At 59.8% G+C, this 50,941-nt stretch carries 38 protein-coding genes, 3 tRNA genes and 2 pseudogenes; 21 read left to right on the top strand and 22 right to left on the bottom strand.

Annotated elements, in window-relative coordinates; genetic code table 11:
* Positions 1 to 22: 22 nt before the first annotated feature.
* The 7 genes from GBM95_RS02930 to GBM95_RS02900 all read right to left on the bottom strand — a co-directional run bounded on the left by GBM95_RS02930 (position 23) and on the right by GBM95_RS02900 (position 6,840).
* Positions 23 to 98, bottom strand: a tRNA-Gly gene (locus GBM95_RS02930).
* Positions 99 to 112: 14 nt separating this feature from the next.
* Positions 113 to 186 (bottom strand) — tRNA-Cys (locus tag GBM95_RS02925).
* 13 nt (positions 187 to 199) lie between these two features.
* Positions 200 to 275, bottom strand: a tRNA-Gly gene (locus tag GBM95_RS02920).
* A 182-nt stretch (positions 276 to 457) separates the two neighbouring features.
* A complete protein-coding gene (locus tag GBM95_RS02915) occupies positions 458 to 1,792 on the bottom strand; it encodes an anaerobic C4-dicarboxylate transporter (protein ID WP_152157710.1) in 1,335 nt (444 codons plus the stop codon).
* 312 nt (positions 1,793 to 2,104) lie between these two features.
* Positions 2,105 to 3,502 (bottom strand): aspartate ammonia-lyase, encoded by a 1,398-nt coding sequence (locus tag GBM95_RS02910; protein WP_152157709.1) that lies wholly within the window; start codon positions 3,500 to 3,502, stop codon positions 2,105 to 2,107.
* A 480-nt stretch (positions 3,503 to 3,982) separates the two neighbouring features.
* Positions 3,983 to 4,834 (bottom strand): fumarate reductase iron-sulfur subunit, encoded by an 852-nt coding sequence (locus GBM95_RS02905; RefSeq protein ID WP_152157708.1) that lies wholly within the window; start codon positions 4,832 to 4,834, stop codon positions 3,983 to 3,985.
* 20 nt (positions 4,835 to 4,854) lie between these two features.
* Positions 4,855 to 6,840 carry a fumarate reductase flavoprotein subunit gene (locus GBM95_RS02900; RefSeq protein WP_152157707.1) on the bottom strand — a complete coding sequence of 662 codons (1,986 nt, stop codon included), beginning with the start codon at positions 6,838 to 6,840 and terminating at the stop codon, positions 4,855 to 4,857.
* A gap of 1,082 nt (positions 6,841 to 7,922) precedes the next feature.
* On the opposite strand from GBM95_RS02900, the gene GBM95_RS02895 reads away from it, so the two are divergent.
* From GBM95_RS02895 to GBM95_RS02870, 6 genes are all read left to right on the top strand, one after another.
* The gene (locus GBM95_RS02895) at positions 7,923 to 8,306 is read left to right on the top strand and encodes a Rid family detoxifying hydrolase (RefSeq protein ID WP_152157706.1); all 384 of its coding nucleotides are present in this window, start codon (positions 7,923 to 7,925) and stop codon (positions 8,304 to 8,306) included.
* An 18-nt stretch (positions 8,307 to 8,324) separates the two neighbouring features.
* Positions 8,325 to 10,415 (top strand): ATP-dependent DNA helicase RecG, encoded by a 2,091-nt coding sequence (gene recG, locus GBM95_RS02890; RefSeq protein ID WP_152157705.1) that lies wholly within the window; start codon positions 8,325 to 8,327, stop codon positions 10,413 to 10,415.
* A 59-nt stretch (positions 10,416 to 10,474) separates the two neighbouring features.
* Positions 10,475 to 11,422, top strand: a complete 948-nt coding sequence (locus tag GBM95_RS02885; protein WP_152157704.1) for a LysR substrate-binding domain-containing protein — start codon at positions 10,475 to 10,477, stop codon at positions 11,420 to 11,422.
* A gap of 25 nt (positions 11,423 to 11,447) precedes the next feature.
* Positions 11,448 to 12,668, top strand: coding sequence for an AI-2E family transporter (locus GBM95_RS02880; protein ID WP_152157703.1), 1,221 nt, complete (start codon positions 11,448 to 11,450; stop codon positions 12,666 to 12,668).
* Positions 12,669 to 13,145: 477 nt separating this feature from the next.
* Positions 13,146 to 14,372 carry an NO-inducible flavohemoprotein gene (gene hmpA, locus GBM95_RS02875; protein WP_152157702.1) on the top strand — a complete coding sequence of 409 codons (1,227 nt, stop codon included), beginning with the start codon at positions 13,146 to 13,148 and terminating at the stop codon, positions 14,370 to 14,372.
* 82 nt (positions 14,373 to 14,454) lie between these two features.
* Positions 14,455 to 14,925, top strand: coding sequence for an RrF2 family transcriptional regulator (locus GBM95_RS02870; RefSeq protein ID WP_152157701.1), 471 nt, complete (start codon positions 14,455 to 14,457; stop codon positions 14,923 to 14,925).
* 77 nt (positions 14,926 to 15,002) lie between these two features.
* On the opposite strand, the gene GBM95_RS02865 is transcribed toward GBM95_RS02870, so the two are convergent.
* The 3 genes from GBM95_RS02865 to orn form a co-directional block, all read right to left on the bottom strand.
* The gene (locus tag GBM95_RS02865) at positions 15,003 to 16,367 is read right to left on the bottom strand and encodes an L-serine ammonia-lyase (protein WP_152157700.1); all 1,365 of its coding nucleotides are present in this window, start codon (positions 16,365 to 16,367) and stop codon (positions 15,003 to 15,005) included.
* Between the two features lie 216 nt (positions 16,368 to 16,583).
* Positions 16,584 to 17,855: a C4-dicarboxylate transporter DcuC gene (dcuC, locus tag GBM95_RS02860; protein ID WP_152157699.1), complete on the bottom strand. Its 1,272-nt coding sequence runs from the start codon at positions 17,853 to 17,855 to the stop codon at positions 16,584 to 16,586.
* Positions 17,856 to 18,014: 159 nt separating this feature from the next.
* A complete protein-coding gene (orn, locus tag GBM95_RS02855; RefSeq protein WP_152157698.1) occupies positions 18,015 to 18,596 on the bottom strand; it encodes an oligoribonuclease in 582 nt (193 codons plus the stop codon).
* A 302-nt stretch (positions 18,597 to 18,898) separates the two neighbouring features.
* On the opposite strand from orn, the gene GBM95_RS02850 reads away from it, so the two are divergent.
* The 4 genes from GBM95_RS02850 (at position 18,899) to putP (ending at position 24,340) form a co-directional block, all read left to right on the top strand.
* The gene (locus tag GBM95_RS02850; RefSeq protein WP_152157697.1) at positions 18,899 to 20,491 is read left to right on the top strand and encodes a M48 family metalloprotease; all 1,593 of its coding nucleotides are present in this window, start codon (positions 18,899 to 18,901) and stop codon (positions 20,489 to 20,491) included.
* On the top strand, positions 20,463 to 21,401 hold the full coding sequence (rsgA, locus tag GBM95_RS02845) for a ribosome small subunit-dependent GTPase A (protein ID WP_152157696.1): 939 nt from the start codon (positions 20,463 to 20,465) through the stop codon (positions 21,399 to 21,401). Before GBM95_RS02850 ends, rsgA begins: the two co-directional genes overlap by 29 nt.
* A gap of 163 nt (positions 21,402 to 21,564) precedes the next feature.
* A complete protein-coding gene (moaA, locus tag GBM95_RS02840; RefSeq protein WP_404817495.1) occupies positions 21,565 to 22,638 on the top strand; it encodes a GTP 3',8-cyclase MoaA in 1,074 nt (357 codons plus the stop codon).
* A gap of 217 nt (positions 22,639 to 22,855) precedes the next feature.
* The gene (putP, locus tag GBM95_RS02835) at positions 22,856 to 24,340 is read left to right on the top strand and encodes a sodium/proline symporter PutP (RefSeq protein WP_152157694.1); all 1,485 of its coding nucleotides are present in this window, start codon (positions 22,856 to 22,858) and stop codon (positions 24,338 to 24,340) included.
* A 267-nt stretch (positions 24,341 to 24,607) separates the two neighbouring features.
* Here putP and GBM95_RS12535 read toward each other — a convergent pair whose 3' ends face one another.
* Positions 24,608 to 24,931 (bottom strand): hypothetical protein, encoded by a 324-nt coding sequence (locus GBM95_RS12535; protein ID WP_226963130.1) that lies wholly within the window; start codon positions 24,929 to 24,931, stop codon positions 24,608 to 24,610.
* On the opposite strand from GBM95_RS12535, the gene GBM95_RS12940 reads away from it, so the two are divergent.
* From GBM95_RS12940 to GBM95_RS02820, 4 genes are all read left to right on the top strand, one after another.
* On the top strand, positions 24,839 to 25,372 hold the full coding sequence (locus GBM95_RS12940) for an ABC transporter substrate-binding protein (RefSeq protein ID WP_264298068.1): 534 nt from the start codon (positions 24,839 to 24,841) through the stop codon (positions 25,370 to 25,372). The genes GBM95_RS12535 and GBM95_RS12940 overlap by 93 nt on opposite strands.
* Before the next feature lie 19 nt (positions 25,373 to 25,391).
* Positions 25,392 to 26,243, top strand: a complete 852-nt coding sequence (locus GBM95_RS12935; protein ID WP_264298067.1) for an ABC transporter substrate-binding protein — start codon at positions 25,392 to 25,394, stop codon at positions 26,241 to 26,243.
* Between the two features lie 104 nt (positions 26,244 to 26,347).
* Positions 26,348 to 27,100, top strand: coding sequence for an alpha/beta fold hydrolase (locus tag GBM95_RS02825; RefSeq protein WP_152157693.1), 753 nt, complete (start codon positions 26,348 to 26,350; stop codon positions 27,098 to 27,100).
* A 422-nt stretch (positions 27,101 to 27,522) separates the two neighbouring features.
* On the top strand, positions 27,523 to 28,782 hold the full coding sequence (locus tag GBM95_RS02820; protein ID WP_152157692.1) for a hypothetical protein: 1,260 nt from the start codon (positions 27,523 to 27,525) through the stop codon (positions 28,780 to 28,782).
* Between the two features lie 82 nt (positions 28,783 to 28,864).
* On the opposite strand, the gene GBM95_RS02815 is transcribed toward GBM95_RS02820, so the two are convergent.
* The 7 genes and pseudogenes from GBM95_RS02815 to thrC all read right to left on the bottom strand — a co-directional run bounded on the left by GBM95_RS02815 (position 28,865) and on the right by thrC (position 36,664).
* The gene (locus GBM95_RS02815) at positions 28,865 to 29,668 is read right to left on the bottom strand and encodes a hypothetical protein (RefSeq protein WP_152157691.1); all 804 of its coding nucleotides are present in this window, start codon (positions 29,666 to 29,668) and stop codon (positions 28,865 to 28,867) included.
* A gap of 297 nt (positions 29,669 to 29,965) precedes the next feature.
* Positions 29,966 to 32,518 (bottom strand): annotated as a pseudogene (gene clpB, locus GBM95_RS02810) (ATP-dependent chaperone ClpB); the annotation flags it as partial.
* Positions 32,519 to 32,688: 170 nt separating this feature from the next.
* Positions 32,689 to 33,147 carry a molybdopterin synthase catalytic subunit MoaE gene (moaE, locus tag GBM95_RS02805; RefSeq protein WP_152157689.1) on the bottom strand — a complete coding sequence of 153 codons (459 nt, stop codon included), beginning with the start codon at positions 33,145 to 33,147 and terminating at the stop codon, positions 32,689 to 32,691.
* A gap of 13 nt (positions 33,148 to 33,160) precedes the next feature.
* On the bottom strand, positions 33,161 to 33,418 hold the full coding sequence (moaD, locus tag GBM95_RS02800) for a molybdopterin converting factor subunit 1 (RefSeq protein WP_152157688.1): 258 nt from the start codon (positions 33,416 to 33,418) through the stop codon (positions 33,161 to 33,163).
* Between the two features lie 31 nt (positions 33,419 to 33,449).
* Positions 33,450 to 34,655: a molybdopterin molybdotransferase MoeA gene (locus GBM95_RS02795; RefSeq protein WP_152157687.1), complete on the bottom strand. Its 1,206-nt coding sequence runs from the start codon at positions 34,653 to 34,655 to the stop codon at positions 33,450 to 33,452.
* Positions 34,656 to 34,667: 12 nt separating this feature from the next.
* Positions 34,668 to 35,228: a molybdopterin-guanine dinucleotide biosynthesis protein B gene (gene mobB, locus GBM95_RS02790; RefSeq protein WP_152157686.1), complete on the bottom strand. Its 561-nt coding sequence runs from the start codon at positions 35,226 to 35,228 to the stop codon at positions 34,668 to 34,670.
* A complete protein-coding gene (thrC, locus tag GBM95_RS02785; RefSeq protein ID WP_152157685.1) occupies positions 35,225 to 36,664 on the bottom strand; it encodes a threonine synthase in 1,440 nt (479 codons plus the stop codon). The genes mobB and thrC overlap by 4 nt, the downstream gene beginning before the upstream one ends.
* A gap of 403 nt (positions 36,665 to 37,067) precedes the next feature.
* On the opposite strand from thrC, the gene GBM95_RS02780 reads away from it, so the two are divergent.
* Positions 37,068 to 38,567: an FAD-dependent oxidoreductase gene (locus GBM95_RS02780; protein ID WP_152157684.1), complete on the top strand. Its 1,500-nt coding sequence runs from the start codon at positions 37,068 to 37,070 to the stop codon at positions 38,565 to 38,567.
* 154 nt (positions 38,568 to 38,721) lie between these two features.
* On the opposite strand, the gene GBM95_RS02775 is transcribed toward GBM95_RS02780, so the two are convergent.
* Positions 38,722 to 39,252 (bottom strand): cupin domain-containing protein, encoded by a 531-nt coding sequence (locus tag GBM95_RS02775; protein WP_152157683.1) that lies wholly within the window; start codon positions 39,250 to 39,252, stop codon positions 38,722 to 38,724.
* A 134-nt stretch (positions 39,253 to 39,386) separates the two neighbouring features.
* Here GBM95_RS02775 and GBM95_RS02770 point away from each other — a divergent pair, with 134 nt between their 5' ends.
* Entirely contained in the window at positions 39,387 to 40,550 is a 1,164-nt protein-coding gene (locus GBM95_RS02770; protein ID WP_152157682.1) for an ATP-binding protein, read from the top strand.
* A 176-nt stretch (positions 40,551 to 40,726) separates the two neighbouring features.
* Positions 40,727 to 41,605: an alpha/beta hydrolase gene (locus tag GBM95_RS02765; protein ID WP_152157681.1), complete on the top strand. Its 879-nt coding sequence runs from the start codon at positions 40,727 to 40,729 to the stop codon at positions 41,603 to 41,605.
* A 31-nt stretch (positions 41,606 to 41,636) separates the two neighbouring features.
* Here GBM95_RS02765 and GBM95_RS02760 read toward each other — a convergent pair whose 3' ends face one another.
* Both GBM95_RS02760 and GBM95_RS02755 read right to left on the bottom strand, forming a co-directional pair.
* A complete protein-coding gene (locus tag GBM95_RS02760) occupies positions 41,637 to 42,389 on the bottom strand; it encodes a Crp/Fnr family transcriptional regulator (protein WP_226963129.1) in 753 nt (250 codons plus the stop codon).
* Between the two features lie 59 nt (positions 42,390 to 42,448).
* Complete coding sequence (locus GBM95_RS02755; RefSeq protein WP_152157680.1) at positions 42,449 to 43,774, bottom strand: glycosyltransferase; 1,326 nt, start codon at positions 43,772 to 43,774, stop codon at positions 42,449 to 42,451.
* A 330-nt stretch (positions 43,775 to 44,104) separates the two neighbouring features.
* On the opposite strand from GBM95_RS02755, the gene GBM95_RS02750 reads away from it, so the two are divergent.
* Both GBM95_RS02750 and GBM95_RS02745 read left to right on the top strand, forming a co-directional pair.
* Positions 44,105 to 45,310, top strand: a complete 1,206-nt coding sequence (locus GBM95_RS02750) for a M20 metallopeptidase family protein (RefSeq protein ID WP_152157679.1) — start codon at positions 44,105 to 44,107, stop codon at positions 45,308 to 45,310.
* A 32-nt stretch (positions 45,311 to 45,342) separates the two neighbouring features.
* Positions 45,343 to 46,908: pseudogene (locus tag GBM95_RS02745) on the top strand (ABC transporter substrate-binding protein).
* 146 nt (positions 46,909 to 47,054) lie between these two features.
* Here the strand turns inward: GBM95_RS02745 and GBM95_RS02740 are convergent.
* Positions 47,055 to 48,017 carry a metallophosphoesterase gene (locus GBM95_RS02740; protein WP_152157678.1) on the bottom strand — a complete coding sequence of 321 codons (963 nt, stop codon included), beginning with the start codon at positions 48,015 to 48,017 and terminating at the stop codon, positions 47,055 to 47,057.
* 345 nt (positions 48,018 to 48,362) lie between these two features.
* On the opposite strand from GBM95_RS02740, the gene GBM95_RS02735 reads away from it, so the two are divergent.
* Positions 48,363 to 50,315 carry a PhoH family protein gene (locus GBM95_RS02735; protein WP_193222551.1) on the top strand — a complete coding sequence of 651 codons (1,953 nt, stop codon included), beginning with the start codon at positions 48,363 to 48,365 and terminating at the stop codon, positions 50,313 to 50,315.
* A gap of 82 nt (positions 50,316 to 50,397) precedes the next feature.
* Positions 50,398 to 50,880: a hypothetical protein gene (locus tag GBM95_RS02730; RefSeq protein ID WP_226963128.1), complete on the top strand. Its 483-nt coding sequence runs from the start codon at positions 50,398 to 50,400 to the stop codon at positions 50,878 to 50,880.
* Positions 50,881 to 50,941: the final 61 nt, after the last annotated feature.

The following is a 50,941-nucleotide window of genomic DNA, read 5'->3' as shown; positions in this document are numbered from 1 at the left end:
TCCGTTCCCCTCTCTTTAAGTCTGGAGCGGGAGACGAGTCTCGAACTCGCGACCTCAACCTTGGCAAGGTTGCGCTCTACCAACTGAGCTACTCCCGCAGGAATTCTGTGCCTGGAGGCGCGAGGCGGAATCGAACCGCCGTAAACGGATTTGCAATCCGGTGCATGGCCACTTTGCTATCGCGCCGTCCTAGTCTCAATGGAGCGGGAGACGAGTCTCGAACTCGCGACCTCAACCTTGGCAAGGTTGCGCTCTACCAACTGAGCTACTCCCGCATTGAGAAGAGAGATTTTACTGATTTCAAAAAATATGTCAAGTCCCTTGAGCTCGAACATTAGAGATCAGAAATAGCGCCTGCCCAGGGTGCAAAAAAAGGGACCATCCGAAGACAGTCCCTTGCATTTTTTACTTCATCAGGAAAGCACCGCTGAGGATGCTTTCCCTCGCGAGTCAGGTATTAGAAGACCATGCAGGCGACGAAGCCGAGGCACACCGAGAAGACGATGGCGAGAAGGCCCGGGATGAAGAAGGCGTGGTTGAACACGTACTTGCCGATGCGGGTCGTGCCGGTGTCGTCCATCTGGACCGCGCCGAGGAGGGTCGGGTAGGTCGGGAGCACGAAGAGGGCGGACACAGCAGCGAACGAGGCCACGAGCATGTAGGAGTCGCCAGGATTGGCGGCGCTGATGCCGAGGGCAGCGACGATGGCCGGGGTGATGGCCTTCGCGGTAGCAGCCTGCGAGTAGAGGAGCATGGCGGCGAAGAAGAACACGACGGCGAGGAGAGCCGGGTAGGCAACCACAGCGTCAGCAGCGAACGACTTGATCTCGTTCACATGGCCGGACACGAACGTGTCGCCGAGCCAGGCAACGCCGAGCACGCAGACGCAGGCAACCATACCGGACTTGAAGACGGAAGTCGAAGCGACATTGCCGAGTTCAACCTTACAGAAGATCGTCGTCAGGGTGGCGACCGTAAGCATGAGGCTCATGATGGCGGCGTCACGCGGAACGATAACGTTCTTGATGAGGCCGACAGCAGGCGAAATCGCGGAAGCGTAAAGAACAACGCAGATAACGCCGAGGAGGAAGATCAGCACGGAGCGCTTGGCATAGGGCTTGAGCTCCATCTGGGCAACGCCGGAGGAGGCCTTCACGAGACCCTTGGCGAGACGTTCCTTGTAGACCGGATCGGACTCGAGATCCATGTTCTGGATCTTCGTCATCACGAAGGCGGTGAGCATGCAGCCGACGAAGGTCGTCAGGAGCCAAATGCCGAGCAGAGCCGGGTAGGACCAGCCGAACGGTTCAAGAACGCCGGACATGTAGATCACGGCCGCGGAAACCGGGGAAGCCGTAATGGCGATCTGGGAGGCGACGACGGCGATCGAAAGCGGGCAGCAGGGACGAATCTTCTGTTCCTTGGCAACTTCAACGATAACCGGGATCATCGAGAAGGCGGTGTGGCCCGTACCGGCGAAAAACGTCAGGACGTAGGTCACGACAGGAGCGAGATAGTTGATCTGCTTCGGGTTCGAACGAAGGATGCGTTCAGCAATCTGAACGAGGTAGTCAAGGCCGCCGGCGAGCTGCATGCAGGAAATGGCAGCGATCACCGAGGCGATGATGAGAATCACGTCCCAGGGAATATTGCCCGGCTTCATGCCGAGAAGAAGACCGAGGACGAGCACGCCGAGACCGCCGGCGTAGCCAATACCGATGCCGCCGAGACGGACACCGAGGAAGATCGCGCCGAGCAGGACAACGATCTGAAGAATAAGCATGAAATCCATAATGCCTCCAGGCATGTTGAGATCTCCTCCTCCCGATTTGCTTTTGCCCAGTATGGGAATGCTCTAAAGCCAATCAGGCGAGGGCGGTGCTCGCTCTGGTAACTGATCCTGCATGCGGCTTCTCCGGACGCCTGCGGCATGAAAATTTCTTTTCATGCCCCAAGTGTTTGATCAGCAGCTGCAGTTCGGGAAATCAGACGACCCCGCTTTGGTGGTTGATCGCAGAGCCTCTCTTTTCGAGAGGCTCTGTCGGTCTGCTCTTCCCGGATCTATTTATTTAATTTGTCCGGGTCAGAGCGTGGCGAGTTCGAATTACTGCTCGAACTTCGGGTTGATGAGGTTGTCGTACGTGAAGACCTTGTCCCACTCTTCCTGGGTCAGCATCTTCTTTTCTTCGACGACGAGCTGGTGCAGCGACTTGCCGGTGAGGAAGCCTTCGCGAGCAACGGCGGCGCAGGGCTTGTAGCCGAAGTGCGGCTTCAGAACCGTAACGATGCCGAGGGAGCCCATGACGAGGTCTTCGCAGTGCTTGGCGTTGACGACGATGCCGTCGACGCACTTCTCACGCAGCGCGATGCAGGCGTTCGTGAGGACCTTCATCTGCATGTAGAGCGCGAAGGAGATGACCGGTTCCATCACGTTCAGTTCGAGCTGGCCGGCGGAAGCGGCGAGCATGACGGACGTGTCGAGACCGATGGCGAGGAACGAAGCCTGGTTCGTCACTTCCGGGATGACCGGATTGACCTTGCCCGGCATGATCGAGCTGCCCGGCTGGAGCTGCGGCAGGACGAGTTCGGAAAGGCCGGTGCGCGGGCCGGAAGCGAGGAGACGGAGGTCGTTGCAGACCTTCGTGAGCTTGACGGCGAGGCTCTTGCAGGCGGAGGAGAGACCAACGTAGGCGCCGCAGTCGGACGTGGCGGCGATCAGGTCGTCGCTGTTGACGAAGTCGATGCCGGTGATCTCAGCGAGGTGCTTGACGGCGAGGGCCGGATAGTCCGGGTGAGCCGTAACGGTCGTGCCGATGGCGGTGGCGCCGAGGTTGACGACCTTCAGGTGAGCCTGGGCTTCCTTGATGACCTTGATTTCGTCAGCAATCGTCGTGCCCCAGCCATGGAATTCCTGGCCGAAGGACATCGGGACGGCGTCCTGCAGGTGGGTGCGGCCCATCTTCAGAACGTTCTTGTTCTTTTCAGCCTGAGCGTAGAAGCTGCCGACGAGCTCTTCAACGGCCTTCAGGAGGACGTTCGAGCGAAGGAGCAGCGAGAGGTGCAGAGCGGTCGGATAGGTGTCGTTCGTCGACTGGCCGAAGTTGGCGTGGTCGTTCGGGGAAACCTTCTTGTCGCCCTTGGCGAGGCCGAGGTGTTCGCAGGCGAGGTTGGAGATAACCTCGTTGCAGTTCATGTTCGTGGACGTGCCGGCACCACCCTGGAGCCAGTCGGTAACGAACTGATCGTTGTACTTGCCGGCGATGAGCTGGTCGCAGGCCCAGATCAGGGCGTCAGCAACGTCGGCCGGGATCGTGCCGAGTTCCTTGTTCGCCATGGCGGCAGCCTTCTTGACATAACCGAAGGCCTGAGCGAAGAACGGTTCCTGGCTCATCGGCATTTCGGTGATGTGGAAGTTCTGCTTGCCGCGCATCGTCTGCACGCCGTAGTAATCCTCATCAGGGATCTCGAGAGAACCAAGGAAATCGCTTTCAATACGGGACATTTATTGCTCCTCAAATATGTCCGATGCGGTTTTATTTAATAAGAGCGGGATTTGCTCTTTAAAACCGCATTTGCAGTTGACTCACTCCCAGCAGCCAGTTATCCGAGGATCAGCTGTGGTCCGCTGCTGTCTGAGTGAAGCAGTTCGCTTGAACTACTCTTTAATACGTGTAGATACGTATATTTAAAGAGTCTTTCTTGCGTTGAGTAAATATTACTGCTTATCTCGCTCAATGTAAATAGCTCATTTTCCTTTTGAATATCGGAAGAACCCTTACTTGTAAGAACGGATGGCTTGTTTAAGAGAAAAAGCCGCACCGGTTTGGTGCGCCCATATATCTGGAGTGTAAAAAAGACTGATCTTAATTAAGGTATAACTTTGAAATTTACTTTTCTCAAAAAATATCGGAGCAATAAAAAAGGCTGATACCCAAAATGGATACCAGCCTCTTTCAGACAGAGTCAGACTCTGCGGTCAAGCTTACTTAATAGGCTTGATCGGAATAGCCTTCTTGCCGTTCTGCGTCGGCAGGACCTTGTCGTAGTTGCCCATGCCCTGTTCAGCCATCTTGCGGCGGATGAAGGCGATCTGGGTCTTGAGCGGAAGATCCTTCGGGCAGAAGTCGTGGCAGGCGAGCAGCGACATGCAGCCGAAAACGCCGGATTCGTCGCCGACGACTTCGTAGTAGTCGGCGTCGTTGCGCTCGTCGCGCGGATCAAGGCGGAAGCGGGCGATCTTGTTGATGCCCACGGCGCCCACGAAGTCCGGGCGGATGCGGACGGTGCCGCAGCCGGCGATGCAGCAGCCGCATTCGACGCAGCGGTCGAGAACGTAGATGTCCTCGGCGAGCTGCGGGTCCATCGGCGCTTCCTGCTTGCGGAGGTCGACTTCGTCGATCTTCGCGTGAACCCACGTTTCCATGCGTTCGGACATGTTGCGCATCCACTTGCCGGTGTTGACCGAAAGGTCGCCGATAAGTTCGAAGGCAGGCAGCGGGGCGAGCGTGAACTCGTCGGGCAGATCCTTCGTCAGGGTGCGGCAGGCGAGGCCCGGCTTGCCGTTGATGAGCATCGCGCACGAACCGCAGATGCCGGCGCGGCAGACGAAGTCGAACTGCAGCGTGGGATCCTGTTCGTCGCGGAGATCATTCAGGGCAATGAAGAGCGTCATCGAGTCCGATTCCTGGAGCTCGTACGTCTGCATGTGCGGAACGCTGTCCGGATCCTGCGGGTTGTAGCGCAGGATGCTGATCTTCAGAAGACGATGCTTCTTGGCGGGAGCATCCGCGGCCTTGGCGGCCGGAGCCGCCGTCTGGGTCTTTTCCTGGGTCATTTTCTATCAAAGCTCCCAAATTAGTCTTTCAGCGGTTCATCGATGCGCTCGTTGCGGCCCTGGAGGCGCTTCGGCAGCAGATGCTGGTACGGCATGATCGCATCCTGGATGGCCCAGCGATCCTTGCCTTCGGCTTCCATCTTCTGACGGATGGCGTCGACTTCGGCCTGGCGCTTGGCGGATTCGGGATTTTCGATGTAGTTCTTGACGCCGTAGCCGCGGAATCCCGGGGGAAGCTCCATCTTGCTGATGTCAAGATCCTTGTAGGAGAGGGTCGGCAGCGTATCGCCTTCCTTCCACGTGGCGATCGTGCGCTTGAGCCACTTGACGTCGTCGCGGACCGAGTAGTCTTCGCGGTAGTGAGCGCCGCGCGATTCCTGACGGCTGTAGGCGCCGAGAGCAACCGTAAGCGCAACGCGAAGCATCGAGCGGGTGCGGTACGCGTAGACGAGTTCGGGGTTGTTGCCGGTAACGTCCTTCACAGGGATGTTGAAGGAGCGCTTGTAGAGCTCCTCGAGTTCCGTGACGGCTTCCTGCATGTCCTTGCCCTTGCGGAAAATGCCGATCTTGGTCGTCATGATTTCCTGCATGCGGGTACGGAGCGCCACAGCGTCTTCATTGCCGGTGTTCTTCAGGTAGCCGTTCAGTTCGGCCTGTTCCTTGGCGAGAGCATCGTAAATGAGGGACGTCGGGATGTCGATGCCGTTTTCGGCCTTATCGCAGAAGTCGGCGATGTATTCGCCGACGATCATGCCGGCAACGACGGTTTCAGCAACGGAGTTGCCGCCGAGGCGGTTGAAGCCGTGCATATCCCAGCAGGCGGCTTCGCCGGCCGCGAAGAGGCCCTTCAGGGTCTCGGATTCGCCGCTCGGCTTCGTGCGCACGCCGCCCATGGTGTAGTGCTGCGCCGGACGGACCGGAACCCATTCCTTCGTCGGGTCAACGCCGAGGAAGTAGTGGCAGATTTCGTAGACTTCACGGAGCTTGTGCTTGATGTGGTGTTCGCCGAGGAGCGTGATGTCGAGCCAGAGGTGTTCGCCGTACTTGGTCTTGACGCCCTTGCCCATGGCAATGCGTTCTTCCATGCGGCGCGAAACCACGTCGCGGGAGGCGAGTTCCTTCTTTTCCGGTTCAACGTCCGGCATGAAGCGGTAGCCGTCGACGTCGCGCAGCAGACCGCCGTCACCGCGGCAGCCTTCCGTCACCAGAATGCCGGCCGGGAAGATGCCGGTCGGGTGGAACTGAATGGCTTCCATGTTGGAGAGGGTGGCGACGCCCGTCTTGAGGGCGAGGTCGTAGCCCGTGCCGTCGCAGATCACGGCGTTCGTCGTGACGCGGTAGATACGGCCGGCACCGCCCGTGGCGATGGCGGTCGCCTTGGCGACGTAAGCCATGAGTTCGCCCGTGATGAGGTCGCGGACGATCGCGCCGTAGCAGCGCTTGCCGTCGGAAATGAGCGAGAGCGCTTCAACGCGTTCGATCACCGGAACCTTTTCGGCGATGATGCGGTCGGAAACGGTATTGAGCATGGCGTGGCCCGTGCAGTCGGACACGTAGCAGGTACGCCACTTCTTGGTGCCGCCGAAGTCGCGCTGGTTCATCATGCCCTGCGCTTCCTTGCGTTCCGTAATCGTCACCTTCTCGCCGTTGATGATCACCTGACGGTCACCGGCGGTGATTCGCGACCAGGGGCAGCCCCAGGCGGCGAGCTCACGCACGGCCTTGGGCGAGGTGTTCACGAACATGCGGACGACTTCCTGGTCCGCACCCCAGTCGGAGCCGCGGACGGTGTCGCCGAAGTGAACGTCCTCGTTGTCGCCCACGCCCTTGATCACGTTGCCGAGAGAGGCCTGCATGCCGCCCTGGGCAGCCTTCGAGTGGCTGCGCTTCGGCGGAACGAGAGAAAGGACGATCGAGTCGTGGCCGCGGCGCTTGGCAGCAACGGCCATGCGGAGTCCGGCAAGGCCACCGCCGATAACCAGCACGTCGGTGTAAATGATTTTCATGAGTTTTTCCTCGGAAATCCCGCCCTTGGGCGGGAGGATCGGCGCACAGCTCCTGACTATGCGTCCGTCCAGTCTTTGCAAATAGTCCGCATTGCCTCATTCAGGCTCCGCGGGCTGTTGCGACCTTTCGGCCGATTCCCATTAGTCGCAGACTTCATCCGCACATGCTCCCTCCTGAGGAGCTTCCGCCTCCGGAACGGGGAATGTTCCGGCGCGGGTCTTTTGCGCTTCTTCCTGCGGGTCCTCTTTCTGGGACTCTCACCCAAGGCGGACCGCACGAAGGACAAGACTCCCTGCCCTGGGAATCTTTTCCTCAACCCGGAAAGCCCGAAGGGGACATCTGTCTGAGCAGCCGTCCCCGCACGCGCTTGCCGTCCGAATTCACCTGCGTTGCTGTTCTCCTTGTAGCGACGCAGTCAAACTAAGACGTAGAGCAACTTCACTCTTCTGCGGTTTCTGCTTATATCGATGAGCCGATTGCTGCTGCATTCAAGGCGCCCGAAGCTTTGTTCCGTCCTGCCGGCTGGCGGCCGGCTGAGCAGGAATACGTAGATCCGCTTTCTTTCGCCGGGGCCAAAGCCCGAGCGAAAAACCGCGTTTCAAGTGCTCCGGAACCCTACAGTAGCGGGCTCAAACGAACTAAGTAGAAAACGCAGGGAGTTTAACTGTCACCCTCCCTACTACTATATCAGCAGTAACCCTTGATTACATCTTGAAATTTGACTTGAGTTAGGGCTTTCGGAGTATCTGTACATTTCCTTTTTCACAATAAAATTTTTCAATATTTCAAATAACTACAAATTTCCTATCTGAAAAACCGTTTACGTATTAAGCATATTTCTTGATACCTATTAGAAAGTACGATCAAACCCTGATTTCATAAATTACGAGTTTACTTAACAGATTGTTCGGATTTAAAAATCAATTTATACGTATAGATGCGTATAAATAAGGCATTGCCTCCATCCGAATCGTTTTGTCTCAATTTCAGGTATCACTTTGATAGATCGCAACACTATTGACCAATAAAAATCGATAGAATCTTTTGAAGCCATCTTTCTATGATTCCGGAGGTGTCAATCATGGCCAAACGCATTATTTCCACTCAGGAAGCTCCTGCCGCACTCGGCTACTACAGTCAGGCGACCGCAACGGACGCGACGCTCTACTGTTCCGGTCAGATCGGCATTCGCCCGGATACGGGAGAACTCGAGCACGGCGTTGAGGCTCAGGCCCGTCAGGCCTTCCGCAATCTTGAAGCCGTCATTGCCGAAGCCGGCCGTTCGACCGCGCAGGTCATGAAGCTCACAATCTTCCTCGCCTCGATCAACGACTTTGCCGTCGTCAACCGCGTCATGGGCGAATTCTTTGAAGCCCCCTATCCGGCCCGTTCGTGCCTTGCTGTCGCTGCGCTCCCGAAGGGCGCCCTCGTTGAGGTCGAGGCGATCGTTGATCTTGCCCCCTGACCCCCGGGTTTTCGGACAATGAATCAGGTTCAGCGCCCTCCCCAGAAAGCTTCCGGCGTCATCCGCTCCGGAAAGCTCGCACCTTTGAACGAACGGCTCAAAAAGCTCGGACTCGTCACCGACTGGGATTTCATTCTTCATCTGCCTCTGCGCTATGAGGACGAAACGAAGATCGACCCCGTCGGAATGCTTATCCCGGGCGAACCCGCACAGGTGCAGGGCGAAATCATTCGCTCTCAGATGACCGCGACGCCCTGGGGACAGCAGCTGATTGCGCTCCTCAAGGATGAAACGGGCGTACTTGCGCTCCGCTTCATTCACTACTTCCCCGGGACGCAGTCTGCCCTGCGCCCCGGCGCGATCGTGCGCATCTACGGCGAACCGCGCCCCGCCTTCGGGGGCGGCCTCGAGATGATTCATCCCAAAATCCGTCAGCCCGTAGCGAGCGGCATCACGCTTCCGAAAGCGCTCACCCCCGTCTACCCCCTGGGTGAAGGCATTCAGCAGAAGTGGCTGAGAAAGCGCATCGCCAGAGCGCTTCTCGACATGCAGGGGATGGAGGATCCCATCCCTGCCGCGCTCACGGATGAGCTTCACCTCCCCGGCCTCAGAGCCTCGCTCGAATACCTCCATAATCCGCCGCCCGACGCCGACTCTGAAGCGCTCATCAACCGCACGGACCCGCACTGGCAGCGGCTCAAGTTCGACGAACTCATTGCGCAGCAGATCACGCTTCGCGAAATGCGCGCGCTCGCAAGGAAGGACAAGGCCGATAGGCTTCAGGCGCCGCAGTCGGGCGGACTCATTGAGCCTTTCATAGAAGGACTTCCCTTCAGGCTCACCCATGCGCAAAGGAAGGTCTGGGGCGAAATCGAAAGGGATCTGGCAGAGCCTCATCCGATGCACCGCCTTGTTCAGGGCGACGTGGGAAGCGGCAAAACGGTTGTCGCGGCGCTTGCCGCCCTCCGGGCCATTGAAGCGGGCAAGCAGGCTGCGCTCATGGCGCCGACAGAAATTCTTGCCGAACAGCACTTTCAGAAAATCGTCTCCTGGCTCGAACCCCTCGGCATTCGCACCGCCTGGCTCACCGGAAGGCAGAAGGCTGCCGAGCGCGAGGCGTCTCTCGCGAGCATTCGCTCGGGAGAGGCAAAGCTTGCCGTCGGAACGCATGCGCTTATTCAGGAGGGCGTCTCCTTTCACGATCTCGGACTCGCGATTGTGGACGAACAGCACCGCTTCGGCGTCGCGCAGCGCCTTGAACTCGCCCGCGCCATGGAAAACGGCCTGAAGCCGCATCTCCTCATGCTCTCCGCAACGCCTATTCCGCGCACGCTCGCCATGAGCTACCTCGCCGACATTGACGTGTCGATCATCGACGAGCTCCCGCCCGGGCGCACTCCGGTCGAAACGAAGCTTGTCCGCATGGACAGGAAGGACGCCGTTGTCGGCGTGCTCCGCCACACGGTCGGCGAAGGCCATCAGGTCTATTGGGTGTGCCCGCTGATTGACGAATCGGAAGCGCTAGACCTTACGCCCGCCGTGAGATGCGCCGAGGAGCTGCGTGCGATGCTCCCGGACCTCACGATCGGCCTCCTTCACGGCGGCATGCCGGCCGCTGAAAAGGAAGCCGTCATGAACGACTTTTCCGCAGGCCGGATCCAGGTGCTTGTTTCCACCACGGTGATCGAAGTGGGGGTCGATGTCCCCAACGCCACCCTGATGGTGATCGAGCATGCCGAACGCTTCGGCCTCGCTCAGCTTCATCAGCTCCGGGGCCGCGTCGGACGCGGCGGAGGCCGAAGCGCCTGCGTGCTTCTCTTTGACGTGCGTCTTTCCGACATCGGCCGGGAGCGCCTCAAGATCATCCGCGAAACGACCGACGGCTTTGAAATTGCCCGCCGAGATCTGCAGCTGCGCGGACCCGGCGAATTTTTGGGCGAACAGCAGTCCGGCATGCCGATGCTTCGGTTCTGCGATCTCGAAAAGGATGCCGCCCTGGTTGAAAAGGCGCGCGATGCTGCCGACCGGATGCTCCTTGAGCACCACGAACTTGCAATCAAGCACGCTTCGCGCTGGTTCCAGGGAAAGGCGGAACTCCTCACGGCCTGATTTAACCCAATGCTTCTTACCCAACCGATTTTTCATCATCACTTGTTCATTAACCCGTCATGACTCTTACCGAACTTAAGTACGTCATAGCAGTTGCCCGGGAACGGCACTTCGGCCGGGCAGCAGAAAGCTGCTTCGTGAGCCAGCCCTCGCTTTCCGTTGCCGTGAAGAAGCTCGAGGAGGAGCTCGGCGTTTCAATTTTCGAGCGCCGCTCAAACGACATCGCCGTCACGCCCGTCGGCAGCCTCATCATCGATCAGGCCCGCAAAGTCATTGAAGAAGCTCACCGGATCACGGAAATCGCCCACCAGGGCCAGGATCCGCTCTCGGGCCCCGTGCGCCTCGGCGTCATCTACACGATCGGGCCCTATCTGCTTCCCGACCTCATCAGCCGCATGACGGAAACGACGCCGCAGATGCCTCTGATTCTTGAGGAAGGCTTCACGACCGAGCTCCTGCAGAAGCTCCGCAACGGCCAGATCGACGTGGCCATCACGGCCGATACGCTCGTCGATACGGGCTTCATGACCGAAGAGCTCTACGAGGAAAACTTCGTCGTTGCCGTGCCTTCCCATCATCCTTGGGTCAACCGCAGCTACATCGGCACGGATGAACTCAAGGACCAGACGATGCTTCTTCTCGGCGCCGGCCACTGCTTCCGCGATCAGATTCTCGGCGTCTGCCCGGACCTTGCCCGCTTCAACCTCAACGCGACCGATGTTCAGAAGACAGTCGAGGGCTCGAGCCTTCAGACGATCTTCCATATGGTTGCTCAGGGGCTCGGCATCACGGTGCTTCCCGCTTCGGCCATTCCTTATCTCACGGGACTCTCGAACGCCATCAAGATTCTCCCCTTCAAGAATCCGCCGCCTACCCGCAAGGCGATGCTCGTCTGGAGAAAGAGCTTCACGCGGATGGCCGCAATCGAAGCCATCCGCGAAGCGACGCTTTCACTTAAGCTCAACGGCTGCGCGCCGCTGCCCGACAGCCACCCCGAGATGCGTTAACCCGCAGTTTGATACCTGACACAACATGAAAGAGCAGACGACAGAAACGCACAAGCCCGCAGCAAGTCCCCTGACGGGCGCCCGCAAGCGCCTCTCGCGGATTGCCTCCGGACGAGGCATCGGCTTCGGCGAACGCATCGACCTGATCGTTCGCATTGCGCTCATGGCCGTAGTGGCGATCGGCTGCTTCATGGTGCTTCAGCCCTTTCTCACTGCGATTCTTCTTGCCGCCGTCATCGCCGTCGTCACGTGGCCGCTCTTCAGGCGGCTGCGCGCGTCCCTCAGGCAGTCCTCGGGCGCTGCGGCAACCCTGATGGTGCTCCTCATCGTGGTCGGCTTCCTGATCCCGATGTCGTTTCTTCTCGTCGCGCTCGCCCAGCAGATTCCTTCCTGGGTGACGAAGACCGCCGCCTGGCTCAAGGACCCGACCCCGGTGCTTCAGGCCGTAGCCGACATTCCCTATGCGGGCTCGTGGCTCCATGAGCAGCTCGCGCTCGCGATCGACCCGGCGACTTTCGGTCATACCGTCCAGCGCATCCTCGATCCGCTTTCAAGCTGGATCGTCAATGCCGCCGTCAACGTCGGCAACGGCCTTGTTCAGCTCGCGCTCGTCACCTTCATCGTCTTTTTCTTCTACCGCGACGGCGCATGGTTTGCCGACCGGATTTCCGAACTGGTCGAACGCGTGTCGGGGGGCATTGCGAGAGAAATTACCGGAATTCTCGTCAACACCACGCGCTCTGTCGTCTTCGGCATCGTCGGCACTGCCATCGGGCAGGGCCTCGTTGCCGGCATCGGCTTCTGGATTGCTGATGTGCCCGGACTTCTCGTCCTCTCCTTTGCCGTCTGCGTTCTCTCCGTCATTCCGATCGGACCCCCGCTCATCTGGGGTCCGGCCGCCATATGGCTCTATACCCAGGGCGAACTCGGGATGGCCGTCTTTCTTGTTCTCTGGGGAACGCTCGCAGTGTCGAGCGTCGACAATTTCATCAAGCCGATCCTGATTTCCCGGGGAACGTCGATGCCCATTGCGCTCATCTTCCTCGGCGTTTTCGGGGGCGTCCTCGCCTTCGGCTTCCTCGGCCTCATCCTCGGGCCGCTCCTTCTTGCCATCGGCCTTGCACTATTCACCGCCTGGCTGAAGCGCCCGGTCATTCGGCTCGCGGAAGCTGCCGTCTCCCGCACGGACAAAGAAGCCCAAACAGCCGTCGGAACCACGGAAGCATCTGATACGAAGATTCAGTAGACCGGCTTATACCGTGCCGGCAAGCCTGGGATTCCCGGCACGGATGGATGTCCGTGCGAAAGCTGGGCGTTCAGAGAATGCTGACAATGCACCCGATCGAGACAAAAATAGCAATAAGGTCTGGACAATTCTTGCACTAGAGGTCGGACAAAAATAGCATTAGCTCATAGACAATTCTGGTATTAGACCCTGGACAAAACTGGCATTAGACATTTTATTTACATACACATCAAATAGTTGAAGCTTCTAAAGGTTGACGCAGAAACCACCTCCCTTTCCCAGCTTTCCAGGATTCATTCCGCCGCAGCGACCTCCATCGACTCCGGCAAAGTGTTAAAAATTTTTATCTGCGGCCAGGGCTCTCTTGCTAAATCTTGCATTTTAAATATAAGATTTCGAAAACATCCTGAGAGCGCGTGGATTACCGCATGCGCTCCCCGAACCTGAAGATTTTTTTATTGCAGGAGATCCCTGACCATGCTGACGCCCCGCCAGATTGAGCTCATCAAAGCTACCGTTCCCGTGCTTCGCGAGCACGGCGTTGCGCTTACCTCTCACTTCTATAAGCGCATGCTCAACGGCAACCCTGAACTGAAGAATGTCTTCAACCAGTCCCATCAGGCGCTCGGCCGCCAGCAGAAGGCGCTCGCCGGCGCGGTACTCGCCTACGCGGAAAACATTGAAAACCCGGGCGTTCTCATCGGCGCCGTGAAGCACATCGCCGCCAAGCACTGCACGGTCGGGATCCGCGCCGAGCACTATCCCATCGTCGGCAAGCACCTTCTTGCCTCGATCCGCGAAGTCCTCGGCGAAGCCGCTACCGATGAACTCATCGACGCCTGGGCCGCGGCCTACGGCATGCTTGCCGACCTTCTGATTCAGGTCGAGAGCGGCATCTACACGGAACAGAACACCGCTGAAGGCGGCTGGTCCGGCTGGCGTCCCTTCGTTGTCGAAAAGCGCGTTGAAGAAACGCCCGAGGTTGCGAGCTTCTACCTCCGTCCCGCCGACGGCGGCACCGTGCCGGCCTTCAAGCCCGGTCAGTTCGTTTCCGTCCGTGCGTATCTCCCGGAACTCGGCGTTGATCAGCCGCGTCAGTATTCGCTTTCGCACGCTCCCGTCTGCGACAAGGGCCTGCGCATCACCGTGAAGCGCATCGACGCTCATGACGGCGCTCCTCAGGGCCACATGTCGACGCACCTCCATCAGACGCTGAAGGAAGGAAGCATCATTGAGCTCTCCGCTCCGGCCGGCGAATTCTTCCTGAAGGAAGGCGAAAATCCTGTCGTTCTCGTGAGCGCCGGCATCGGCATCACGCCGCTCTTTGCCATGCTGCAGTCGATCGCCTCGAAGACGCCGAATCGCCCCGTGGTATTCATGCACACGACGCGCACCAAGGAAGGATTTGCACTGCGCGAAGCCGTGAAGAAGGAGCTCTCCAAGCTCGAGGACAAGAAGGCTCACGTCTTCTTCACGGCCGCTGATGCTGCCGACGTTCCCTGCTGCTGCGGCTGCGCCTTCGAAAAGCATCACGGCCGTCCGGGCGCGAAGGACGTTCTTGCGCTCAATCCTCCCAAGGACGCCGATGTCTACATCTGCGGTCCGACCGCCTTCATGGCCAGCATGAAGGAAGCCTTCCTCAATGCAGGCGTTCCGGCCGGCAGCATTCACTCGGAAGTCTTCGGCACGGGTTCTGAAAGCTAAGACGCGGGCTCGCAAAGCTCCCTGCTAACATCAAAGGCCTGCCGGATATTTTCCGACAGGCCTTTCGTCTTCCAGGTCCCTCATGCATCTCAAGCTCTATACCGATCTCGGACTGCGCGTCCTCATGGTTGTCGCCCGGCTCAGGCCCGAAGAGCGCATGACGCTCCCGGAGCTCGCCGCGCGCCTTAACTGTTCGCAGAACCACGTGACCAAGGTCGCCAACTACATGGTGCGCCTCGGCTGGCTGACGACGGTCCGCGGCAGAAACGGCGGCATGCAGCTTGCCATGCCTGCCGATCAGTACCGCATCGGGGATGTCGTGCGCACGCTCGAAGGGAGCGAGCCGCTCATCGACTGCAGTGATCCGCCCTGCCCATTCTGCGGCAGATGCGCGCTTTCAGGGCTCCTCGATGAAGCGAGGGAAGCGTTCTACAGGACGCTCAACCAGGAGACCCTCGCCTCCATACTCAGTGCTCCCCGGACGATTTCGATGCCTTCATTCATCCGGTCTCCGAAAAAACCCGTTCGGGAAACTGAAGAAAGCGCATCCTGACCGCAGATCCCTCTGCGGCGCTTCAGAATAGAAAAAACGGGCGGAGAAAGAAGTTCCTCCAGCCCGTCCGCTTCCAATCAATCGCAGTGGAGCACGCGTATGGCGAGCCCGCCCTGGCTTGTTTCACGATACTTGGCGTTCATGTCCTTGCCGGTTTCGTACATGGTGACGATCACCTTGTCTAGGCTCACGGTCGGCGCAGACGTGCGCCTCAGCGCCATGCGGGCGGCATTGACGGCCTTCACAGCGAAGATCGCATTTCTTTCAATGCAGGGCACCTGAACCTGGCCGTTCACCGGATCGCAGGTGAGTCCGAGCGAATGCTCCATGCCGATCTCAGCGGCCGTGCAGACCTGCTCGGGGCTTCCGCCCATGACTTCGGCAAGACCCGCCGCCGCCATCGAACAGGCAACGCCCACTTCGCCCTGGCAGCCCACTTCCGCGCCGGAAATCGAGGCATTCATCTTGAAGAGCTCGCCCACGACGGAAGCCGCGAGGAAAAAGCGCAGGCGGTCGTCGGGAGACGGATCGCCGATGAATTTTTCCCAGTAGGCGAGCACCGCCGGAATCACGCCGCAGGCGCCGTTCGTGGGGGCGGTGACGACGCGTCCGCCCGCCGCATTCTCTTCGGAAACGGCGAGCGCGAACATGTTGATCCAGTCGATGACCGCGAGCGGATCCACGCTCGTGCGGCCCATCGAAAGAAGCTGACGGCGAAGGGCCGGCGCACGGCGCGGCACGCGAAGCGGCCCCGGAAGGACGCCTTCCGTGCGGGTGCCGCGTTCAATGCCTTCCTGCATCACCTCATGCACATGCGCAAAATGCGCAAGGATCTCCTTCATCGGGCGGCGGGCCTTTTCGTTTTCAAGCGCGAGACCTGAGATTGAAAGTCCGGACTCCCGGCAGTGCGCAATGAGCTCGGCCGCCGTGCTGTAGGGGTAAGGCACGCGAACCTCTTCCTTCGGCTGGTCGTGAAAGTGCTCTTCATCCACGATGAAGCCGCCGCCGATCGAATAGTAGGTGCGCTCAAAAAGAAGCTTTTCTCCCTCCCAGGCGTGAAGCGTCATTCCGTTCTCATGGAGCGGAAGAAACTCCGAATGAAAGACCATGCCGGAATCCTTCGGAAATTCCACCTCTCTTTCTCCATTGAGGAGAAGCTTTCCGGTCCTGCCGATCCCTTCAATGATGGAAGGAATCCTTTCGAGGGGCACCGTGTCGGGAAGAAATCCCTCGAGCCCGAGGAGAATGGCCTGATCGGTATGGTGGCCGTGACCGGTGAGGGAAAGAGAGCCGTAGACATCCGCCCCCACGCGGGTTGTGCGCTCGAGCAGACCCTTTTGAACAAGATCTTCGCAGAAGGTTTTTCCCGCCCGCATCGGACCGACGGTATGTGAGCTCGACGGGCCGATGCCGATTTTGAAGATGTCGAAGGCGCTGATCATGGAAATTGCCTGAATGGATATCAGAGAGAACAGAATCATGCCTCAAAAGAAGCATGAGCGGGACAAAGGACTTTCCTTGACCGTCACTTGAAGTCCCGCGCGCCAGGGAAAAAATAAAGCCCCCGCGGCGCATTCCGTGAGGGCTTGAATTTTTCCCCGGCAGGCGCCTCCTGACAACAGGAAGCGCAAGGCTTCGGGAAAGGCTCGGACCGGTCCTTAGACCATCACGAGCGCGCAGGTGATGACCGCGAGGAACATCGGGAGCGCCGTGCGCTTGATGACTTCGATCGGCGAGACCATCGCGATGCCGGAGACGAGAATCGTCACGCCGGCGAGCGGGGACATCGTGCGGCCGGCAGCACCGGCGATGAAGGCGAGGCCGCCCAGACCTTCGATCGTCATGCCGAAGTCCTTGGCATGCGGCGTAACGGTTTCATTGAAGGCAAGCGTAGCCGCGTCGCCCGAACCCGTGATCACGCCCATGAGGAAGGGGCCGATGGAGCCGCCCCAGCGGGCGATTTCATTGGATTCCTTCAGAGCCGCAACGAACGTGTCGATGAGGCCGGCGGACTTGAGGCCGGCAGCGAAGACGCCGGCGGCGATGATGATGCCCATCACGTCAGCGTAGCCCTTGCCGGTACCATTGAAGAATTCCTTCGCAAAGGTCTGCGGATTGCAGCGGGCGACGGCGAGCGCAACGACGGCGCCGAGGACCATGGCCTGAGCAACGCCCATCTTGATGAACGGGCACCAGAGGTTGCCGACAACGAGGATCGTGATCGGAACAAGCGGAACGATGGCCTTCAGGGGGCTCGGCACGAAGCCGTCGTCGTTCTTCTGAAGCTTCGACTCGTCAACCTTGGCGTTCTTGTCGCCCTTGTGGTCGCCGAGGATGAGGCACATGATGAGCGTGCCGATCACGCCGAAGGCGCCGACCAGGATCGAGTAGGGAGCGTGGAAGCCGATGAAGTCCATCACTTCCATGTGGGCCATGTTGGCGACGTACGGGTTGTGGGACGTGCCGGGCGAGAGGTAGGAGCCGATCGTGCCGGCAAGAACCGCAGCAGCGGCGCCCGCGGGACGGATGCCGGCGCGCAGCATCACGGGAATAAGCGTGGAGCCCACGGCGGCGGCGCAGCCCGCAGCCGACGGAATGGCGATGTTCACGAAGAACGTGATCACCGTGCAGACGGGAACGAGGAAGATGCCGAGGCCGCGGATCGGGCTCGCGAGATAGTGAACGAGCGAGCGGTCGGCGCCGGTGTACTTGGCGACGAAGGCAAAACCCATCGAGCCGCAGATTGCCATCACGAGGGAGGCATTCGTCATCGACTTCGCGAAGGCGTTGAGACCGCCCACCAGGTTCCAGGAAATGAGGCAGAGGAAGAGACCCGAAGCGATCAGCACGAGTCGTGTTTCATATCGCTTGATGAGTCCGTATATCACGGCAAAGATTGTCAGTACGGCAACCCATTCAGTTATGCCCATGGAATTTCTCCTTCAGGATGGTTTTCAGATTTTTATTGTTATGGTTTACATGTAGTCACATTATGCCTGCGGAATGAGGCATAACGGGCTAGGGAATTGCGAGATACCTATTTGGATCCCGCCGCTTCCCCGGTTTCAGATTGATTTTGAATATCAAAATCAGATTTTGAAGACTTCGCGGCGATACCAGCGGAGTTCCTCAATGCTGTCGCGGATGTCGACGAGCGCCTGATGCTTGCCGACCGAGGTTCCGACCCAAACCTTTTCAGGCGCCCAGCGGCGGGCGAGCTCCTTGATGGTGGAGACGTCGATCGAGCGGTAGTGGAAGTAGCGCTCCATCCCGGGAAGCCAGCGCGCCATGAAGCGGCGGTCCTGGCCGATCGTATTGCCGCACATCGGGCTTTTGCCTTCCGGAACGTACCGCCGGAAGACTTCCCGGAAGATGCGCGAGCACTCTTCCTCGTCGACCGTGCTCTCGAGCACGCGCTTCACGAGCCCCGACTTGGTGTGGGTTTCGGTATTCCAGGCATCCATGCCGTCGAGAATTTCCGCCTTCTGATGCACGGCGACGACGGGCCCCTCGTGGAGGATGTTGAGATTGCGGTCCGTAATGATGGCGGCGACCTCAATGACGCGGTTGACTTCGGGCTGCAGTCCCGTCATCTCCATGTCGATCCAGATGAGGTTGTCGTCGGCATAGGACGGATCACGCGCCGAATTGGAATCTGCTGCTGCGGTCATGAAATGTAAGCCCGGTTGAAAAATGTGACCGAAGTCTACCGCGTCGGTCGCGCTCTCGGGTTGATTCCGATGCGCTCACCGGCGTCGGAGCGCCGCCTCTGCGGGTAAACGCCCGGTCGCGGCCCCGGGAGCGTTTTCCCGCATGCAGCCCTGAGAACCCGCGCCGCGCCGACGGGTTTAACCGAAGGAGATCTCAGGATCCAAGTACAATTTCCGGATTACCCGAAGGCGCGGCATTCTTTTCGAATTCCGCATCATTCTCCTTTTCACACTGGCTTCTCATCCCGTCGCTCCCGTCCCTGATGCATCTCTCCGCTGCCCTCATAGAGCACGTCTTTCTCATCTCCGTAGTGCTCTTTCTGCTTTGCGAGTGCTTTCTCACGGCGCGTCAGATCATTGCGGCGGAACGTTCGGTCGGAAGCGTCCCCGAGGGATTTGAAAACCGGCTCTCGCTTGCCGCCCATAAAAAGGCCGCGGCCTACACGACGGAATCGGCGCTCGCAAATCTTGTTCTCTCCTTCATCGGAGCGGGCTTTGCCGTTCTCATGACGGTCGGGCACGGCTTCAACATCATCGCCGCCTTTCTCGAGACGCTCTCCGACACCACGCTCATTGTCGAATGGGCGCTCATCGTCATCACGGCGTTCCTCATGCTCCTCGTGGAGCTTCCCTTCGGGTGGTTCGCGCGCTTTCGCGTGAAGGAGCGCTTCGGCTACATGAAGCAGACGCGACTCGACTGGCTCTCGCGCACGCTTACCATCAGCGCGGCGGGCTGGGGAACCATGCTCCCGCTTTCCGCGGTTCTTCTTGCCCTCTGCGAGCTTGCGGGCGCATGGTGGTGGCTCGTCGTCTGGTCGGTCTGGCTCATCTATCTTCTCTGGCGCTGGCGGCTTTCCCTCGTTAGGGGCGTCCTCTGGAGCCGCGCAACCCGGCCCATTGAGAATTCCGACCTCCGCACGCTCGTCGCCGACTTTCTTTCTGCGCACGGCTACCAGATGGAAGATCTCGTCGTCATGACGAAGCCGGGCGTCTGGAAGCACGCGCACGTGCTTCTCGTCGGCACGGGCCTGAGGCGCCGGGTCGTCGTCTTTGCGCACGCCGCGGCGAAGCTCACCCGCGAGGAGCTCCTTGCCGTCATTGCCGCGAATCTCGCGAGGCTCAAGGAGCACCACACGCCGTGGCGTATCTTTTTTGCCGCTGCCGGGGGCTTCGTCGTCTGCGCGGCGCTCGGCTGGGGCTCGACCCATGCGGCCTTCTTCGCCGGCCTTGGATTTTCGCCCTTGCTCACCATCGAGCAGCCCGGCGCCCATGCGGGCTTCACCACCGCGCTCGCACTCGTCACGTTCCCGATTCTCTTTTATCCGCTGCGGCCGCTCTTCAACTTCATTTCGCGGCAAATGCAGTACAGCGCCGACCGCTATGCGCTCCGCACGGTCGGCGGGGCCGAACTCACGCGCGCGCTCGTTAAGCTTCACCGCGACTACGCCTCCACGCTCACGCCCTCAAGAATCTACTCGCTCTTTCATTACGATCGTCCGCACGCCGGCATGCGCGTCATGCACATCCGCTCCGTCATCCGGCGGGAGAATCTTCCTGAATCCGGGCCTTCGGACCTCGTGAAATTCCGGACGGCGCCCTACCTCGACCGCGAGCATCCGACGCGGTCGGTGCTTTCCGCCGAGCTCGCGATCCGCAGAAGAATGCACGAGGAAGCCGGACGCTTCAGCCGCGCCCGGATGGCCGCTGAACTCGATCAGGCGCTTCAGAAGGAACGGAACTACGTCGTCGACGACGGGTTTGATGACGAAAAAGCGCCGAATGCAGCCGAACAATCCCCGTCTCGGGAAACCCTTGAAACCACTCGCCATGAAGAAAGCTCCGCGCAGAAAAACTGAATCCCCCGAGCCCTCAGAAACCTTTCCCGGGCGCGTGACCGCAGGTCACGGGCGGCACTTCATCGTGACGCTCGAATCGGGTGAGAAGCTCGTTGCCCACCGCCGCGGAAAAAAGGGGGACGTCGTTGTCGGCGACATCGTGCGCTGCACGCCCCCGGTTTCAGGCGTCGCCGCCATCGAGTCGATCGAACCCCGCTCGACCCTTCTCTACCGCTCGGACGAATGGCGCGTGAAGACCCTCGCCGCCAACGCCGACCTCGCGGCGATTGTCTATGCGCCTCGTCCCACCTTCAATCCCTGGTTCATCTGGAAGGCGCTCCTTGCCGCCCACCAGGGCGGCATTCCCGCCGTCGTCATCCGCAACAAGACCGACATGACGGAAGGCGCCGACGCGGCCGAAGCGCAGGCGAAGCTTCTGCGGTCCATCGGCGAGGAGGTGATTGAGATTTCCGCCTCAGGCGCTCCTGAAGACGCGAGGGAAAAGCTCATTCAGAAATTCGCCGGGGAAACGGTCCTCATGGTCGGTCAGTCCGGCATGGGCAAATCCACGATCCTCAATCTCCTCGTTCCGGAAGCGCAGGCCGAAACGCGCGAATATTCCGAAGCCCTCGACCTCGGGAAGCAAACCACGACCGCCGCCGAATGGCATCCGGCCCCCGAATGGCACGGCGCCGTCATCGATACGCCCGGGTTCCAGGCATTCGGGCTCGCCCATTTGTCGCTTTCCGACATTCTGCGCGCGATGCCCGACATCGCGCGGCACGTCGACGGCTGCCGGTTCTTCAACTGCCGGCATCTCCATGAACCGGGATGCAGCGTCAAGGCGGCGCTCGGCCGAGGGGAAATCGATCCCGCGCGCTACGCCTTCTATGAAGCCGTGGCGAAGGAGGCGGATCCGCTGCCGCGATGAGACTCATCAATGCCGGAGTACGCCGATCGACGGATTGCCTCGCCGTCTGCCTCCCCTAAAATGCTCCTCCTTCAAGCGTCCGCATTTCTCCCTCGCCCCCTGACCCCACATGCAAGAAGAACAGAATGTCATCCCCGTTCGGCCGGCTCGTCCGGTTCGCGCGATTTCCCGGCCTGCTCTCCCCATTCCGCAGACGGGCGAAATCCGGCGCGAGGGCGGCGCCTGGCGCGACCGTTTCGGGCGTCCGCTTACCGACCTCCGGATTTCGGTGACGGACCACTGCAACTTCCGCTGCCGCTACTGCATGCCTAAGGAGAAATTCGCGCACAACCACCAGTTTCTTGCCATGACGGAGCTCCTCACCTTTGAGGAAATCATGCGCATTGCGCGCATTGCCGTCAGAAACGGCATTGAAAAAATCCGCCTGACCGGGGGCGAACCGCTCCTCAGAAAAGGGATTGAAAAGCTCATCGCCGAGCTTTCCTGCCTGAAGAAGCCGGACGGCACGCCGATTGACCTTGCGCTCACGACGAACGGGTCGCTGCTCGTCAAAAAGGGCGAGGCGCTTCGCGATGCGGGCCTGCAGCGCGTGACTGTGAGTCTCGACGCCATCGACGAAGGCATTTTTCAGGGCTTCAACGACGTGGGCTACCCGGCGGCGAAGGTCCTCGAAGCGATCGACTTTGCACGGAAGCTCGGCTTTCGCGTGAAGGTCAATACCGTCGTCAAGAAGGGCGTCAACGAAGGCGAAATCCTGCGCATTGCCGAAACCTTCCGCGGCACCGACGTCATTCCGCGCTTCATTGAATACATGGACGTGGGCAACGCCAACGGCTGGCGGATGGACGAGGTCGTCCCCTCGCGCGACGTCGTCGCGAAAATTGCCTCGAAGTGGGCCGTTGAACCCCTTAAGCCCGCCACGCCCGGCGAAACCGCCGCGCGCTGGCGCTATTGCGACGGCGAAGGCGAATTCGGCGTCATCAGCTCCGTCACCCGGGCTTTCTGCCGCAACTGCTCGCGCGTAAGGCTCTCGATGGAGGGGCGCCTCTACCTCTGCCTCTTTGCGTCGATCGGCTACGACATCCGCACGATGCTGCGCGGCGGCTGCACGGACCTTGAGCTCGAGGAAGCCTTCGGAAGAATCTGGAGCGCCCGCGAGGACCGGTATTCGGAACTGCGCGCCATCGGCGCGGCGCCGGACCGTTCGAAAGTCGAGATGAACTACATCGGCGGATGATATTTCCGCTCGTAAACATCATCACACCTCCATCCCCTCACGTTTCCTCAGGAACTTACCCGAAGCCGTGCGGGCGTCCGAGCACATATACTCTCTCCCCATGCGGGTGCTCCGGGGTTTTCCCGGAAGAACCGGATGGAGCCCGCTGACGCCTGTTGTCCGCCTCGTCGAGGAAGCGGATGCCAATAAAAACCGACAAACGGAGCGCGCCCCTTAAATGTTTTCCAATCCTACTGCCGTCACTTTTATCGGCTACCTGATCCTGATGGTGCTCGTCGGGGTCTTTGCCTATTACTACACCCGCAACTACGCCGACTTCATTCTGGGCGGCCGCAGTCTCGGGGGCTTCGTGACCGCGCTCTCAGTGGGCGCCTCCGACATGAGCGGGTGGCTCCTCATGGGTCTTCCGGGCGCCGTCTTCCTTTACGGCATTTCGCAGAGCTGGATTGCGATCGGATTGATCATCGGCTCCTGGTTCAACTGGAAGCTCGTGGCGGCGCGCCTTCGCGTCTATACCGAAAAGGCGCACAACTCGCTCACGCTCCCCGACTACCTTTCGCACCGCTTTGAAGACAAAAAGAACGTGCTGCGCATCATTGCGGCGGCCGTGATTCTCATCTTCTTCACGATCTACTGCGCTTCGGGCGTGGTTGCGGGCGCCCGTCTTTTTGAGAATACGTTCAGCATGGACTACCAGACGGCTCTCATCGTCGGCGCCGCGGCAACGATTCTCTACGTCTTCATCGGGGGCTTTCTCGCCGTCAGCTGGACCGACACCATTCAGGCTTCGATCATGTGCATCGCGCTCATCGTGACCCCGATCGCCGTCATGATGGATGCGGGCGGCTTCACGGCTACGACCGAGCGCGTGGCGGAAATCAGCCCCTCGATGCTCAACATGATGGAAGGCCACACCGTGATCGGCGTCATCAGCCTTCTCGCCTGGGGTCTCGGCTACTTCGGCCAGCCCCATATTCTCGTGCGCTTCATGGCCGCGAAGTCGATCAAGGTGATCCCGAACGCCCGGCGCGTGGGCACACTCTGGATGCTCTTCTGCCTCGCGGGCGCCGTCGCCGTGGGCTTCTTCGGCTCCGCCTACTTCTCGATGCACCCCGATACCGCGGGTCTCGTGAAGGAAAATCACGAGCGCGTCTTCATCGTGCTCTCGTCGCTCCTCTTTAATCCTTGGATTGCGGGCCTCCTGATGTCGGCCATTCTTGCCGCCGTCATGTCGACCCTTTCCTGCCAGCTTCTCGTCTGCTCCTCCACGCTCACTCAGGACTTCTACCGCACGTACCTGCGCCCGAACGCAAGCCAGCGCGAGCTCGTCTGGGTCGGCCGCACGATGGTGCTCGCCATCTCCGTCGTCGCCGTCTGGCTCGCAAGCGACCCGACGAGCCTCGTCCTTTCGCTCGTTTCCTATGCCTGGGCAGGGTTTGCGGCCGCCTTCGGTCCCGTGATCCTCATTTCCCTCTGGTGGAAGCGCATGACGAAGACCGGGGCGCTTGCCGGCATGGTGATCGGCGCGGCAACAGTGCTCATCTGGAACCACTTCGCCTGGTTCGGGATCTATGAAATCATCCCGGGCTTCCTCTTCGCGACGATCGGCATTGTGGTGGGGAGCCTTCTCGACAAGGCGCCCTCAGAATCCATCACGAAAACCTTCGACGCCGTGGATGCCGAAGTGAAGGCGCTCTCATAAACCCGGAGCACCCTGGTATTTTTCAAGTCGGCCGCAGAAGCTTTGCAAAGCGCTTCTGCGGCTTTTTTTGCTCCGTCCTCAGCCCGGTCGTCCCGGAGAACGCTTCTCCGGAACCGCTATTCGACCAATCTTTTCCCCGGGCCAAACCGCATCGGGATTCCCGCCTAAGAGGAAGCGCCTAAACTCGCAAAAAACGAATTTCTGCTGAAGCTACACTTTGATTTTGAAGGAAGCGCCCTATTCTTCTTATACGTATACAGCTTCCTTTTATTTTTCTTTACAAGGTGCAAAATGCAAAAATTCCCGTTCAAAGCCGCGCTCAGTCTTACCGCTTTTTCCGCCGCCATGCTCATCGCTTCGGCTCCGGCCGAAGCGCGTGAGATAACCGCTGCTGTTGCGACGGGATTCACGACGCTCGATCCCTAGGATGCGGTCGACAACCTGTCGCGTGCGGTTTCGCGCTCCTTCTACGAAAGCCTCTACACGTTCGACAAGGATCTGAAGCCCGTTCCTCAGCTCGCCGAAGGCTATGAGGTTTCGAAGGACGGCCTCACCTACACCTTCCGTCTCCGCAAGGGCGTCAAGTTCCATGACGGCACGGAATTCACCGCCGACGCCGTCAAGATGAATTTCGACCGCGGCATGAATCCGGAGTCGAAGCTCACGCGCCGTACCTTCTTCAAGTTCGTCGACCGCGTTGAGGTCGTCGACCCCTACACCGTCCGCATTGTTCTCAAAACGCCGACTGCGGGCTTCATTCAGCGCCTCGCCAACGGCACGGCCGGCATGATCTGCCCGAGCCTTCTGAAGCGCGCCACCACCAAGCAGGTGACCGCATACGAAGCCTGCGGCACGGGCCCCTACACATTGAAGCGCTTCAGCCCCGCCGAAGAGCTCTATGCCGTCAAATTCCCGAACTACCGCGTTCCGGGGCTCCCGAAGTTCGACGCCATCCGCTGGGTGCCGGTCACGGAAAACTCCACCCGCGCGATGATGCTTCCGATACGGTTGAATCGGTGGTGGGCGCCGTAACGAAAACTCCACCCGCGCGATGATGCTTCAGACGGGCGAGGCGCAGTTCATTTCGCCTGTTCCCAATGAGCAGTTCCTCCCGCTCTCAAAGAGCGGCAAGCTCACGCTCCAGAAGACGCCTTCCGTGGTGACGCGCTACCTCTCGATGAACGAGACGAAGAAGCCCTTCGACGACATCCGCGTGCGCGAAGCCGTGAGCCTCGCGATCAACCGCAAGGCGCTCGTCAAGGTCGCCTACAACGGCTTTGCCGTTCCGTCGACCGGCTACCTCCCCACGCAGATTGAAGGCGGCGTCGACTTCGGCGAATTCCCTTACGACCCGAAGCGCGCCCGCGAACTTCTGAAGGAAGCGGGCTTCCCGCAGGGCTTCAAGACCACGATCTGGTCGGCATACAACGACGGCAAGACCGTGAAGACCCTTCAGTTCCTGCAGCAGCAGCTCGCTCAGGTCGGGATCCACGCGGAAACCAAGGCTCTGGAAGCCGGTCAGCGCACCGTGATTTACGGCGCCAAAACCCCGGCGGAATCGCAGCACCAGCTCTACCTCATCGGCTGGACCAATTCGGCCGCTGAACCCGACTGGGGTCTGAGGCCGCTCCTTGACAGCCGCAGCTGCCCGCCGGTCCTCAACAACGACTCCTATTACAAGAACCCGAAGGTGGACGCGCTCTTTGATGAGGCCATCAAGGAAACCAATACGGAAAAGCGCGTCGAGCTCTATCACGAAATCCAGAATCTCGTGAACGCCGACAAGCCCTGGGCGCCGCTCGTCTTCGAGATGGTGACGGCGGGCACCGCGAAGGAGCTCAAAAACTTCACGGTGCTCCCCGACGGGGGCTTCGACTTCTATTCGGCTGAGTGGAAGGAATGATTTCCCCTGAAGCTCAGATCTGACTTTTTCTTCAACCGTATCCCGGAGGCTTTCCTCCGGGATATATTTTTTCCTGCGTTTACATTCACCCTCGAGGTTCTCTCATGACGATTGCTCTTACCGGCAAAATGTCCGGCACGGCCGACAAGCACACTGCCGACTCGCTCAAGGCTTCCTTTGAGAACGCCTGGTTCGCGGCAGCCCGGGGCGCTTTTGAAGGAAAGCTTTCGGATGCTCCCGAAAATCTCCCGGCCGCACCGATTCTTCTCTTTGCGCACGGGAGTTCCGGCATCGGCGCGCCCCTGAAGGCCTTTGCACGCTTCGTCTCGAGCCTCGGCTGGTCCTTCCTCGCACCCGATTCCTTCGTGGTTCCCGACCGCATCACTTATTCGTCCCCCGTCTCGCGCGAAAACTACGAGCGCGTCCATGCGATGCGCTCTCAGGAACTCGACTATGCCGCCCGGCACCTTGATGAAGCGCCCGGCTTCTCTGGGCGCTATGCCGTGGCGGGCACGAGCGAAGGGGGCGTCGCCGCCGCGCGCTTCACGGCTCCCGAAGGCCGCCGCGAGACCGGCCGCATCCTCTTTTCCTGGCCTTGCGAAGACAACTACCACGTCGTCGTCCACCAGACGCATATCCCCGACGATGTTCCGGTGCTGAACATCATGAGCGCCGAAGACAAATACTTCAGCCGGGCAAATCCGTGGCTCGACAATCCGGATGCGCTCGGACACGCCGGGCGGACGCTCGCCCGTCATCCGCAAACGTCGATTCTCCTCATTCCCGGAGCGCCTCATACGCTCTTTGCGCTCCCTCAGACGGAGTCCGCAGTCAGGGCATTCCTCGAGAGAATTTGACGGCATCGATTGACATGCGCTTTCCTGGGAGGGCGCAATCTGCTTTATAGGAAAGGCGCTTTCAGACTGTAAGCCGGAAGAACCCGGGATGAGCTTGACTCCTCCCGGGATTCCGGAAGCGCATGGAAGTTATAAACACTTATAGCGCGCTGCGTAATTACGTAAAAAGCACTGAATCTGCGTAACTTCAGGCTCAGTGCGAGCGCCGGCGGTTTGGAAAGACAACGCTCCCTCAGATCGACCTGAATTCCTTCCCGAAAGCGACAAACGCTCTCGTCAGCCGCGTCGATCTCCAGAGTCAGGGCTACCGACCGCAGCGCCTCCAAGTCTTAAGGCCGGACAGGCAATCCGCACGAAACCATTGCGCTACAATGAGCGCCCTTCAAAGCGCTTGTCTTTTTCCCGTTTTTCAATAACTTTCAATGTCATCGAGTTCACTCGCCGCGCGTCTGCGCAAGATTCTTCCCTTCATCGGCCGCAATACTGCGAGCGCCGACCGCGAATGCTATCTGCGCGCCTTCCGCCGTCTCTATTCTGAAGACCCCATGGCCTTCAGCGAAGTCTTCGATGACGAGCTCGAAAAGCTCCGCTCGGAATATCCGCGCGAGATCACGGAACTGATTGAGCAGGCGGGCTACGCCGAGCTCGACGACCAGATCGTCGCCGCAGAGCGCGAGGACGGGTCGGTGACGACCCTCTACGCCGCGGGCTTTCTCGCCTACGGGCTGGAAAACCAGGCGCTCGCCGCGGAAAACCTCACGCGCGAGGATGCCGAAAAGCTGAGGGCGCTTCTTCTCAACGAATATTTCGACGAGTCGGTCGCGAAGATTCAGATCTATGAGCATCTGATGCCCATCAACCACCGCGCCTTCGTCGATGCGGGAGAGTCGCAGCGCTTTCTGCGCCAGATGATGCGCTCGAAGGGCGACTTCATCGCGACCTTCGATTCGATCGACATGCCCGGGATTGACTACACGCTCGACGAAGAGGACGGCACCGACATTGCCGCGCGCTTTCGCCTCATTCTCTTTACCGTGCGCACACCGCGCGGAGAGAAGCCGGCCTTGAAGCGCCCCTTCCGGTTCCTCGGATTCGCGACGAATGAAGGAAAGAACGCGGTGCTCACGAGCGAAGCCATTTTGAAGACCCGCTGGGGCGCCGAGCTCACGGCGCTCCTCTCGGTGCGCTGCGGCCGCGGGCTTCGCTTCTGCGTGACCGAACCCACGCTTCTCAACGACACCGTCCGGCAGCTCGACTACGTGACGGGCCTGAAGCGCATCATGGTGGTCTTCACCCGCACGGCGCTCGACGAAAACGTTCCTCCCGAAAACCTGATCGTGAGCCTCGGCGCCTTCTCCGATCCCCTGAAGGGCTATTCAGAGCTTCGCGTCGCCTTTGCGCGCCCCGAAGCCCCCGACGATCTGATTTCTGGCGTGCCGATTCCGCTCCCTTCAGGCCCCAACGTCTCCCAGGCCGTGGGCGAAATCGCCAACATGATCGTGGGTCAGTTCGAAATGGAAGGCATTCAGCTCAAGACCCCCATTCACGGCGAATGTCCCTGGCTCACGGCGGAGCCCGACACGATGGACCGCCTTTACAACTCCATCCACAACATTCAGAAGCCCCTGAGAAAAAAGGACGCCGTGCCGCGTCCGACGATGCCGAGCATGATGCTCAACTAACTTTTCAGAGTTCAAAGGCTTCTAAAAAAGCCCGGCCTCCAGTAAAGGAGCCGGGCTTTTCATTTGGTTCTTCAGGAGGGCATTACTTCTTTGCGCCCGAGATGTCCGGATGGCCTTCCGGGAGCTTGGCGCCCGCCGGAACTGCAGGGTGGCCTTCAGGGAGCTTCGCGCCCGCCGGAATTTCAGGGTGACCCTCGGGGAGCTTCTTCGCATCCGCCTTCGGCTGATCCTTCTGAATCTCTTCCTCGCGGATGGGCACCTTGTTTTCGCCCTGGAGGAGGTCCGGACGGACTTCCTGAATGATCGCGGCTTCAGGAGCGCCCGCCGTCTGCATGGCGCAGAAGATCATCGTCTGGCCGTTGTAGGGCTGGATGTGGAAGGCGCGCTCCGTCATGTCCATTTCCGGATATTCGTAGTTGTCCGGGCGCTTGTAGGGCTTCCAGACCGGTTCGTTGTTGCTGCGGACCATGCGGTTCGCGTGCGCGGACATGTGGCGCGTATCCACGGCTTCCCAGTCGACCTTGAAGGCGTCGATCGCCTTCTTCCAGTCTTCCTTGACGATGAGACCCCAGAAGTGGGTGTGCATGTCGGGGACGCCCGGATAGCGGATGATTTCGTCGTTGAAGACGTAGCCCGTTACGGTGAGGCCCGAGTCCTTGAAGGGCTTCGGGAACATCACGATGTCAAGGGGCTGCTTCTCGACCTTGAGAAACGCCATGTCGCCGGAACGGATCTTGAGCGTTTCCGGAATGTTCTTATCCTTTGCAATGGCCTTGAAGTAGCTTGCATTGCAGGCAAGAAGCGAATTCAGAATCTGCGAATCGGCAGCCTGAGCGGCGCCGGCCACGATGCCGAAAAGGGCAAGCGCAAGAACCGTCTTTTTCACGTTGAGTCTCCTGTACGAGGGAATCATGGCGCTTTCCGGATATTCTTCCGCCGCCATGCCATGAGCGGGATTCTCGCGCCGGCATCTTGCGTCCGGCTTAAGAAACGAAAAAGCGCACGGGACGAAGGAGGCAGAGTTCCTTTTCCCATGCGCCTTTTCTTTTAAGCTTGCCGTGAAGTCTCAGGCGCCCGCCCGGATTGAACGGGCGCCCCGGGCATTCAGAGGATCAAAGCCCTCAGGCCTTTTCCTTCTCCGCAGGCTTTTCCACCGTAAAGGTGAATTCGTCGCCCTTGGCGAGACCTTGACCGTATCCTCGGGCGCAGCCTTCCCTTCGAGAAGGAGGCGTGCAATGCCGTTTTCGATGCGGTCCTGGATCGCGCGCTTCAGAGGTCTTGCGCCGAACTGCGGATCAAAGCCCACCTTCGCGATTTCGTCGAGCGCGGCTTCCGTCACGTCAAGGCCGATCTGCTGCTCGGTCATGCGCTTCTTCAGCTGCTTCAGCTGGATCTCGGCAATCTTCTTCACGTTCTTCGCGTCAAGAGAATTGAAGACCACGATCTCGTCGATGCGGTTGACGAATTCCGGACGGAAGTGCTGGCGCACCTCCTTCATCACGGCATCCTTCACCTTCTCGTGCGGCTCGCCCGTCATCTCCATGATTTCCTGAGCGCCCAGGTTCGAGGTCATGACGATCACGGTGTTCTTGAAGTCCACCGTACGGCCCTGGCCGTCCGTCATGCGCCCGTCGTCGAGCACCTGCAGAAGCACGTTGAAGACATCCGGATGGGCCTTTTCGACTTCGTCGAGCAGGATCACCGAATAGGGCTTTCTGCGGACGGCTTCCGTAAGGTAGCCGCCTTCTTCATAGCCCACATATCCCGGAGGCGCGCCGATCAAACGGGCCACGCTGTGCTTTTCCATGAATTCGCTCATGTCGATGCGGATCATGGCCTCATCGGTGTCGAAGAGGAATTCAGCGAGCGCCTTCGTGAGTTCGGTCTTGCCGACGCCCGTGGGCCCGAGGAAGAGGAAGCTGCCGTAGGGGCGGTTCGGATCGGAAAGGCCTGCACGGCTTCTCAGAATCGTCTCCGTCACGCGGCGCACCGCCTCGTTCTGGCCGACCACGCGCTTCTCGAGGGCTTCAGCCATGTGAAGAAGCTTCTGGCGTTCGCCTTCCATCATCTTCGAGACCGGGATGCCCGTCGCGCGGCTCACCACCTCAGCGATTTCCTCAGCGCCGACGGACGTGCGAAGGAGCTTCGGCCCCTTTTCGCTCGCTTCCGTGCGGGCTTCGGCCTTCTCGGCTCTTCTCAACTTCTCCTCGAGCTTCGGGAGCACGGCGTACTGGAGCTCGGCGAGCTTTTCGTACTGCGCGCTTCTCTTATATTCATCCATCTGACGATGAACTCGGTCGATTTCGTCGCGGACCGACTTCTCGCCCAGGGCTTCGCTCTTTTCCTTCTTCCAGACCTCTTCGAGGTCGGAATATTCGCGCGAAAGCTTGGCGATTTCGTCTTCGATCACCTGAAGGCGCTTCTTAGATGCATCGTCCGTTTCCTTCTTCATCGCCTCGCGTTCGATCTTCAGCTGAATGAGGCGGCGGTCGAGCTTGTCGAGCGCCTCGGGCTTCGAATCGATTTCCATCTTGACGCGGGCAGCGGCCTCATCAATGAGGTCGATCGCCTTGTCGGGAAGGAAGCGGTCGGTGATGTAGCGGTGCGAGAGTTCAGCCGCAGCCACAATCGCGGGGTCGGTAATTTCGACGCCGTGGTGCGCTTCGTACTTTTCCTGCAGACCGCGCAGAATGGCGATCGTGTCCTCAACAGAGGGCTCGTCGACCATCACTTTCTGGAAGCGGCGTTCGAGTGCGGCATCCTTTTCGACGTACTTTCTGTATTCGTCAAGGGTGGTCGCGCCGATCACGTGAAGTTCGCCTCTTGCGAGGGCGGGCTTCAGCATATTGCCGGCATCCATGCTCCCCTCGGTCTTCCCCGCACCGACGACGGTGTGGAGCTCATCGATGAAGAGAATGATCTGGCCCTGCTGGTCCGTCACTTCCTTCAGAAGCTTCTTGAGGCGCTCCTCAAATTCGCCGCGGTACTTGGCGCCCGCAATGAGGCCCGCCATATCGAGCGAAAGAATGGTCTTGCCGCGAAGAGTATCAGGCACTTCGTTGTTGACGATGCGCTGAGCGAGCCCCTCAACGACGGCCGTCTTGCCGACGCCCGGCTCGCCGATAAGGACGGGGTTGTTCTTCGTGCGGCGCTGCAGAATCTGCATCGTACGGCGAATCTCGTCGTCGCGGCCGATCACGGGGTCGAGCTTCCCTTCACGGGCACGGGCCGTCAGGTCGATCGTGTACTTCTTCAGAGCCTCGCGCTGATTTTCCGCATCGGGGTTGTCGGCGGTGTCGCTTCCGCGAACGGCCTTGATGGCTTCTTCCATCGCACGGCGCGTGAGGCCGGCGTCCTTCGCAAGGCGCCCGGCCTCGGAACGGTCGTCCGAGAGCGCAAGAAGGAACATCTCGGTCGAGACGAACTCGTCGCCCGCCTTCATCGCTTCCTTTTCAGTGAGGTTCAGAAGGTTGACGAGATCGCGCGACACCTGGATGTCGCCGCCCTGACCGGTCACCTTGGGCAGACGGTCGATGGCTTCATTCACGTCGCGCGTTAAGCGCTGCACATTGACGCCGGCACGCTCGAGCAGGCTCCTGCTCGAACCTTCATTGTCGGCGAGCACGGCTGCAAGCAGATGCAGGGGTTCCATGACCTGGTTGTCATGGGCGAGTGCAAGCGACTGAGCCGCGCCGAGCGCATCCTGAAACTTAGTCGTGAGCTTGTCTTGACGCATATGTATGAAATCTCCCTTTGGGACGCTCCGTATTGGGATCATCCCGAATATGCAATACATATGGGGGTGGAGCTCAAAAGATCAAGGGCGCGTCCCCCGCAGAACGCGCCCTTTTTACGTTTGGTTTCAAAGAGATGTTTGACGCTTCTGCCTCATTCTGGCAGTCCGCCCTAGCCCCAGCGGGCCTTTGCCCGGTCGTCCGACTCCCGCGCATCAACCCAGCGTTCGCCCTCGGGCGTCGTCTCGCGCTTCCAGAAAGGCGCCTCGGTCTTCAGCCAGTCCATGATGTATTCGCACCCTTCGAAGGCTTCGCCGCGGTGGGACGCAGAAACCAGGCAGAGCACGATCTGGTCGCCTACGGAGAGATCGCCCACGCGGTGAATGACGACGACGTCCTCGAGATGAAAGCGCTCGCGGGCCTTCTCCACGATTTTCCCGAGCGCCTTTTCGGTCATGCCGGGATAGTGCTCGAGCGTCATCTTCGAAACGGCCGCGCCGTCGTTCCTGTTTCTCACGACGCCCACGAAGGAAACGACTGCCCCTGCGGAGGGACTTGCCTCGCGCACGCGTGCGACTTCGGCGTCAACGGAAAAGTCCTCCGGGCTCACCCGGATGGTGGTTAATGACACGACGAACCTCCCGTCAGCCGCCCGTCACCGGCGGGAAAAAGGCAACCTCGTCGCCGTCCTTCACGGCAGCGTCATCCTCGGCCATTTCCTGGTTGACGGCGCCGCGGATGCGCCTCAGATTCTTAAAGGCCGAATCCCAGGGCTCGCCCCGGGCGACGAGCGCCTCGCGAACGCCCGCGAGCGTCGACGCTTCGCCCGGGATGTCGATCATTTCGCCCGGTTTGCCGATCTTGTCGCGAAGGCTCGCGAAATAAAGCACTTTTACCTGCATCAAAAAATCCTTCTGGAAAAGCCGCCGGTTCTCAGGCGAAAAACTGCGCAAAGGGGAAGTAGTGAACGATGTCGCCCTTCTTCACCGACGCGCCCGCCGGAATGTCGACGAGTCCGTCCGCCCAGGCGCAGCTTGAGAGCACCTGCGAATTCTGCGTGTGATAAAGATCGAGCCCGCCCTCGTCGTTTCTGCGCACGCGCACGAATTCCTCGCGGTCGCCGGGCTTCGCCCAGTCGAAGTCCGCGCGGATCTTCATCGGCGTCATGTCGACCTTGGTTAGGCCCATTCTGCGCATGAGGTAGGGGCGCGCCATCATGAGGCAGACGACGAAGCCCGAGACCGGGTTTCCGGGGAGTCCGATGAAGGGCACGCCCTTCACTTCGCCGAAGGCGAGGGGCTTTCCGGGCTTCAATTTCACGCGCCAGAGGTCGATCCGGCCGAGCGCCTCAACGGCGGGCTTGATGTGATCCTCTTCGCCCACGGACATGCCGCCCGTCGTCATGATGACGTCCGACGTTTCCGCCGCGTTCTCGAGCGCGCGCTTTGTGGCCTCAAGGCTGTCGGGAATGCTTCCCAGATCCGTCGCCTCGCAGCCGAAGAGCGTGAGGAGGCTTCGGATCATGAAGCGGTTCGAGTTGTAGATTCCGCCCGGACGAAGGGGTTCGCCCGGCTGCACGAGTTCGTCGCCGGAGAAGAAGACCCCGACCCGGAGCTTGCGGTAGACGGTGACGTAGGCGCGGCCGATCGAAGCCGTCATGCCGATGGCGCCCGGCGTCATGCGCACGCCCTTTTTGAGAATCACCGAACCCGCGGCAACGTCGGAACCCTGACGGCGCACCCAGGCGCCCTTTTTGGGAGCCGTTCTGAATACCGCCATGTCCCCGTCGCGCTCCACCTCTTCCTGCGGCACGACGGTGTCGGCGCCTTCCGGCATCGGAGCGCCCGTAAAGATTCGCGCGCAGGTGCCGGGTTCAAGTGCGACGCCCACCTTGCCGGCAGCAATGCGCTCGGCAACGGGAAGGCGCACGGGAGCATTTTCAGAAGCGGAGGCGAGATCAGCCGCCCTCAGGCAGTAGCCGTCCATCTGGGAATTGTCCCAGCCCGGAACGTCGATCATGCTCGTCACGTCTTCGGCAAGCACGCGGCCCGTGGAATACATGAGCGGAATGGTTTCTGTCTCATGAATGGGCTCGGCTTCCCGAAGAAGCATGGCGAGCGCCTCAGCATAGGTAATCATCGATTCTGTCCTTCAAAAGGATCCGTGCCGGATTTCCCTCGCGGTTTCTCCGGACATCAGATCCTCGATAAAGTCTGCAACCGCCTGCGGATCGTTCAGGCTGAGGCGCGGGATTCCCTCGAATCCCGGCTCTTCGAAATCCGTCGCTACAGCAACGGGAGGGTTCTTCAGTCCCCCGCGTTCTGCGAGCGGAGGTTCCTTTGCGGCCTCCCTGCGGCGAACCTCAATTCTAGGGAAGCTTCCCTCGTGCTTGAAGCCCTCGATCAGGATGATGTCCGCTTCGCCCGCGAGTTCCATCAGTTCCGCGAGAGGTGCCGGCCCTTCCGGCGTTTCCGACATCACCGCCCAGCGTTCGGCCGTGCGCAGGATGACTCGGGAGGCGCCGGCCTCCCGGTAGCGCCAGGTGTCCTTGCCCGGGCGGTCGAGGTCGATCCCGTGATGCGCGTCCTTGATGGCGGAGACCCTGCGGCCGCGCCTCACGAGTTCGGCGAGCACTTTTTCAGCAAGCGTCGTTTTTCCCGACCCAGAACGGCCGATAAAGCCTACGGCAAAGGGCTTTTTCCGGGAGATCATGCCCAGGGCTTCGACGCAAAGGCGGCAACGGCCTCGCGGATGCGGGCTTCATCAACCGCAACCGTGGTCTTTCTCTGCTCGCGCTCGAAGATGTCCGAGAAGGCGGGGGGCAGCGGCACAGTCTTTCCCGTCGCCTGCATCGTCATCTTCGGGAACTTCACGGCCTGAACCGTCTCGAAGCAGATCGTCTTCACGCCGACCGGATGGAGGTAGACGCCCGTATAGAGGCAGTCGGCCGTATGCGGGTCGATCGTCGTCGCGTACTCGATATTGAGCGACTCGATGATTTCGAGGCGGTTCGCGTGATTGGACGTCCCCGCGGCAAGGCCGGAGCGGCGAACCTTCGAGAATTCCTGCTGAGTGAGCTCGAAGGAGCCCTTTTCCTCGAGGTCCTTCATCAGTTCCTTCACGCGCACGCCGTTTCGTCCGAGCACCTCAAAGAGGAAGCGCTCGAAGTTGGCCGCGCGCGAAATATCCATCGAGGGCGACGAGGTGGCGATCGTTTCGCTGGCCGGCCGGGGGCTGTAGACGCCCGTACGAAGGAACCTGTCCATCGCATCGTTTTCGTTGGTGGCAACGAGGATCCTCAGGATCGGAAGCCCCATCGCGCGCGCAACGTAGCCCGCAAAGGCGTTGCCGAAGTTGCCGCCCGGAACGCAGAAGACCACCTGTTCGTTCTGAGCGCCCGTCGCCTGGATGTAGGCGTAGAAGTAGCAGGCCACCTGGACGGCGATTCGCGCCCAGAGGTAGGAGTTGACGGCGCCGAGCTTGTTGGCCTTGCGGAATTCCTCATCCTCGAGGAGCTTGTAGACCAGTTCCTGGCAGTCGTCGAAAGTCCCCTCGACCTCGAGGTTGAGAACGTTCTCGTCCTTATTGGAATAAAGCTGCGCGGACTGGAATTTCGACATTCTGTCCTTGGGCGAAAGCATCACGACGCGCGTGTCCTTCCGGTCGCCGAAGGCATATTCGGCGGAAGCCCCCATGTCGCCCGTCGTGGCGCCGAGGAGCGTGATGTTTTCGGGTTCGGTGCCCAAGTGCTTCGCGTGAAGGCGCTTCAGGAACTGAAGGCTGAAGTCGTCGAAGGTAAGCGTCGGGCCGTTCGAGAGCTCATAGAGCCCCACGCCGTCATGAAGCCACTTGATGGGCGCGACGTCGTGGGCCTTGAAGGGATCGCGGCCGTTGCCGAAGTTCGAGGGCTGCCAGGCATCGCGGCAGAGCCCCCAGAGATCCGGCACGGGAATCTGCGTCCAGAAGCGGCGGAGCACCTCGAGCGCAACGCTCGGGAAGTCGCGGCCGCGAAGGAGTGCGAGATCCTCTGAAGAGAATTTGGGATAGTTTTCAGGGACGTAAAGACCACCGTCCCGTGCGAAGCCTTCAAAGGCGATGTCTGCGAAGGTCTTGCCGTCTGCGGCGCCGCGCGTCGAGATGTAGAGCATGTTGAGAGATCTCCGTTCGGGGGCCCGGATTTTTCCGGCGGCGCTTTGCTTCCTCTGAAGGAAAGCCGTCTCTCAGGAACTGAGAGTGCCGGAAAGCCATGGGCAGAATCGTGTGTCGCCAGTTTGCTTCAATGGCGTATTCATGAAATCGTACCTTATGGCTAAACCCATGGGCTCTCCCGTGATGCGGAAATTTCCCTGCCCCCCCAATACCCTTCTTTCGGATATCCCGAAAGCACGCCTTCCGGATAGGGCTCCTGACTGTTTTCTCCCTCCAAAGCTGTAGCCGGGACTACAGATAGGCGTGCGCGGAGGATTCAAAAATAGCGTGTTGAAGAAAAAAAAGCTTCGAGGGCAACCGAAGACCACTAGAAAGGGCGCCCTCAGAAAAGGAGAAAAAGTCATGAAGCATGCATTCAAGCTCGCCGCCGCCGCTGCGGCCGTTGTTCTTGCCATGAATCCGGCGCTTGCCGAAGACCGGACCTACGACGCCGACGTCGTCGTGATCGGCGCCGGGGCCTCGGGCTCCGCCGCTGCCTGGGCCGCCGCGGAAAAAGGCCTCAAGGTCGTGACGCTCGAAAAGTCCGCGATGGTGGGCGGCACGGGCAAATTCTCTGAAGGCATCTTCGCCGTCGAAAGCTCCATGCAGCGCGACTGGAACTACGGCCTCACGAAGGACCAGGCTTTTATGATGATCATGAATTACGGCCACTGGCGCGGCAACGCCCGCATGGTGCGCGCCTTTGTCGACCGCTCGGCCGATACGATCGACTGGATGAAGAAGAACGGAGTCAAGTTCGAGAAGCTCTTCTCCAACTACCCGAACGGCCTCTACACCTGGCACATTTATGAAGGCCGCGGCGCAGGCTGGATCAATCTCTTCATGAAGAAGTACCAGGACGCCGGCCAGACGCTGCTGCTCAACACCTGGGGCGAAAAGCTCATTGAGGAGAACGGCCGCGTCGTGGGCGTTGAGGCTACGAACAAGGCGGGCGACAAGATTACCGTGCGGTCAAAGACCACCATCATCGCCACAGGCGGGTTCTTCGACAACAAGGAAATGCGCGAGAAGTATCTGCGCTTTGCCGATGCGGACGGCCTCGCTCAGACAGGGAAGACCGGCGACGGCATCCGCATGGCTTGGTCCGTGGGCGGCGGCAAGGAAGGCACCGAAGTGCAGGCCTCCTACCGTCCTGGTCCCCGCGGCGTCGGGACGACCAACCACGTGAGCGCCACCGCCAAGCAGCCGCACCTCTGGCTCTCGCCCAAGGGCGAACGCTTCTGCAACGAGCAGATCATGCTCGAGTGGCCGTTTGCCGGCAATGCCCTTGAACGCATCGGCGGCACGATGTACGTGGTCTACGACCAGAAGACCCTGGACCACATGGAAACCGATCAGGGCATCGACCTCGGCGTCGGCGTCATGGTTCCGGTGGGCACGAAGCTCGTCAACTACCAGAAGGAATGGGATGCCGCAGTGAAGGCGGGCTGGGCATTCAAGGCCGATACGCTCGAAGGCCTTGCGAAGGCGACCGGCATGAATCCCGAAAAGCTCGCGAAGACCGTTGCTGAATACAACGGCTACTGCGCCGTGCGCCACGATGCCGAATTTGCGAAGGACCCGAAGTACCTGCGCGAAGTAAAGACCGGTCCCTTCTATGCGATCAAGTCGGTGGCCTCGACGCTCGGCACCCTGGGCGGCATCAAGGCCAACGAACGCTTTGAAGTCGTCACGCAGAATGAGGATCCGATCCCGGGTCTCTACGCTGCCGGCAACGACGTGGGCGGCATGTACGGCGACTCCTACGACCTTCTGATGGCGGGCTCCACCGTGGGCTTCGCAGTCAATTCCGCCCGCATTGCGGTCGACTCTGCGGCTGAGTACATCAAGGCGCAGAAATAATCCCCGCAAGTCCTGAGGAAGCGCGCCGATTCCGATCGACCGCGCTTTCTCTCTCCCATCCAGAATCTCTCCACTCCCGGCCGGATGCCTGATGAGGCTTCCGGCCGCTTTTTTACTTTTTTCGCGTTCCTCAAATCACTTGAGCTTCGCGTATTCAGCGGGATCCACCGGCTCCATCCAGGTCGTTCCCGCACCCGTCGACATGAAACCAACCGCCATGCTGCGAGCCGTGCCAGTGCTTGACGTTTTCCGGAATCGTCGCGGTCGTTCCGGGAAGGATTTCCTTCGGCTCCTCGCCCCAGATCTGGTACCAGCCGCGGCCGGAGACGCCCACCAGCACCTGGCAGGACTTCTGATGCGTATGCCAGAAATTGATGACCCCCGGCGCAAAGGTTACGTTCGAGACGCCGATGGGAAAGACCGTGCCGCCCGCCTCGAGGAGAGAGGCGGAAATCTCTTTGACCTGCGCTTCCGAAGGCGCCTGAGGTTCCGCGGCGGCCGCAGCAGTACCGACGGTCAGGGCAATAGCCGCAGCGGAGAGTGTGAGGAGGATGTGCTTCATGGTGGTGCTCCAGTGAGTCGTTCTAAAGATGCAGAAAAGCGCCTGCACTTCAGCCTTGAGCTTATTGGGACCCGTCGGCCGTTCTTTGCCGAACTCTCTTTCGGGCTTGCGGCTTTCGCTCAAATTCAGAGATTTCCGTCGACTCAGATTTGAAGACGCTCATGCAATCCTGATGGCCGGATTTCTCACTGATATTTTTTAATGGTTAAATATCAAAAAATATATAATTTTCGTTATTACACCAGTGAAAATTAATCATGACCGACTTTGTCCGCCGAGAGATCGAATCCGCCATTGCAAACGCAACGCCGCCCGCAGCCGCAGTCATCATCGGCCCCCGCCGGTGCGGAAAGACGACCTTTCTGCGCAACCTTGCGGCGTCATATGACGGCGAGACGAGATGGCTCAACTGCGACCTGCCGGCAGTCTCAGCCAGATTGAACTTTGAAACGGAAAACGATGTCGATGCGTTCCTTAGGCTTGCGCCGACCATCGTCATTGATGAAGCTCAGCGCGTTCCCAATATCGGCCTCATCCTCAAGATGCTTGTCGACAGGAACGAATTGAGAGAACGCCCGTCGAGGATTTTCGTCACCGGTTCCTCTTCGCTCGATCTCGCCGACGGCATCAAGGAGTCCGCCGTCGGCCGCATCGCTGAGCGACGCATGTGGCCGTTTTCAATGAAAGAAATTGCCGGTCACCGAAGCTGGGGCTTTGTGGAAGACAACTTGTCCAACTTCATGATTTACGGCACCTATCCTGCTGCAGTTAAAGACTTTGAAGGCGCCATAGACACGCTTACTGATTATGTCGACGGCATTCTCTTCAAGGACGTCTTCAAGCTCGCGGACATCCGGCGCAGCAGCCGCTTTGTTGATCTTGTTTCGCTTCTCGCCTGCCGCATCGGGTCGGAAGTGAGCCTCGAGAGCCTCGGAAACGATCTCGGGATCAACCGGCTCACGGTCGAACGGTACATTGACCTGCTTGAGCGCTGCGCCATCATCAAGGTCGTTCCGTCCTACTCAAAGAACCTCGGCAACGAACTGAAGAAAGGCAGAAAGATATATTTCACGGATCTCGGCATACGGAATGCCCTCATCGGCGACTTTTCGCCTTTGTCGGAGCGGCCGGATGCCGGTCAGCTCTGGGAAAACTTCTTTTTCATGGAGCGCGTCAAGATCCACGACACGCTGAGAGACCGCAAGCGCATTTTCTTCTGGCGTACCAAGACCAATAAGCCGAACAAGCTCGACTTCATCGAAGTGCGCAATCGCGAGATGGAAGCCTTTGAATGCAAGCTTTCAGAAAAGGCGAAGGCAAAGCCCGGCAAGGCGTTCCTCAGCGCTTATCCGGAATGCCGCATTCAAGTCGTGACGCCTTCCAATGCGCTTCCTCTTCTGGGCATGACGGACGACGAATGAAGCCGCCCCCCTCGTTCTGATCGACGAGAGGCGTCATGGTTGCAGCAGACGATGCGTATACGCCATAATGATTTTCTGCGAATGAAAATCATTTCCTACTCGTCATACGAAAACTTTCCTTCTCTGCTGCAGCATTCTCTTTACTCTTTTCGGCTTCGCTTCTCGTCACGCAGCCTATGGCTGCTGAACCAACCAGCGTTCCGGAATTTTCACTTCCCGCGACGGACGCCGAACCGGTGCTCCTTGCGAGCGCTGCGACGATCCATTCCCGCATTCTTGAGGAAGACCGCACCTTTCTCATGAGAGTGCCGCCCAGGGCCCAGAAGAGCGCTGAGGTTCCCCGCGACCTCACCGTCATCTACATCCTGGACGCCGAAAAGCACTTCGCTTCAGCTGCGGCCTCCGCCGCTTTCTTTGAAGCCTCGCGCATTTCTTCTCTCGGGCCTGTCGCTGTCGTCGGGATCGTCAGCACAGATCGGACGCGCGACTTTACGCCGACGGCATCGAACGCCAGACGGGACGGCACGATCGACGAGAAAGCTCCCGTTCTCGGGGGCGGCGCAGACAAATTCCTGGAGTTCCTCACAACTGAACTTCGCGACGCCGCAGAGAAGCGCCTGCCTGCCGGGACGCGCGTCGTGCGCCGCATGCTGATCGGACACTCCTACGGCGGCCTCTTCACGCTCCATGCGCTCCTTACGCACCCGGAACGATTTGACGTCTATGCCGCACTCGACCCGAGCCTCTGGTGGGACCAGGGGACGCTCCAAGAGTTCGCCCGTCAGCATGGCGCAGCAGGCGTTCAATCTCTTGCAAATCCTCCGATGCTTTACACGGCCTTTGCCTCAAAGCCGAGAAAGGAAAATACCTTCCACCTTTCCGAAGGGAAGCGCTTTAAGGAAGAAACCGCAGTCACGCTCGAAAAAGAAGGCATCCGCACGGAGGTCCGCTTCTTCCCCGAAGAAGTGCACGGCACGGTTGCGCCGCCTGCCATCTTTGATGCGCTCAAGGTCCTTTTCCCGGCAGAGAACGTTCAGAAGCCTTCATCGCGGTGACGCGCCGAACAATGGAGATGACTGAAAAACGTCACGGGAGCGGATGCCGCGGCGCCCGGTTTTCGAGCCAGTCGTCGACCGAGGCAAAAAGACGGTCGGAGAAAAAGAGTGTCCGGCCAACCTTGCGGACTTCGCCCATCTGGATCCAGCGGCTCAGAATGCGCGACACGCTTACGCGGTTCAGATTAACGAGTTCGCCAATGGTTGAAACCGGAAGTTCCAGAGGCAGTGCATGCCAGCCGTCCTCGCGCGGGAGCGTCCCGGTAATCCGGCAGAGCGACTTGGCATAGATGACGACGCGCTCCTGAGGAGGTCTCAGAAAATTGGCCGCCATGCCTTCAAGGAGCGACTCTTCCTTCGCAATGACGTTGCGGATCTCGAGCTTCGCGTATTCGGGGCGCTCCTCAATCGCAAGAGCGAGCACCTCCGGCGGAATCGTGAGCACGCGGCTCTTCTTCAGGGCGCGCGTATAAACATTGCAGCGCGTGCGGATGCTTGCCGTCATGTCGCCCATCACGCGCCCCGGCAGAACAATGGAAAGGATGTACGGCCGATGATCGAGCGCTTCGGCCGCACAGTAGGCGCAGAGCCCTTCCTCGAGAAAGAAGAGCCTCTGCGATTCGCCGCCGCGCTTCAAAACTTCACCCTTATTGACGACGCGCAGAGTCCCGTGCTCGCGAAAGAGCTGAACGAAAGGCTCCGGTTCCGCGGGTAGGAAATACGGGTATGTTGTGAAGATCCTGCGCATGGTCAGGGAGGCGGCAAGAGTGTGCTTGATTCTCATTATCTATGATCTGAAGCACGTCTCAGGAGGCCGCTCCCCTTTTGATTGGAGAATCGCCCTCAGAGCCTCTTCGCCTTGTCAGCCGTCTCCCAGTCCTTCGGATCCCCTTCGTAGTAGATGGATCCCATGCGCGGGAAGTCGCCGTCGCCGGCTTTCCTTTGAAGAAGAGGCTCAAGGAGCTCCATGAGATGGTCGCCGCGTGCTTTGAGACTGTTCTTTTCGGCGCTTGCCGCGCAGCGCGCCTTCCAGTCCTCTGCGTGGTCGAAAAGCTCATAGAGCGCATCCGTCCACGGGCGGCACTCTTCTTCCGAAGGAAGCGTGAGCCACTTTTCGGATTCATCAACGCCGCCCACGGATTCCGGCGCATCAAGCGTGATGCCGCCTTCACCGATCGCCTCAGGCAAGCCGCCGCTCTTTGAGCCCAGCACCGGGATGCCGTTCATGGTCGCTTCCGTCGCAACGCGGCCCCAGCTCTCATACCAGAGAGAAGGCGCGAGGAGCACCTTCGTCGTCGCATAGATCTCCGACACGTTGAAGGTCGATTCGCGGATGGCGATATTGTGGAAAGTCTGATTCGAAAATGCGGAGCCTGTCTCGCCGCCCGGTTTTTTGAGCGCCCTCAGCGCATCCGCAAACTTCTGGCGCGTTTCGACGATCATGAAGGAAATGTCGGGGCGCTCCTTGTTCGCCATCAGAATCAGACGGGCGACGACCGCGACGCCCTTGGCAAAAGCCGGATTGATGAAGGTGACCGTCTGGGGATTGCGGGCCTTCGCAACCACGAGTTCCGGGTTGATGAAGTTCCCGATGGGATGGACGGTAAGGCCGTCTGCGTCTTTATAGAGCTTCGCCGTCGACTCGGAATCGGTGATGACGAGGTCGTGGAGCGGGAAGCGGTAATGATGGTGATTGCCGTTGCAGACCACGTAGACGGTTGGGATTCCGAAGAGCCGCGCCTCCATCCACATCGAACGGCAGAGCGGATCGCAGCCGTAGCCGATCACGAGATCGGGCTTGAAGGTTCGCAGAATCTGCGTGTACTCATTGAGAAAGGCATTGGACTCGTCATAGGTCATTTCACTCCAGGTTGTTGAGTGAAAGCCTGTAAAAAACCAATGAGTTATTGGATGCTCCCCTCCCGCCGAGTAGTCCTTGTTGACGAGGAGTTTTTTCCCTTCGTTTTCAGCAATCTGCTCAGCAAGATTCGGAATGCGGGCAACACCTGAAGGATTGTCGAAAATGCCTCCGCCGATGGAGGCGACCTGTATGCCTCTGCGGGCAAGTTCCTGCATCATCGAGTAGCACTGCATGGAAGCGCCGTTGCTCACGTCAAAGAGCGTCTGAGGACAGGCAAAAAGAATTCGGGCCGGACGAGTGGAAGTCATGGATCAAAACGGTGAAGAAAAGCCAGGGGAACGCCGAAGAGGAGCCTTCGTCCCGGGAGGACCGCTCCGCCTTCTGCTCGCTGAAAGCATCCCGAACGCCTGAAGCCCACTATGCATTCGGGTAAACCTCCGTGTGGAGGGAAAATTCTAACAGCTCGCCTACGCGCATCAGCAAAGTGGGACCACGCAGCTTCAGGAACGTTGTTTACGCTTGGGTTTTCAAATCATGATCTAGCGCAAAGAGGCATGGCATAAACTGCATATCGTCCGTTTTTGCAAAAGAGGAATAATGAAATCCCTTAGATTTCTATTGAAGAAATGGAGGAAATCTTGACCCAGTTTGCCTATGCCGACCGCATCCCTGAAGAGATCCTCGCCTGGGGCGACGAACTCGCCCGCATCCGCCAGGACCTTCACGAACATCCGGAGCTCGGCTTCGACACCGCCCGCACCTGCGGCGTGATTGCAGCGAAGCTTCGCGAATGGGGCATCACCTGCGACGACTTGATGGTGCCGGGCGGCGTCATAGCCCTTGTTGAGGGAAATCGCCCCGGCCCCACGGTTGCGCTTCGCGCCGACATGGATGCGCTTGCGATGCCGGACTGCTCGGGGAACCCCTGGCAGAGCGTCGTTGCCGACCGCTGCCACGCCTGCGGTCACGACGGCCACGTCACGTGGCTCTTGGGCGCCATGAGGCGCCTCTCCCTCACGCGAGACTTCCCCGGCCGCGTGCTCGGAATCTTCCAGCCCGCGGAGGAAATCGGCCGCGGCGCCAGGCGCGTCATTGAATCGGGCGTGCTCGACAAGTTCAATCCCCTCGAAATTTACGGCGCCCACGGCTCCACCGCCTTTCCGAAGGGCGAGATCGGCATTCATGCCGGCCCCGTGCAGGCCTCATGCGACTTCTTCTACATCACGTTGAAGGGCCGCGGCACCCATGCGGCGCGTCCTCATACGTCGCTCGACCCGATCCCGACGGCAGCGCTTCTCTCGGAGTCGCTCCAGACCATCATCTCGAGAAAGACGGACCCGACGCAGCCGGCGGTGCTTTCCATCTGCGCCGTTCAGGCGGGCAACATCAATGCGCCCAACGTAATTCCGGAATCCCTCACGCTCTCAGGGACCGTACGCACGTTCGATGCGGGCGTGCGCGCCATGATTGAAGCGGAAATGCGCCGCATGACCGAACACATTGCGCTCGCGCAGGGCCTCGGCTGGGAGATCCGCGTCGACAACCTGACGCCGCCCCTCATCAATTCGGCCGTTCCCGCAAGGCACGCGACATCGGTTGCCGAAAAGCTCTTCGGCGCCCAATGCCCGGTCGACGTTCCGCTCTCGATGGCGGGCGAAGACTTCGCCGAATACGTGAACCGGATTCCCGGCATCCAGATGTACATCGGCATGGCCGACGACGCGCACAACGCGATGCTTCACAACCCGAAGTTCGACTTCAACGACGCCGTGCTTCCTGAAGCCGTCTGGTTCCTCTCTGAAATCGCGAGAACGCGTCTCGAGGAACTTGCCCGCGAGCTCTGAAATCGTCCCCATTTCCAATTTGAGTTTTTGTCATGAAGAAAACTTACTTCAAGGGTTTTGCCCTTGCGGCGGCCGCTTCCGCCGCACTCCTTGCCGCCATGCCTTCGGCATCGTCCGCCAAGGAAATCACCGTAGCGGTCTCGGCGACCTTTACGACGCTCGACCCCTACGATGCGCCCGACATCCTCACCCGCCTTGCAGCGAAGTCGATGTACGAAGGGCTCTTTTACTTCGACTCCAAGATGTAGCTCGTTCCCGAGCTTGCCGAGGGCTACACGGTGACGCCGGATGCGAAGGTCTTCACCGTCACCCTCAAGAAGGGCGTCAAATTCCATGACGGTACGGAATTCACCGCCGACGCCGTCAAGATGAATTTCGACCGGCTCCTCAACCCGGACAATCACCTCTCGCGCTATCAGGTCTACAAGTTCATCGACAAGGTCGAGGTGGTCGACCCCTATACCGTCCGCTTCACGCTGAAGAGCCCGCTCGCCACCTTCCCGCGGCGCCTTGCCATGACGAGCCCGCAGATGATGTGCCCGAGCCTCATCAAGGACGCGAAGGGCGTTGAAGGAAAGAAGATCACTGCATTCAACGCCTGCGGCACGGGTCCCTACAAGCTCGAATTCTTCAATCCGAGCGAAAAGCTCGTCGTGAAGAAGAACCCCGACTACCGCGTGAAGGGGCTCCCGAAGCTCGACGGCATTACGTGGCTCCCGGTGGTGGAAAACAGCACCCGCGCCGCGATGCTTCACACCGGCGAAGCGCAGTACGCCTTCCCGATGCCGAACGAACAGATCGCCACCTTCAAGAACGATCCCAAGTTCCGCATCGAGACCGTGCCCTCGATCATGCAGCGCTACCTCTCGATCAATACGACCGTGAAGCCCTTCAGCGACGTGCGCGTGCGCCAGGCGATCAACTACGCCATCAACAAGCAGGCGCTCACCAAGGTTGCTTTCGCAGGCTACGCGGTCCCGACGGAAACCCTCTATCCGAAAGAAATTCCGGGCGCCGTCAAGCTCGGCCCCTGGCCCTATGACCCCAAGAAGGCGCGCGAGCTCCTGAAGGAAGCGGGCTACCCCGACGGCTTTACGACGGACCTCTGGTCGGCCTACGCCAACACGACGTCCTCGAAGGTCATCCAGTTCATTCAGCAGCAGCTCGCGCAGGTCGGCATCAAGACCCGCACGAGAATGCTTGAGCCGGGCGTCCGAGCCTCCGTCGTCTACGGCGTCAAGAACCCGACTGAATCCGGACTTCGCCTCTACTACGTCGGCTGGGCGGACGCGAGCATGGACCCTGACTGGGTGCTGAGGCCGCTCCTTGACTCCCGTCAGGCGCCGCCCAAATTCATGAATACGTCCTACTACTCGAATCCGAAGCTCGATGAACTTCTCGACAAGGCGGTGGCAACCCCCGACGACGCCGCGCGCGCGAAGCTCTACGAGGAAGCGCAGAAGATGGTCTGGAACGACGCTCCCTGGGCCTACCTCGTCTATGAGGTCGGCACCGCTGGCGCCGACGCAAGGCTCGTCAACTTCACGCTTCGTCCCGACACCGGCATCGACTTCATCAATGCCGAATGGAAGGAATAATCTGAGCGTATTCTCCGCATAAAGAAAGGCCGCTTGGGGAAGCATCGTTCTCAATGAACGCGCTTTCCCCAGGCGGCCTTTTTGTTTTTCCGCTTCGACGCTTCCGTGAGACGCAGGGTCCGAGGGAAGCCGCCATCAGGCAGGCATTACGCCTTCTTGCAGACGTGCGAGCGTTCGTTGTAGACGCCCTCGACGTAGACGTTGAGATTCTTGTCGACGTGAACCATGCCGCACACATTGTGCGGAAGCGGCCTTTCAACGAGGCCCTGGTTCACGATGTAGTGAATGCCATTTCTCTCGGAATAGGCGCCCTTGTGGAAGTGGCCGCAGATGTAGGCCAAAACGCGGCAGCTCTTTTCCATCGCCTCGACCACTTCAGCCGAATTGCGGATGAAGAAGGCGTCGGGGATCTTCTGCGACTTCGCGTCCCAGGTGTTGACGAGCTGGTGCGTCATCACGATCACGGGTTCCTTCCCTTCAGAAAGCTCCTTTCTGAACCAATCCATCTCGACCTTCGGCACCACGGCGACGGCCCAGTTGAATTTGCCCTGGCTGTAGTGTTCGCCTTCGGCATTGTTGTAGCAGGCGTCGAGCACGATGTACTTGATGCCGCCCTTCACGAAGGAGTAGTAGGTGCGGCCAACGGCATCGCCCGCATTTTCCGTGTTGTCGAGGAAGTCGCCGAGCGTGATCTTGTCGAAGTCATGGTTGCCGCAGACGTGGTAGCGCGGCGCATTGACGCGGCGGAATTCGCTTTCAACCGTCTGCAGGAACGCGATCGTGCCCGGACGGTCGCCGTTATCGAGGCAGTCCTTGAAGTCGCCCAGTTCAATGACGAAATCGAGTTTGCGGGTATTGAAGAGATCAATCGCCTGGCGCATCTTCGCCATCGAATGCGCATAAACGCGGATCGAATCTTCCTTCGGAATCGTGCGCGTGGGGCTCGTGCAGTAGTGCACGTCCGTAATCCAGCCGAAGGAGGAAATCAGGTCCTTTGCGGGCGGGAGCGTGATCTCAGCTTCGGCAGGCGTGGCGGCAGAGGCCGAACGGATGACGGCAGGAGCAGCAAAGAGACCGGCAGCGGTCTGGAGGAACAAGCGACGCTTCATTTTTTGGGGTTCTCCACATTTTTGGAATTCAGTGCCGGATTGCCTTGCGATCGCGCTTTGATTTGAAGCGCCTCATCGCCTTCATCCGACGCCCTGAATTCTCAAATCTCACCGTGACGGTTCAATCAAGGATTCATGAACTTTGCATGACGCTTGAGGCGCCTTGAAAGGCATTCCCCCTCCGTTTCTCTTCGATGCCGCCCGTACATCCGCTCACGAAGTCCCGCGGCAGAGCGCCCGAAAGACCGAATCCCTCCCGATAGAATGTCCGAAGGACTTTTGGCTTTCAGATTCATGTGAATTCGAAGACCTCCGGTCCCTTTCTTACTATCGAGACAAATACACATGCCGCTTCCCAAAGCTCCTTCACGACCCGCAGACATTCTTGAGGACTATGGCGCTCCCGCCAAGCCTCAGTCCGAACGGACGCTTCCAAAAGTGAAGAATGTTGTCGCACTTCTCGCCGACGAGCAGAAATCCGCCGTGAAGCCTGAGACCGAACAACCCAAAAAGCCGTCGCGGCGGACCCGCAAGCGCGTTTCCGCCCAGCCGGCTCCCGCACCTGCTCCGGCCGAAGCAGCGGCAGCGCCGAAGCCTGCTACCGAAAAGAAGTCCGCAAAGAAAACGAAGCAGGAAGCCTCGCCGGGCGCTGCGGAGACGAAGACGGCCCGCAAGGCCGAAGCCGCGAAGCGCACCCAGCCGCAGACCGCCGTCGAAGCGGAGAAGAAATCCCGGCCGACGGAGGAAACCTCCTCGAAGACGCTCTCCGCCCAGGCCTCGAAAGCAAAAGCGAAGGCGAAGGGAAAGCCCCCGCGCACGCAGAAGGATGCGGCCGCTTTTGCGGGCGGCCGCTCTTCGTCGCCCGGCGTTCAGGGGTCGCTTCAGGGAAGAAAGGGCCGCGCGCACGTGGCCGACGGCGAGCCGAGGCTCTTTGTGCTCGACACCAACGTGCTCATGCACGACCCGCTCTCGCTCTTCCGCTTTGCCGAGCACGACGTCTTCCTTCCGATGACGACGCTCGAAGAGCTCGACAACCACAAGAAGGGCCTGACCGACGTCGCGCGGAACGCCCGTTCGGTGAGCCGCACGCTCGACGCCCTGATTGAAGCGAACGACGGCAAAATCGATGCCGGCGTTCCGCTCGCGCTTCTCGGCAACACCGAAGCGAAGGGCCGCCTCTGGTTTGAAACGAAGCCCCTTCATGAGGACCTTCCCGGAGAACTCGACCTTTCGAAGGGCGACAACCGGATTCTCGCAACCGTCGAAGGCGTGCGCAAAGCCTTCCCCGAGCGCGCCGTCGTGCTGGTGTCGAAGGACATCAACATGCGCATCAAGGCGACCACCCTCGGGATTCCGGCAGAGGACTACCTCTCCGACAAGGTGCTCGACGACACCGACATGCTCTATTCCGGGAAGCTCATGCTCGAACCCGGATTCTGGGACAAGGTTTCGCCGACGCTTCGCTCCTGGCAGGATCACGGCTCCACCTTCTACGAGTTTGAGGCGGACGACCCCTCGCGCTTCATCGTGAACGAATGTCTCTGGATTGACGGCGACGAAAACTTCATGGGACTCGTCACTCAGGTCCTGGGCAAGAAAGTCACCTTCCGCCTGATGAAGGACTACCGCGCGAAGAGCCGCACGCGCGTCTGGGGCATTCACGCGAGAAACCGCGAGCAGAACATGGCGATCAATCTCCTCATGGATCCGGAGATCGACTTCGTCACGATTCTCGGTCAGGCCGGCACGGGCAAAACCCTCATGACGCTTGCCGCCGCGCTCACGCAGACGATTGACGAAAGGCGCTTCAGCGAAATCATCATGACCCGCGCCACAGTGAGCGTGGGCGAAGACATCGGGTTCCTCCCCGGCACGGAAGAGGAAAAGATGGCCCCCTGGATGGGCGCGCTCGAAGACAACCTCGAAGTCCTTCACTCCTCCGACACGGGCGGCGAATGGGGACGCCAGGCGACGATGGACCTCATCCGGAGCCGCATCCGCGTGAAGTCGATGAGCTTCATGCGCGGACGCACGTTCCTGCAGAAGTTCGTCATCATCGACGAAGCGCAGAACCTCTCGCCCAAGCAGATGAAGACCCTCATCACCCGTGCGGGTCCGGGAACGAAGATCGTCTGTCTCGGCAACATCGCGCAGATCGATACGCCCTACCTCACGGAAGGAAGCTCCGGCCTCACCTACGTCGTTGAACGCTTCCAGGGCTGGCAGCACGCCGCCACGATCACGCTCACCCGGGGCGAGCGCTCGAGGCTTGCGGAGTTCGCCGCCGAAGCGCTCTAAAATCCATTCCATCACTGCCGCCCGATCCGGCCGCTGCGGCCCCAGGGCGGCATCATTTTCAACACCAAAAATGGCAGAAAACATGTTCAAGCGCACACTCTTAACCGGAGCGGTACTCTCCCTCGGCTTTGTTGCCGCTGCCCAGGCCGAATTCAAGGTCATGACGGTCAACGGCGAAAAGGTTTCCGTTCAGAGACAGGAAGAGGTCTACAACAACGCCGTCAAGGCGGGCGCCAAGGCCGGTCCTCAGCTCGAGGACCAGGTCCGCCGCGCGATCACCGAGGAAACGGTGCTCCTGCAGGAAGCCGCCAAGGCGCGCATCGAGCGCACGAAGGAATACCGCACGGCGATCGACCGCGCCGGAAAGCAGCTGAAGGTCCAGCTCCTTGTTTCCGAATACGCGAAGAAGAACCCCGTTTCCGACAAGGAAGCGCGCGCGGCCTACGACAAGGCTCGTACCGCATACGGCGACACGGAATATCAGGTTCGCCACATTCTCGTGAAGACCCAGGACGAGGCGACGAAGCTCGTGAATTTCCAGAAATCCGGTAACAGCACCCCTTGAAGCTGCATGACGATAAGGGGAATATTTTCACAGAGGCTTGCTGGATTTCTTCTCCTGGGCT

Origin of the sequence: Sutterella seckii (assembly GCF_009183815.1) — a bacterium.
Classification (GTDB): domain Bacteria; phylum Pseudomonadota; class Gammaproteobacteria; order Burkholderiales; family Burkholderiaceae_F; genus Sutterella; species Sutterella seckii.
This window is presented reverse-complemented; position numbering and strand designations above follow the sequence as displayed.

Coding starts and splice junctions, on each gene's coding strand:
- GBM95_RS02915 (WP_152157710.1), bottom strand. CDS start 1,792: ATGGATTTCATGCTTATTCTTCAGATCGTTGTCCTGCTCGGCGCGATC.
- GBM95_RS02910 (WP_152157709.1), bottom strand. CDS start 3,502: ATGTCCCGTATTGAAAGCGATTTCCTTGGTTCTCTCGAGATCCCTGAT.
- GBM95_RS02905 (WP_152157708.1), bottom strand. CDS start 4,834: ATGACCCAGGAAAAGACCCAGACGGCGGCTCCGGCCGCCAAGGCCGCG.
- GBM95_RS02900 (WP_152157707.1), bottom strand. CDS start 6,840: ATGAAAATCATTTACACCGACGTGCTGGTTATCGGCGGTGGCCTTGCC.
- GBM95_RS02895 (WP_152157706.1), top strand. CDS start 7,923: ATGGCCAAACGCATTATTTCCACTCAGGAAGCTCCTGCCGCACTCGGC.
- recG (WP_152157705.1), top strand. CDS start 8,325: ATGAATCAGGTTCAGCGCCCTCCCCAGAAAGCTTCCGGCGTCATCCGC.
- GBM95_RS02885 (WP_152157704.1), top strand. CDS start 10,475: ATGACTCTTACCGAACTTAAGTACGTCATAGCAGTTGCCCGGGAACGG.
- GBM95_RS02880 (WP_152157703.1), top strand. CDS start 11,448: ATGAAAGAGCAGACGACAGAAACGCACAAGCCCGCAGCAAGTCCCCTG.
- hmpA (WP_152157702.1), top strand. CDS start 13,146: ATGCTGACGCCCCGCCAGATTGAGCTCATCAAAGCTACCGTTCCCGTG.
- GBM95_RS02870 (WP_152157701.1), top strand. CDS start 14,455: ATGCATCTCAAGCTCTATACCGATCTCGGACTGCGCGTCCTCATGGTT.
- GBM95_RS02865 (WP_152157700.1), bottom strand. CDS start 16,367: ATGATCAGCGCCTTCGACATCTTCAAAATCGGCATCGGCCCGTCGAGC.
- dcuC (WP_152157699.1), bottom strand. CDS start 17,855: ATGGGCATAACTGAATGGGTTGCCGTACTGACAATCTTTGCCGTGATA.
- orn (WP_152157698.1), bottom strand. CDS start 18,596: ATGACCGCAGCAGCAGATTCCAATTCGGCGCGTGATCCGTCCTATGCC.
- GBM95_RS02850 (WP_152157697.1), top strand. CDS start 18,899: ATGCATCTCTCCGCTGCCCTCATAGAGCACGTCTTTCTCATCTCCGTA.
- rsgA (WP_152157696.1), top strand. CDS start 20,463: ATGAAGAAAGCTCCGCGCAGAAAAACTGAATCCCCCGAGCCCTCAGAA.
- putP (WP_152157694.1), top strand. CDS start 22,856: ATGTTTTCCAATCCTACTGCCGTCACTTTTATCGGCTACCTGATCCTG.
- GBM95_RS12535 (WP_226963130.1), bottom strand. CDS start 24,931: ATGGAACTTGACGCCCTTGCGGAGACGGAAGGTGTAGGTGAGGCCGTC.
- GBM95_RS12935 (WP_264298067.1), top strand. CDS start 25,392: ATGATGCTTCAGACGGGCGAGGCGCAGTTCATTTCGCCTGTTCCCAAT.
- GBM95_RS02825 (WP_152157693.1), top strand. CDS start 26,348: ATGACGATTGCTCTTACCGGCAAAATGTCCGGCACGGCCGACAAGCAC.
- GBM95_RS02820 (WP_152157692.1), top strand. CDS start 27,523: ATGTCATCGAGTTCACTCGCCGCGCGTCTGCGCAAGATTCTTCCCTTC.
- moaD (WP_152157688.1), bottom strand. CDS start 33,418: ATGCAGGTAAAAGTGCTTTATTTCGCGAGCCTTCGCGACAAGATCGGC.
- GBM95_RS02795 (WP_152157687.1), bottom strand. CDS start 34,655: ATGATTACCTATGCTGAGGCGCTCGCCATGCTTCTTCGGGAAGCCGAG.
- mobB (WP_152157686.1), bottom strand. CDS start 35,228: ATGATCTCCCGGAAAAAGCCCTTTGCCGTAGGCTTTATCGGCCGTTCT.
- thrC (WP_152157685.1), bottom strand. CDS start 36,664: ATGCTCTACATCTCGACGCGCGGCGCCGCAGACGGCAAGACCTTCGCA.
- GBM95_RS02780 (WP_152157684.1), top strand. CDS start 37,068: ATGAAGCATGCATTCAAGCTCGCCGCCGCCGCTGCGGCCGTTGTTCTT.
- GBM95_RS02770 (WP_152157682.1), top strand. CDS start 39,387: ATGACCGACTTTGTCCGCCGAGAGATCGAATCCGCCATTGCAAACGCA.
- GBM95_RS02765 (WP_152157681.1), top strand. CDS start 40,727: ATGGCTGCTGAACCAACCAGCGTTCCGGAATTTTCACTTCCCGCGACG.
- GBM95_RS02760 (WP_226963129.1), bottom strand. CDS start 42,389: ATGAGAATCAAGCACACTCTTGCCGCCTCCCTGACCATGCGCAGGATC.
- GBM95_RS02755 (WP_152157680.1), bottom strand. CDS start 43,774: ATGACTTCCACTCGTCCGGCCCGAATTCTTTTTGCCTGTCCTCAGACG.
- GBM95_RS02740 (WP_152157678.1), bottom strand. CDS start 48,017: ATGAAGCGTCGCTTGTTCCTCCAGACCGCTGCCGGTCTCTTTGCTGCT.
- GBM95_RS02735 (WP_193222551.1), top strand. CDS start 48,363: ATGCCGCTTCCCAAAGCTCCTTCACGACCCGCAGACATTCTTGAGGAC.
- GBM95_RS02730 (WP_226963128.1), top strand. CDS start 50,398: ATGTTCAAGCGCACACTCTTAACCGGAGCGGTACTCTCCCTCGGCTTT.